The 57,671-nt window shown below is 61.0% G+C and carries 43 protein-coding genes (2 of these 43 running past the window's edge); 24 read left to right on the top strand and 19 right to left on the bottom strand.

Annotated features, from left to right (window positions below; all coding sequences use genetic code 11):
• Nucleotides 1-388, top strand: partial view of a bifunctional 4-hydroxy-2-oxoglutarate aldolase/2-dehydro-3-deoxy-phosphogluconate aldolase gene (gene eda, locus HMPREF9695_RS05140; RefSeq protein WP_006019750.1) — the 3' portion only. It extends 272 nt beyond the left edge of the window; 388 of the gene's 660 nt are visible here — the last part of the coding sequence; its start codon lies beyond the left edge, outside the window; it ends in the stop codon at nucleotides 386-388.
• Nucleotides 389-598: 210 nt separating this feature from the next.
• On the opposite strand, the gene HMPREF9695_RS05145 is transcribed toward eda, so the two are convergent.
• The 3 genes from HMPREF9695_RS05145 to HMPREF9695_RS05155 form a co-directional block, all read right to left on the bottom strand.
• Complete coding sequence (locus HMPREF9695_RS05145) at nucleotides 599-2,188, bottom strand: gamma-glutamyltransferase family protein (RefSeq protein WP_006019751.1); 1,590 nt, start codon at nucleotides 2,186-2,188, stop codon at nucleotides 599-601.
• A gap of 134 nt (nucleotides 2,189-2,322) precedes the next feature.
• Nucleotides 2,323-3,609 carry an oxalate/formate MFS antiporter gene (oxlT, locus tag HMPREF9695_RS05150; RefSeq protein ID WP_006019752.1) on the bottom strand — a complete coding sequence of 429 codons (1,287 nt, stop codon included), beginning with the start codon at nucleotides 3,607-3,609 and terminating at the stop codon, nucleotides 2,323-2,325.
• Between the two features lie 127 nt (nucleotides 3,610-3,736).
• The gene (locus HMPREF9695_RS05155) at nucleotides 3,737-4,735 is read right to left on the bottom strand and encodes an NADP-dependent oxidoreductase (protein ID WP_006019753.1); all 999 of its coding nucleotides are present in this window, start codon (nucleotides 4,733-4,735) and stop codon (nucleotides 3,737-3,739) included.
• A gap of 239 nt (nucleotides 4,736-4,974) precedes the next feature.
• On the opposite strand from HMPREF9695_RS05155, the gene HMPREF9695_RS05160 reads away from it, so the two are divergent.
• From HMPREF9695_RS05160 to HMPREF9695_RS05195, 8 genes are all read left to right on the top strand, one after another.
• The gene (locus tag HMPREF9695_RS05160; RefSeq protein ID WP_041711326.1) at nucleotides 4,975-6,561 is read left to right on the top strand and encodes a B12-binding domain-containing radical SAM protein; all 1,587 of its coding nucleotides are present in this window, start codon (nucleotides 4,975-4,977) and stop codon (nucleotides 6,559-6,561) included.
• Between the two features lie 45 nt (nucleotides 6,562-6,606).
• The gene (locus tag HMPREF9695_RS05165) at nucleotides 6,607-7,794 is read left to right on the top strand and encodes a BaiN/RdsA family NAD(P)/FAD-dependent oxidoreductase (protein WP_006019755.1); all 1,188 of its coding nucleotides are present in this window, start codon (nucleotides 6,607-6,609) and stop codon (nucleotides 7,792-7,794) included.
• A gap of 193 nt (nucleotides 7,795-7,987) precedes the next feature.
• Nucleotides 7,988-9,142 (top strand): glycosyltransferase, encoded by a 1,155-nt coding sequence (locus tag HMPREF9695_RS05170; protein ID WP_167540043.1) that lies wholly within the window; start codon nucleotides 7,988-7,990, stop codon nucleotides 9,140-9,142.
• Nucleotides 9,139-10,020: a squalene synthase HpnC gene (gene hpnC / locus HMPREF9695_RS05175; RefSeq protein ID WP_006019757.1), complete on the top strand. Its 882-nt coding sequence runs from the start codon at nucleotides 9,139-9,141 to the stop codon at nucleotides 10,018-10,020. Before HMPREF9695_RS05170 ends, hpnC begins: the two co-directional genes overlap by 4 nt.
• A gap of 1 nt (nucleotide 10,021) precedes the next feature.
• Nucleotides 10,022-10,876 (top strand): presqualene diphosphate synthase HpnD, encoded by an 855-nt coding sequence (gene hpnD, locus HMPREF9695_RS05180; protein ID WP_006019758.1) that lies wholly within the window; start codon nucleotides 10,022-10,024, stop codon nucleotides 10,874-10,876.
• On the top strand, nucleotides 10,876-12,135 hold the full coding sequence (gene hpnE, locus HMPREF9695_RS05185) for a hydroxysqualene dehydroxylase HpnE (RefSeq protein WP_006019760.1): 1,260 nt from the start codon (nucleotides 10,876-10,878) through the stop codon (nucleotides 12,133-12,135). Before hpnD ends, hpnE begins: the two co-directional genes overlap by 1 nt.
• A gap of 18 nt (nucleotides 12,136-12,153) precedes the next feature.
• Complete coding sequence (gene shc / locus HMPREF9695_RS05190; RefSeq protein WP_041711906.1) at nucleotides 12,154-14,127, top strand: squalene--hopene cyclase; 1,974 nt, start codon at nucleotides 12,154-12,156, stop codon at nucleotides 14,125-14,127.
• Nucleotides 14,124-14,816 carry a phosphorylase gene (locus HMPREF9695_RS05195; protein WP_006019762.1) on the top strand — a complete coding sequence of 231 codons (693 nt, stop codon included), beginning with the start codon at nucleotides 14,124-14,126 and terminating at the stop codon, nucleotides 14,814-14,816. The genes shc and HMPREF9695_RS05195 overlap by 4 nt, the downstream gene beginning before the upstream one ends.
• Nucleotides 14,817-14,901: 85 nt before the next feature.
• Here HMPREF9695_RS05195 and hpnH read toward each other — a convergent pair whose 3' ends face one another.
• Genes hpnH through dxs form a run of 3 tightly spaced genes read right to left on the bottom strand, consistent with a single transcriptional unit; the run spans nucleotide 14,902 to nucleotide 18,997 of the window.
• Nucleotides 14,902-16,092 carry an adenosyl-hopene transferase HpnH gene (gene hpnH / locus HMPREF9695_RS05200; protein WP_006019763.1) on the bottom strand — a complete coding sequence of 397 codons (1,191 nt, stop codon included), beginning with the start codon at nucleotides 16,090-16,092 and terminating at the stop codon, nucleotides 14,902-14,904.
• Nucleotides 16,093-16,098: 6 nt separating this feature from the next.
• The gene (gene ispH / locus HMPREF9695_RS05205; protein ID WP_152544161.1) at nucleotides 16,099-17,058 is read right to left on the bottom strand and encodes a 4-hydroxy-3-methylbut-2-enyl diphosphate reductase; all 960 of its coding nucleotides are present in this window, start codon (nucleotides 17,056-17,058) and stop codon (nucleotides 16,099-16,101) included.
• Nucleotides 17,059-17,080: 22 nt separating this feature from the next.
• On the bottom strand, nucleotides 17,081-18,997 hold the full coding sequence (gene dxs, locus HMPREF9695_RS05210) for a 1-deoxy-D-xylulose-5-phosphate synthase (protein ID WP_006019765.1): 1,917 nt from the start codon (nucleotides 18,995-18,997) through the stop codon (nucleotides 17,081-17,083).
• A 213-nt stretch (nucleotides 18,998-19,210) separates the two neighbouring features.
• Here dxs and hpnN point away from each other — a divergent pair, with 213 nt between their 5' ends.
• Nucleotides 19,211-21,805 (top strand): hopanoid transporter HpnN, encoded by a 2,595-nt coding sequence (hpnN, locus tag HMPREF9695_RS05215; protein ID WP_041711330.1) that lies wholly within the window; start codon nucleotides 19,211-19,213, stop codon nucleotides 21,803-21,805.
• Nucleotides 21,806-21,817: 12 nt separating this feature from the next.
• Here the strand turns inward: hpnN and HMPREF9695_RS05220 are convergent, their stop codons facing one another.
• Nucleotides 21,818-22,522, bottom strand: a complete 705-nt coding sequence (locus HMPREF9695_RS05220; protein WP_430648550.1) for a DUF2147 domain-containing protein — start codon at nucleotides 22,520-22,522, stop codon at nucleotides 21,818-21,820.
• A 48-nt stretch (nucleotides 22,523-22,570) separates the two neighbouring features.
• On the opposite strand from HMPREF9695_RS05220, the gene HMPREF9695_RS05225 reads away from it, so the two are divergent.
• On the top strand, nucleotides 22,571-23,962 hold the full coding sequence (locus tag HMPREF9695_RS05225) for an aspartate aminotransferase family protein (protein ID WP_085947384.1): 1,392 nt from the start codon (nucleotides 22,571-22,573) through the stop codon (nucleotides 23,960-23,962).
• Between the two features lie 72 nt (nucleotides 23,963-24,034).
• Here HMPREF9695_RS05225 and HMPREF9695_RS05230 read toward each other — a convergent pair whose 3' ends face one another.
• From HMPREF9695_RS05230 to HMPREF9695_RS05245, 4 genes are all read right to left on the bottom strand, one after another.
• Nucleotides 24,035-24,277, bottom strand: a complete 243-nt coding sequence (locus HMPREF9695_RS05230) for a hypothetical protein (RefSeq protein ID WP_006019769.1) — start codon at nucleotides 24,275-24,277, stop codon at nucleotides 24,035-24,037.
• A gap of 190 nt (nucleotides 24,278-24,467) precedes the next feature.
• The gene (locus HMPREF9695_RS05235) at nucleotides 24,468-26,576 is read right to left on the bottom strand and encodes a TRAP transporter permease (RefSeq protein ID WP_006019770.1); all 2,109 of its coding nucleotides are present in this window, start codon (nucleotides 26,574-26,576) and stop codon (nucleotides 24,468-24,470) included.
• A 50-nt stretch (nucleotides 26,577-26,626) separates the two neighbouring features.
• Nucleotides 26,627-27,784: a TAXI family TRAP transporter solute-binding subunit gene (locus HMPREF9695_RS05240; protein ID WP_006019771.1), complete on the bottom strand. Its 1,158-nt coding sequence runs from the start codon at nucleotides 27,782-27,784 to the stop codon at nucleotides 26,627-26,629.
• Nucleotides 27,785-27,930: 146 nt separating this feature from the next.
• Nucleotides 27,931-28,152, bottom strand: a complete 222-nt coding sequence (locus HMPREF9695_RS05245) for an acyl-CoA carboxylase biotin carboxyl carrier protein subunit (RefSeq protein WP_006019772.1) — start codon at nucleotides 28,150-28,152, stop codon at nucleotides 27,931-27,933.
• A 159-nt stretch (nucleotides 28,153-28,311) separates the two neighbouring features.
• On the opposite strand from HMPREF9695_RS05245, the gene HMPREF9695_RS05250 reads away from it, so the two are divergent.
• The gene (locus HMPREF9695_RS05250; protein ID WP_006019773.1) at nucleotides 28,312-29,868 is read left to right on the top strand and encodes an acyl-CoA carboxylase subunit beta; all 1,557 of its coding nucleotides are present in this window, start codon (nucleotides 28,312-28,314) and stop codon (nucleotides 29,866-29,868) included.
• On the opposite strand, the gene HMPREF9695_RS05255 is transcribed toward HMPREF9695_RS05250, so the two are convergent.
• Nucleotides 29,869-31,488 (bottom strand): GMC family oxidoreductase, encoded by a 1,620-nt coding sequence (locus tag HMPREF9695_RS05255; protein ID WP_006019775.1) that lies wholly within the window; start codon nucleotides 31,486-31,488, stop codon nucleotides 29,869-29,871.
• Between the two features lie 168 nt (nucleotides 31,489-31,656).
• Here HMPREF9695_RS05255 and HMPREF9695_RS05260 point away from each other — a divergent pair, with 168 nt between their 5' ends.
• Complete coding sequence (locus HMPREF9695_RS05260) at nucleotides 31,657-32,832, top strand: M20 aminoacylase family protein (RefSeq protein WP_006019776.1); 1,176 nt, start codon at nucleotides 31,657-31,659, stop codon at nucleotides 32,830-32,832.
• A gap of 99 nt (nucleotides 32,833-32,931) precedes the next feature.
• The gene (locus tag HMPREF9695_RS05265; protein WP_006019777.1) at nucleotides 32,932-33,525 is read left to right on the top strand and encodes a YciE/YciF ferroxidase family protein; all 594 of its coding nucleotides are present in this window, start codon (nucleotides 32,932-32,934) and stop codon (nucleotides 33,523-33,525) included.
• A 37-nt stretch (nucleotides 33,526-33,562) separates the two neighbouring features.
• On the opposite strand, the gene HMPREF9695_RS05270 is transcribed toward HMPREF9695_RS05265, so the two are convergent.
• Entirely contained in the window at nucleotides 33,563-35,014 is a 1,452-nt protein-coding gene (locus tag HMPREF9695_RS05270; protein ID WP_006019778.1) for a UdgX family uracil-DNA binding protein, read from the bottom strand.
• Nucleotide 35,015: 1 nt separating this feature from the next.
• Entirely contained in the window at nucleotides 35,016-36,248 is a 1,233-nt protein-coding gene (locus HMPREF9695_RS05275; protein ID WP_006019779.1) for a putative DNA modification/repair radical SAM protein, read from the bottom strand.
• 161 nt (nucleotides 36,249-36,409) lie between these two features.
• On the opposite strand from HMPREF9695_RS05275, the gene HMPREF9695_RS05280 reads away from it, so the two are divergent.
• From HMPREF9695_RS05280 to HMPREF9695_RS05305, 6 genes are all read left to right on the top strand, one after another.
• On the top strand, nucleotides 36,410-37,195 hold the full coding sequence (locus HMPREF9695_RS05280; protein ID WP_006019780.1) for an ImuA family protein: 786 nt from the start codon (nucleotides 36,410-36,412) through the stop codon (nucleotides 37,193-37,195).
• On the top strand, nucleotides 37,086-38,681 hold the full coding sequence (locus HMPREF9695_RS05285; RefSeq protein ID WP_041711339.1) for a Y-family DNA polymerase: 1,596 nt from the start codon (nucleotides 37,086-37,088) through the stop codon (nucleotides 38,679-38,681). Before HMPREF9695_RS05280 ends, HMPREF9695_RS05285 begins: the two co-directional genes overlap by 110 nt.
• Nucleotides 38,678-42,055 (top strand): error-prone DNA polymerase, encoded by a 3,378-nt coding sequence (locus HMPREF9695_RS05290; protein WP_006019782.1) that lies wholly within the window; start codon nucleotides 38,678-38,680, stop codon nucleotides 42,053-42,055. The genes HMPREF9695_RS05285 and HMPREF9695_RS05290 overlap by 4 nt, the downstream gene beginning before the upstream one ends.
• A gap of 67 nt (nucleotides 42,056-42,122) precedes the next feature.
• Nucleotides 42,123-43,520 (top strand): CoA transferase, encoded by a 1,398-nt coding sequence (locus HMPREF9695_RS05295; protein ID WP_006019783.1) that lies wholly within the window; start codon nucleotides 42,123-42,125, stop codon nucleotides 43,518-43,520.
• A gap of 110 nt (nucleotides 43,521-43,630) precedes the next feature.
• Nucleotides 43,631-44,893: an efflux RND transporter periplasmic adaptor subunit gene (locus tag HMPREF9695_RS05300; protein ID WP_006019784.1), complete on the top strand. Its 1,263-nt coding sequence runs from the start codon at nucleotides 43,631-43,633 to the stop codon at nucleotides 44,891-44,893.
• A gap of 54 nt (nucleotides 44,894-44,947) precedes the next feature.
• Nucleotides 44,948-48,067, top strand: a complete 3,120-nt coding sequence (locus HMPREF9695_RS05305) for an efflux RND transporter permease subunit (protein ID WP_006019785.1) — start codon at nucleotides 44,948-44,950, stop codon at nucleotides 48,065-48,067.
• A gap of 3 nt (nucleotides 48,068-48,070) precedes the next feature.
• Here the strand turns inward: HMPREF9695_RS05305 and HMPREF9695_RS05310 are convergent, their stop codons facing one another.
• On the bottom strand, nucleotides 48,071-49,486 hold the full coding sequence (locus tag HMPREF9695_RS05310; RefSeq protein WP_006019786.1) for a TolC family outer membrane protein: 1,416 nt from the start codon (nucleotides 49,484-49,486) through the stop codon (nucleotides 48,071-48,073).
• Nucleotides 49,487-49,763: 277 nt separating this feature from the next.
• Between HMPREF9695_RS05310 and HMPREF9695_RS05315 the strand changes: the two genes are divergently transcribed.
• On the top strand, nucleotides 49,764-51,620 hold the full coding sequence (locus HMPREF9695_RS05315) for an acetyl-CoA hydrolase/transferase C-terminal domain-containing protein (RefSeq protein ID WP_041711343.1): 1,857 nt from the start codon (nucleotides 49,764-49,766) through the stop codon (nucleotides 51,618-51,620).
• Here HMPREF9695_RS05315 and HMPREF9695_RS05320 read toward each other — a convergent pair.
• Nucleotides 51,617-52,396, bottom strand: a complete 780-nt coding sequence (locus HMPREF9695_RS05320; RefSeq protein ID WP_006019788.1) for an enoyl-CoA hydratase — start codon at nucleotides 52,394-52,396, stop codon at nucleotides 51,617-51,619. The two genes, HMPREF9695_RS05315 and HMPREF9695_RS05320, sit on opposite strands and share 4 nt — an antisense overlap.
• Before the next feature lie 181 nt (nucleotides 52,397-52,577).
• A complete protein-coding gene (locus HMPREF9695_RS05325; RefSeq protein ID WP_006019789.1) occupies nucleotides 52,578-53,291 on the bottom strand; it encodes a hypothetical protein in 714 nt (237 codons plus the stop codon).
• Nucleotides 53,292-53,524: 233 nt separating this feature from the next.
• Here HMPREF9695_RS05325 and HMPREF9695_RS05330 point away from each other — a divergent pair, with 233 nt between their 5' ends.
• A complete protein-coding gene (locus HMPREF9695_RS05330; RefSeq protein WP_006019790.1) occupies nucleotides 53,525-54,070 on the top strand; it encodes a sigma-70 family RNA polymerase sigma factor in 546 nt (181 codons plus the stop codon).
• Between the two features lie 2 nt (nucleotides 54,071-54,072).
• A complete protein-coding gene (locus HMPREF9695_RS05335) occupies nucleotides 54,073-54,714 on the top strand; it encodes an NrsF family protein (RefSeq protein ID WP_006019791.1) in 642 nt (213 codons plus the stop codon).
• Between the two features lie 40 nt (nucleotides 54,715-54,754).
• Here HMPREF9695_RS05335 and HMPREF9695_RS05340 read toward each other — a convergent pair whose 3' ends face one another.
• Both HMPREF9695_RS05340 and HMPREF9695_RS05345 read right to left on the bottom strand, forming a co-directional pair.
• Complete coding sequence (locus tag HMPREF9695_RS05340; RefSeq protein WP_006019792.1) at nucleotides 54,755-55,870, bottom strand: DUF2336 domain-containing protein; 1,116 nt, start codon at nucleotides 55,868-55,870, stop codon at nucleotides 54,755-54,757.
• A gap of 67 nt (nucleotides 55,871-55,937) precedes the next feature.
• Complete coding sequence (locus tag HMPREF9695_RS05345) at nucleotides 55,938-57,098, bottom strand: GGDEF domain-containing protein (RefSeq protein WP_041711908.1); 1,161 nt, start codon at nucleotides 57,096-57,098, stop codon at nucleotides 55,938-55,940.
• Nucleotides 57,099-57,409: 311 nt separating this feature from the next.
• On the opposite strand from HMPREF9695_RS05345, the gene HMPREF9695_RS05350 reads away from it, so the two are divergent.
• Nucleotides 57,410-57,671, top strand: the 5' end (the start) of a protein-coding gene (locus tag HMPREF9695_RS05350) for a sigma-70 family RNA polymerase sigma factor (RefSeq protein ID WP_041711347.1). It continues 308 nt past the right edge of the window; only the first 262 of its 570 coding nucleotides appear in the window; the start codon lies at nucleotides 57,410-57,412; its stop codon lies beyond the right edge, outside the window.

A 57,671-nucleotide genomic window follows, 5' to 3' on the forward strand; every position in this document is an offset into this window, starting at 1 on the left:
CGGCGCGCGGTTCGCGGTCAGTCCCGGCGCGACGCCGGAGTTGCTCGACGCCGCAGCGGCGAGCGACCTTCCGCTACTGCCGGGTGTCGCTACAGCATCTGAGCTGATGCAGGCGCGGGCGCGGGGATTTGATCTGCTGAAATTCTTTCCCGCCGAGCAATCCGGCGGCATTCCGATGCTGCGCACTCTGGCCGGACCGTTCCCCCATACGCGCTTTTGCCCGACCGGTGGCGTCAGCGCCGCCAACGCCGCAACATGGCTGGCTGAGCCGAATGTCATCGCGGTCGGCGGGTCGTGGCTATGCCCGGCATCGGACGTCAAAGCGGGGAACTGGGAAGTCATCACCGGCCGCTGCGTCGACGCGATGAAATCGCTGCGGCGAAGGTAGCTTCAGTTTTGTCACCTCTCCCCGTTTACGCGCTACGCTACTCTCGATGTCGTCCCCGCTTTCGCGAGGAGGACATCATATGTGTGGGCCTCAATTCGAAAAACCTGAGTCCGGTGAACGGGTTGCGACTCATATCGCAACCTCGCGCGAAACGGACGTTCAAGTTCATCCTGAAGACGAATCCCGCCTCTTAAAGACTCGTTCCGACTCTCAAAATCCCATCGCTGCGCCGTCGCTGCGTGGATCGGTCGCTCCCTCGAACATTCCGTCGGCATGACGTACGACAGCGCCGGCGTGGCCCATGGTCGAGGTGAAAGCCGGCAGGATCTCGATGTCGTGACCGGCATCTCGCATGGCCTGAACCACCGCCGGATCGAAACGGTCTTCCAGCTTGAGCGTCACCGTGGCGTCGCCCCATGTCTTGCCGAGCAGCCAGCGCGGCGCGGTGATCGCCGCCTGCAAGCCCTGACCGTACATGGCGTAGCGGCTGAACACGGCGGACTGGCTCTGCGGCTGCCCTTCGCCGCCCATGTTGCCATAGACCATGCGGCGGCCATCGTCGAACAACGCCATCGCCGGGTTGAGGGTGTGGAACGGCTTGCGGCCGGGGCGCAGCGCGCGCGGTCCATCGCCATCGAGCAGGAAGCTCGAGCCGCGGTTCTGCCAGACGATGCCGGAATTCTCCAGCACGCAGCCGGAGCCGAATTCGAAGTAGATGCTCTGGATGAAGCTGACAGCGATGCCGTCCTTGTCCACGGCGCCGAGCCACACGGTGTCGCCCGGATTGACCGGCACCGGCCATGGCAGCGCGCGCTTGCGGTTGACGTTGGCCGCGAGCCCGTCGAGCGTGGCGGAAGTCAGGTAGTGTTCGGCCTTTTCCTCCATCAATGCAGGGTCGCCCACGATGCGGTCCCGCACGAGAAACGCCTGCTTGGTCGCTTCGACAATGCAATGGAGATACTCGAACGTTTCGGCTTCCTTGACGCCGAGCCGCTCGAAGATCGCGAGGATCATCAGCGAGGCGAGGCCCTGCGTCGGCGGCGGGAAGTTGTACAGCGTCGCGCCCTTGACCGCGACCGACAGCGCCTGACGGCGCTGCGCTTTCTGTGCAGCAAGATCGGCCAGCGTGACCGGGGAGCCGCAGCGCGCCAGATCCGCAGCGATCTCCTTTGCCAGTGCGCCGGTGTAGAAATCCATTGGGCCGTGCTGGCCGAGCCGCTTCAGCGTTGCGCCGAGCGCGGGCAGCTTCATCAACTGGCCTTCCTTCGGCAGCTTGCCGCCAAGCAGGAATGTATCGACAAAGCCCGGCGAGTCTTTCAGTTCGGCGAATTTCGTCTCGGTCAATTCCTGCTGTGTCGCGGTGACGGCAAAGCCGTTCTCCGCGGACCACGCCGCATCTTCCACAAGCCGGGACAGCGGAAGTTTTCCGCCCATCTCCTTGTTGATCGCGATCACCTCGGCCCAGCCGGACAGCGTGCCAGCGACTGTATTGGCGGCGAGTGGACCGCGTGATGGAATTGCGGACAGACCCTTGCCCTTGTAGAATTCAACAGTCGCAGCCTGAGCCGCCGCGCCGCAGCCGTCCACCGCAATCGGTGGCTTGCCGCCGGCGGAAATCAGCCAGAAGCCATCACCGCCGATCGAGTTCATGTGCGGATAGACAACCGGCAGGCTCGCTGCCATGGCCAGCGTTGCCTCGATGGCGTTGCCGCCTTCGCGCAGCACGCGCAGCCCGGCTTCGCTGGCGAGATGGTGCGGCGAGGTTACCATGCCGCGGCGGGAGCGAGGCGTATTCAGCATTGATCGTATCCATGGTCTAGCGTTGACGCGCCGACAATGGACGCTATGCCATATGTAAGTGAATACTTCACTTTTGGCAAACCGCAAAATAACCGGCTTTCGCCGGGTATTTTGGCGTGGATTCGCTAAGAAACCTATTCGGCGGGGGCAGCCAGAGGTGTGCCGGGTGCGGCGTGCCCGAACCATGCCATCCGCCATGGTTTCAAGACGAACAGGGCGAGCAGGCCGGTCAGCACATCCATGACGATAATCAGGCCGAAGACCGGCATCCAGCTCCCGGTGGATTCACGGATCATTGCTGCAACCGGGCCGCCGAGCACAGAACCGATGCCCTGGGCCATGTAGAGAAACCCGTAATTCGTGGTCGCGTTCTTGGTGCCGAAGGTGTCGGTCAGGGTGGAGGGGAACAGCGAGAAAATCTCGCCCCAGCCGAAGAACACGACGCCCGACAGCAGCACGAACGCAAGCGCGTTGTCGCGGAAGGCGACCATCAATGCGATGGCGATGCCTTCGAAGATAAACGCGAGGCCCATCGTATTCTCACGTCCGATGCGATCCGATACCCAGCCGAAGAATGGCCGGGTCAGTCCATTGGTGATGCGATCGATGGTGAGCGCGAGCGGCAGGGCCGCCAGACCCCAGACCATCACATTTGCGACGCCAAAATCCTTGGTGAAATTTGCGAACTGCGAAATCACCATCAGCCCGCCGGTGGACATCATCGTCATCATGACGAACATCAGCCAGAAGATCGGTGTCTTCAGCATCTGCTTCGGTTCGTAATCCACGGCCGAGGTTGCGACCTTGATCGAGGTCGCCGCTGCCGCGGTCTCTCCGGCTTTGGGATTGCGCAAACCGAGCGCGGCCAGAAGGCCAACGGCGCCGAGAATGATGCCGAAGGTGATCAGCGTCGACTGATATGTCGAACTCTTCAGCATGGCGTCGATCGGGAACGTGGTCAGGATCGCGCCGAACCCATATCCGGCGGCAACCATCCCCGTGGCGAAACCGCGCCGGTCCGGGAACCAGCGCACCATCAGGCCGACAATGCCGACATAAACGATGCCGGTGCCGATGCCGCAAAACAAGCCATAGGTTGCATAAAGCGCGGTCAGCGATGTTGCATAGGCCGAGAGTACCCATCCCAGTCCGCTCAGAACGGTGCCTGCGGCGATCAGGAGCTTTGGTCCGAAACGGTCGATCAGCCAGCCCTGTGCCGGCGACAGCCATGTTTGCAGGACGATCAGCAACGAGAAGGTGATCTGGATCGCGGGAAGCGTTGCGCCCGTTGTGGTCTGGAAGGATTTGACGAACAGCGTCCAGACGTATTGCGGGCTGGAGATCGCCATCATCGCGATGACGCCCAGCAACAGTTGAATCCAGCGTGCGTTGCTTGCCTTGAGATCGGTGGTGAGACTCATGCCGGTTTTCTCCATGGTTGGAGAAAACACAGCAATGTACGTGCCACTCACCTTATCGGCGTTATGCGTTTGTGGGGTGGTGGTACATGCATTTTTGAACGGAATGAATCCGTGGTCGAAGTGTTCCTCACACCTTGACCATTCGCTTGCCGCGATTCTCGCCGGCGAGAAGTCCGATCAGCGCGTTCGGCGTGTTTTCCAAGCCGTTGATGATGTCTTCCTGCACCTTGATCTTGCCGGCCTTCACCCACGACTGAAGGTCAGCCATCGCGGCGTCACGCTGATCATTGAAGTCGGTGAAGATGAAGCCCTGCACGATCAGGCGCTTGACGACGATCAGTCCCGGGACGCCCCGGGGGCCGTGGGCTGGCGGCGTGCCGTCATAGGCCGACACGGCTCCACAGCAGGAGATACGGCCGTGCTGGTTCATCTGCGGCAGGCAGGCTTCGAAAATATCGCCGCCGACATTGTCGAAGTAAACGTCGATGCCGTTCGGCGCGGCCGCCTTCAGCGCTTTGAACACGGGCTCGGACTTGTAATCCACTGCCGCATCGAAACCGAGCTCCGAAACCAGCCAGTTGCACTTCTCCTTGCCGCCCGCGATGCCGACCACGCGGCAGCCCTTGATCTTGGCGATCTGCCCGACGAAGGAGCCGACCGATCCTGCGGCGGCGGATACCACGACGGTTTCGCCTGCCTTCGGCTTGCCGACGTTGAGCAGGCCGAAATAGGCGGTGAGACCTGCTACGCCGTACACGCTGAGCAGGTTGGTGATCGGATCGATGCGCGGCACCTTGACCAGATGTTTTGCGCGGACCACGGCGTAGTCCTGCCAGCCGGTATCGCCGAACACCAGATCGCCGGGGGTGAAGCCCGGCGCATTGGATTTCACCACTTCGGCAATGGCGCCGCCCGCCATCACGGTATTGGCCTCGACGGCTGCACGGTAGGTCGCACCCTGCATCCAGGCGCGGTTGGCCGCATCGAGCGAGATGTAAAGCACCCGCAGCAGAACCTCGCCGTCCTTGGGTTCGGGAATGGCTGCTTCCGCCATCTTGAAATTCTGGGGCAGCAGCTTTCCGGTCGGCTTCTCGACCAGCAGAATCTGACGATTGGTCTGTGTCATAGGCATTCCTCCGCAGGGCTTGTGTCTTTTTATCCCGCGACGATAGCAGCCTTTGATCCGGGATTGGAACGGGGTGGAACCGAGCCATGTTGAGGGCGTTCTTCTCGGAGTGGACCGCAGCTTGCTTGTCTGAGTATGGCCGCGCTGAGAGCGGGTCTGCGTCCTCGGAAGTGCCCTAATCTCACCGGAATTGTGGCCCGTTCTTAGCGCAACTGCACATTTCGAGAGCAGGGGGCCTGATGAGAGACGTGGTAAGTCCTTCCCTACGCCGCATCCTTTGTGTTTTTCCCCGATATTCCCCCTCATTTGGCACTTTCGAATACGCATACCCTCTGACCGATGGCGTTCAGGCTTTCATGCCCCCGCAGGGCCTCCTGCTGATCGCGGCCTCGCTTCCGGCCGGGTGGAAGGTCCGCTTTATCGACGAGAACATCAGGGCGGCAACCGACGAGGACTTCATCTGGGCGGACGCTGTGTTCGTCAGCGGCATGCATATCCAGCGGCCGCAGATCAACGATATCTGCCGGCGGGCGCATCAGCATGACTTAGCCGTGGCGCTGGGCGGCCCTTCCGTGAGCGCTTGCCCGGAATATTACCCGGACTTCGATTACCTGCATGTCGGCGAACTTGGCGACGCGACCTATGAACTCTTCCGGCGTCTGGGCAGGGATTCCGCGCGGCCCGATCGTCAGGTGATTCTGACGACCAAAGAGCGTCGGGATATGGCGGCGTTTCCGCTTCCAGCCTATGAGCTGCTTCCACTCAACAAGTATTTCATCGGCAGCATCCAGTTTTCGTCGGGCTGTCCGTATCAGTGCGAGTTCTGCGACATTCCGGCGCTGTATGGCCGCAACCCGCGCCTCAAGTCTCCAGAGCAGGTGATCGCCGAACTCGACAAGATGCTGGAATGCGGCCTCGCGGGCGCGGTCTATTTCGTCGACGACAATTTCATCGGCAACCGGAAGGCGACGCTGGACCTGCTTCCGCATCTGGTCGAATGGCAGAAACGCAATGGATACGCTATCCAGTTTGCCTGCGAAGCGACGCTGAACATCGCCAAGCGACCGGAAATCCTGTCGCTGATGCGCGAGGCATACTTCACGACGCTGTTCGCGGGAATCGAGACGCCGGATCCCGACGCGCTGAAGGCGATGTCGAAGCAGCACAATATGATGGTCCCGATCCTGGAGGGCGTGCGAACGTTGAACAGTTACGGGCTGGAGGTGGTGTCCGGCATCATTCTCGGTCTCGACACCGACAAGCTCGATGCCGGCGAGGGCATTCTCGAATTCATCGACCAGTCCCAGATTCCACTGCTGACCATCAATCTGTTGCAGGCGTTGCCGCGCACGCCTCTGTACGATCGCCTGAAGCGCGAGGGCCGTCTGATCGAGGACAGCGATCGCGATTCCAACGTTGATTTCTTCCTCCCCTACGAACACGTCGTCTCGACATGGCGGGAATGTATGGGCCGGGCTTACACGCCGGAGAAACTGTTCGCGCGGTTCGAGCATCAGGTGCGCGAAACCTATCCGAACCGGTTTCAGCCGCCAAACAGCAAGCAGCGGCTGTCATGGAGCAACATCAAACGCGGCATGACGATGCTCTCGAACATCATCTGGCACGTCGGTGTGAAGGGCGACTATCGCCGCGAGTTCTGGAAGTTCGCATGGCCGCGCCTTAAAACAGGCGATATCGAGCGGGTCATCAGCGTTGGTCTGGTCGCGCACCATCTGATAGTGTTTGCCCGGGACGCTTCAAGCGGGCAGCAGAATGCTTCATATTATTCGACAAGATTGCGGGACATGCCTGTCGCTGCTGAGTGATGCGCGCATGACGGCATCGCCAGCCCCCTTGTCGTCCGGGCATTCATGAAACAGCCGCTGGTTTACGACGTCGTTGTCCTCGGCGGAGGCGCGGCGGGCTTGATGTGCGCCAGCGTTGCGGGAAGCCGCGGCCGGCGCGTGGTGGTGATCGAACAGGCGAAGCGGCCTGCCGAGAAGATCCGCATTTCTGGCGGCGGGCGCTGCAATTTCACCAATCTGCACGCGACGCCTGCGAATTTCCTGTCGCGCAATCCGCACTTCTGCAAGTCGGCGCTGAGCGGCTATACGCAGCACGATTTTATTGCCCTGGTCGAGAAGCACCGCATCGCCTATCACGAGAAGACGCGCGGACAACTGTTCTGCAACGACTCCTCGCAGCAGATCATCGACATGCTGCTCGATGAATGCGAAGCCGCGGACGTGACCCTGCATCTTGGCGCCAAAATCTCGTCGGTTGGGAAGGGTGAGAGTGGCTTCACGGTCGCCACCGATTGCGGCGAGATCCGCGGGCAATCGCTGGTGATCGCGACCGGCGGTCCTTCGATTCCGAAAATGGGATCGAGCGGTTTCGGCTACAAAATCGCCGAGCAGTTCGGTCTTAAGATCGTCCCCCCGCGCGCGGGGCTGGTGCCGCTGACATTCGATGAGGCTTTGCTGGCGCGGTCCAAAGACCTCGCGGGCGTTGCTGTCGATGCGATTGTGAGTTGCGATGGGGTGCAATTCGACGAGGCGATGCTGTTCACCCATCGCGGATTGAGCGGCCCGGCGATCCTGCAAATTTCATCCTATTGGCGCGACGGCGACGATATTCAGATCGATATGGCGCCGGGTGTTGATGTTTTCGCCGCGCTGAAAGAGTTGCGGCGGGATCATCCTCGCCAGGAGCTGGCGACCGGGCTTGCGCGGCTATTGCCGTCGCGGCTTGCGCAGAGGATCGCGGAGGCGGGTGGTGGAATGTCGCGAATGGCGGACATGTCCGATCGCCAATTGCAGGCGGTAGCTGTGCTCGTGAACAAGTGGCAGGTGACGCCGCGCGGGACCGAAGGCTACCGTACAGCGGAAGTCACGCTGGGCGGGGTGGATACGGCGGAATTGTCGTCGAAGACCTTTGAATCCAGGTCGGTCCCCGGTTTGTTTTTCATTGGCGAGGTGATCGACGTCACCGGCCATCTTGGCGGTTTCAACTTCCAGTGGGCCTGGTCGTCGGGGTTTGCCGCCGGCCAAATCGTCTGACCGGTTCCCTGGAAGCTATCGAGATGGGTTTTCAGCCCAAACCTCCCTATAAACCACTGAAATTGCAAGAATATTTCGTCAGAATGGAGGATTGTCTTCAGGGGCGCGAACCTGCTAATCGACTGCGGCGGAGGCCCACGGTTGCCGCCGTCCCAAACCTGCTCGCGAGCCTGAATTGTCAGCTGAAATACCATTGGTCATCGCTGCCGTAGCCTTGGCGATCTGGGTCTATCTGATTGTGGCCCGGGGCGACTTCTGGCGAACGCAGAAGTTCGATGACCTTGCGCCTGCGCCCGGCTTCATGAACTGGCCGCCGGTCGCCGTCGTCGTGCCGGCACGCGATGAGGCTGCGGGCGTCGGTGCCTGCGTGACCTCGATCCTCAGCCAGCCTTATCCCGGCGCGCTGTCGATGATCCTGGTCGATGATCAAAGCCAGGACGGCACCTCGCAGATCGCAAGCGAAGCCGCGGCAAAGATCGGCGCATCGGATCGTCTGACGGTTTTACAGGGCCGCCCATTGCCGTCGGGCTGGACGGGCAAGCTCTGGGCGGTGAAGCAGGGGCTCACGCTGGTCGAAAGCAGCGCAACGCAGCCTGAATATGTTCTTCTGACGGATGCCGACATCGTTTACTCCGGCGATGTGCTGATGCGGCTGGTGGCTCGCGCACAAAACGAAAAGCTCGCGATGACGTCGATCATGGCGAAACTTCGCTGCGAGAGCTTGGCCGAGAAATATCTGATCCCGGCCTTCATCTTCTTCTTCGGGATGCTTTATCCGTTCGGTTGGGTGCGCAGCCGCAGGCGCGCGACCGGTGCGGCCGCCGGCGGATGCATTCTGGCGCGATGGGACGCGCTGAAGAATGCCGGCGGTATCGACGCCATTCGCGGGTCGCTGATCGATGACTGCGCACTTGGTGTACGGCTGAAGACGCAGGGACCGGTATGGCTTGGTTTCTCGCAGAACGTCGTCAGCGTTCGTGCATCGGATACCGTTGGTGACGTGGGACAGATGATCTCACGTTCAGCCTATGCGCAGTTGCACTATTCGCTGGCGCTTCTGATTGGAACCATCTTTGCGATGACAATCGTGTTCCTCGCACCGGTCCTTATTGTGCTGTTCGGTCACGGCCTTGCGGCGGTATTTGCGGCCGCGGCGTGGCTGCTGATGGCCCTCGCGTTCCAGCCCACGCTGCGATACTATGGGCAGTCGGCTCTTTGGGGACCGGCGCTTCCCGCAATCGCAGTCGCTTACATGGTGTTCACGGTCAACTCCGCGATCCAGCATTTTCAGGGGCGTGGCGGAATGTGGAAAGGCCGCGCCCAGGCACAGGTATCCAGCTCGCAATGACAACAGCAGGCGAATTGCGTTCAGGCAAAAGCCACAAGGACGAAAACTTCCCGGTCGCGTCATGGATCATCCATCCGCGCCACCGGGCGCTGATCCTTGCGTTCTATAATTTTGTGCGCACCGGCGACGACGTCGCCGATCATGCGACGCTGCCCGCGCAGGAGAAGCTCGACAAGCTCGATCTGCTGGAAGCCGAACTGCTGGGTAATGGCGACACGCAGCCGGAAGCGGTGGCGCTGCGCAAGGCGTTTGCCGAACGCGGAATGTCCCCGAAGCATGCGCAGGATTTGCTTAACGCGTTTCGTCTCGATGTCACCAAGCTGCGCTACGAGAACTGGGACGAACTGATCCACTACTGCTCGCTCTCGGCGATGCCGGTCGGCCGCTTCATGCTCGACGTTCATGGCGAGGACCGCTCGACGTGGGCGGCGTCCGACGCGATCTGCGCCGCATTGCAGATCAACAACCATCTGCAGGATTGCGGCAAGGACTATCGCAATCTCAATCGGGTCTACATCCCGCGCGACGCACTGGCGGCATCGGGTGCTACTGTCGAGATGCTCGGAGAGGCGCGTTCCGCGCCCGCGTTGCTGAAATGTCTGCAGGCGCTGGCGCGGCGCACCGAGACGCTCTTGCACGAGGGCCGTTCGCTTCCAGGCGAGATCAAGGACACCCGGTTCGCGCTGGAGGTTTGCGTGATCGATGCTTTCGCCGACAAGATCGTGAACTTGTTGAAAGTGCGCGATCCGCTCAGCGAGAATGTCCATCTGTCGAAGGGGCAGATGGCGGGCGTTGCGCTCTCCGCGATGGCGGGTGGCTTGTTCCGGCGCGTGACGGGGCAAATGCCACGTCCGGCCAGCACCGGACGTGTGATCTGACATGACCTCAACGAGCACAGCGCCGCACGCCGCCGCGCCGGAAGCGAATGTTCAGGGCGTTGCCTCGGGCAGCTCGTTCTACGCGGCGATGCGCATCCTGCCGCGCGAGCAGCGCGAGGCGATGTTCTATATTTACAGTTTCTGCCGTCAGGTCGATGACATCGCCGACTCCGATGGTCCGCGCCCTGAACGCCTCAAGGCGCTGGATCAATGGCGGCGCGACATCGATGCGCTTTATGCCGGGAAACCACCTCAACATCTGCGCGACTATGTGCCGTCGGTGAAACGGTTCGGTCTTCGGCGCGAAGACTTCATCGCCATCATTGATGGCATGGAAATGGACGTCCCCGCCGACATTCGCGCGCCTGATGCGCGGACGCTCGATCTTTACTGCGATCGCGTGGCGAGCGCGGTGGGGCGGCTGTCGGTGCGGGTGTTCGGCCTCGGCGAGGAGGACGGCATCCTGCTGGCGCATCATCTTGGCCGCGCGCTTCAACTCACCAACATCCTGCGCGACATCGATGAGGACGCCGGTATCGGCCGGCTTTATCTGCCGCGCGAAAGCCTCAACGCCGCCGGCATCATGTCCAACGATCCGTTGGTGGTTGCCTCCGACCCGCGGCTGCCGCGTGCCTGCGAAGGCATTCTGAAGCAGGCGCGAGATCATTTCGCCAAGTCGAATGACATCATGGCGCGCAATTCGCGGCGCGTAGTCCGTGCGCCGAAGATCATGTCGGAATACTACCACGCGATCCTCGAGAAGCTCGTGGAGCGCGGCTTCGCTCTGCCGCGCAAGCCGGTCAAGCTCAGCAAGGCCGCCAAGATTTTCATTCTCATTCGGTACGCATTCATCTGATGGCAAAAGCTCATATCATCGGCGCCGGGGTCTCCGGCCTGTCCGCGGGTGTACGGCTCGCGAATGAAGGATTCGAGGTTCACGTCCACGAAGCGACCCAGCAGGCCGGTGGCCGCTGCCGTTCTTATTATGATGGCGCGACGGACATGGTCATCGACAACGGCAACCATTTGCTGCTGTCGGGAAATCTTCATGCACGCTCCTATGCGTTGTCGATCGGGAGCGAGCACGGTCTCGTCGGCCCGGAGCGCGCGCAGTTCGATTTCGTCGATCTGAAAGCGGGCAAGCGCTGGATGCTCGATCTCGGCAATGGCCGTTTGCCGACATGGGTATTCGATAAGTCACGCCGCGTGCCGGACACGGGCGTGGGCGATTATTTTGCGTTGGCTCCGCTCGCCTGGGCCGGCAACGATGCACTGATTGGCAACACGATCAAATGCGAGGGCAAGCTTTATGAGAGGCTTGTACAGCCCTTGATGCTCGCGGCGCTGAACGTCGATCCGCCGGATGGCTCCGCAGGCCTCGCTGGTGCCATCGTGCGTGAGACGTTGCTTGCAGGCGGCAAGTCCTGCCGTCCGCTGATTGCGCGCGAAGGATTGAGCACGGTGCTGGTCGACCCGGCGCTGAAGCTGATCCGGGAGAAGGGCGGTACAGTCAATCTTGGCCACGAACTGCGTCAGGTGCTGATGGCTGGCGAGTCCATTTCGATGCTGGAATTCGGTGACGACACGATTGTCGTTGCGCCAGGCGATGTTGTCGTGCTGGCGGTTCCGCCGCGCTCCGCATCGTCGATCCTGCCGGGTCTCAAGACGCCCACCAAGTTCCGCGCCATCGTCAACGCACATTTCCGCTACGATCCGCCGGACAACATGCCGCCAATGATGGGCGTGATCGGCGGCCTCATCGAATGGCTGTTCGCATTTCCGCAGCGGCTGTCCATCACAATCAGCGATGCCGACCGGCTGGTGAATGTGCCGCGCGAGCAGCTTGCCCGCGACATCTGGCGCGACATCTGCAAGGCTGCGGGCATCAGTGATGAGGTGGCGGAGGGGGCGCTGCCGCCGTGGCAGATCGTGCGAGAGCGCCGTGCCACATTTGAGGCAACTCCGGAACAGAATGCCATGCGCCCAGGGCCGGTCACTGAGTGGAAAAACCTATTCCTCGCCGGGGACTGGACTGATACGGGACTGCCAGCGACCATCGAAGGCTCGATCCGCTCTGGCGATCGCGCCGCCGATCTGGCGCTGCAAATGCGATAGCGGACAGACATGCAGGGCATGACTCTCGAAGATCACAAGGCCGGAGCTGCCGCACCGTCAGCGGCGGCTGTTGATGCCAGCATCGCGGCCGCGAGCAGCGCCGTGCTGGACTATCGCAAGCCCGACGGCCATTGGGTGTTCGAGCTTGAAGCCGACGCCACGATTCCGGCCGAGTATGTCCTGCTGCGCCATTATCTGGCCGAGCCGATCGACACTGTACTGGAAGGCAAAATCGCGAATTATCTGCGCCGGATCCAGAACGAAAACGGCGGCTGGTCGCTGTTCTACGGCCATGAGTTCGATATGAGCGCCAGCGTGAAGGCTTACTTCGCGCTCAAGATGATCGGCGACTCGCCAGACGCGCCGCATATGAAGAAGGCGCGCGAGGAGATGCTTCGCCGCGGTGGCGCGATCAAGAGCAACGTGTTCACCCGCATCATGCTGGCGCTGTTCGGCGTCGTGACATGGCGTGCCGCGCCGATGATGCCTGTCGAGATCATGCTGCTGCCGCGCTGGTTTCCGATTCACCTGACCAAGATTTCGTACTGGGCGCGCACGGTGATCGTGCCGCTGCTGGTGCTGATGAACAAGAAGCCGCGCGCGCGCAATCCGCTCGGCGTCGGCATCGATGAGCTCTTTCTGGAAGACCCGAAATCCATCGGCATGACGGCGAAAGCACCGCATCAGAGCCAGCTCTGGTTCACGGGCTTCAATCTCCTCGACAAGGTTTTACGCGTTGTCGATCCGCTGTTTCCGAAAGCCCCGCGTCAGCGCGCCATCGACAAGGCCGTGGCGTTCGTCACCGAGCGCCTCAACGGCGTCGATGGTCTTGGCGCGATCTTCCCGGCAATGGCCAACACCGTGATGATGTATGATCTGCTCGGTTATCCGAAGGATCATCCGCATTACGTTCTGGCGCGGCAGTCGATCGAGAACCTGCTCGTCATCAAGGACGACGAAGCTTACTGCCAGCCGTGCGTCTCGCCGATCTGGGATACCGCGCTGACCGCACACGCGATGATCGAGGTCGGCGGCGAGAAGGAAGTTGCGTCGGCAAAGGCGGCGCTGGACTGGCTCAAGCCGAAACAGGTGCTCGACGTCGAGGGCGACTGGATCGAGAAGCGGCCGGGCGTGCGCCCTGGCGGCTGGGCTTTCCAGTACAACAATGCGCACTATCCCGATCTCGACGACACCGCCGTTGTCGTCATGGCGATGGACCGTGCGCGCGGAACGCTCAACGCCGGCACCAAGTACGACGAGTCGATCGCGCGCGGCCGCGAGTGGATCGACGGTCTGCAAAGCAAGGACGGCGGCTGGGCAGCGTTCGACGCGGATAACCTCGAATACTATCTGAACAACATTCCGTTCTCGGACCACGGCGCGCTGCTCGACCCGCCGACCGAGGATGTCACCGCGCGCTGCGTTTCGATGCTGGCGCAACTCGGCGAGACCGTGAAGACCAGTGAGGCTCTGGCGCGGGGCGTCGAGTACTTGCGCCGGACGCAGTTGCCCGATGGGTCATGGTTCGGGCGCTGGGGCGTGAACTACATCTACGGCACATGGTCGGTGCTCTGCGCGCTGAACGCCGCCGGCGTCGATCACGTGGACCCCGTGATGGCGAAAGCCGCGGACTGGCTGATCGCGATCCAGAACAGCGACGGCGGCTGGGGCGAGGACGGCAACAGCTACCGGCTCGACTACCGGGGCTATGAGAAGGCTGATTCGACCGCCTCGCAGACGGCCTGGGCGACGCTGGCGCTGATGGCGGCAGGGAAGGTCGATCATCCCGCGACTCAGCGCGGAATCGCCTATTTGATTCAGTTCCAGGGTAAAGACGGGCTTTGGAGCGAGCCGCAGTACACCGGGGGCGGGTTCCCACGTGTGTTCTATTTGCGATACCACGGATATTCTAAGTTCTTCCCCTTGTGGGCGCTGGCGCGGTACCGGAATTTGCGTAATACTAACAGCCGCTTCGTGGGGATCGGAATGTGATTATAGGCGCGGGCGGGGACGCCGCACACGACGGGCTGCCAGTCCTGATTGTTACTGGCTTGAAACAGGAGGCCCGCATCGCTGCCGGCCCCGGTCTCACCGTCATCTGCAGTTCAAGCAATCCAGTTCAGTTGCGCGAAATGATGACGTCGTTCGATCCGGCGAGCATTCGCGGCATCGTAAGCTTCGGCGTCGCCGGCGGCCTCAATCCTTCGCTCAAGTCAGGTGACGTCGTTGTCGCCTCTCATATCGTCACCGCGAAACGGCGCTGGTCGACCGAGGCGTCGCTGACGGAAAATCTCGTCGCATTGCCGACGAGGCGCCGCCGCTCGATCGTTTCGGGCGTCCTTGCCGGTGTCGAAGAGGTTGTCACCGGTCAGGTGGCCAAGGCTGCGCTGCGCGCCACCACCGGCGCCGATGCGGTCGATATGGAGAGCCATATCGCCGCGAGATACGCCGAATACAACGGCCTGCCGTTTGCGGCGGTGCGCGTGATCAGCGATCCGGCGCACCGTGCGCTGCCGGAATTGACGATGAGCGCCATCAAGCCGAACGGCAACGTCGATATGTGGAAGGTGATGCGCGGGATCGCGCGTAACCCGAAGTCGATTCCGCATCTGATTTCGACGGGACGCGACTTCAGCCGCGCGCTCCGTTCGCTGAAAGGTTGCCGTGAGGCTCTGGGCTGATCCGAGCCTTTCTTAAGCGAGAGCATAAGGAAACAAAAAAGGCGCGAGCGATGCTCGCGCCTTTTGAATGAGTGCGGTCTGAAAATCAGGCCGCGGTGGATGCGTTGGTTGCCGGAGCCGCAGTCTGCGCGGCGAGCTTCGCTGCCTTGGCTTCCGCTGCTTTCGCTTCGTCGGCACGGATTTCCGACAGGCGCTTCTGCACTTCCGACGAGAACACGTACTGTGCCGGACGCTGCTTCGACAGATCGATCTCAGGCGCCATAGGCCCGCTGGTTTTGATGCCGAACAGCGAGACCTTCAATGCCTTGAACGGGTTGCTGACAGCAGCGTTTGCAGCGGTCGGCTCGTAGCCGCAATGGGCCATGCAGTCGGCGCACTTCTCGTACTTGCCGGTGCCGTAGGTGTCCCAATCGGTGGTTTCCATCAGCTCCTTGAAGGTCTTGGTATAGCCTTCACCGAGCAGGTAGCAGGGCTTCTGCCAGCCGAAGATGTTGCGGGCAGGCATGCCCCACGGCTCGCACTCGAAGTTCTGGTTGCCGGCGAGGAAGTCGAGGAACAGGCCGGAGTGCATGAAATTCCACTTCTTGCCCTTGCCGAGCGCGAACACGTCGCGGAACAGCTTCTTGGTCTTGGTGCGGTTCAGGAAGTGCTCCTGATCCGGCGCGCGCTCATAGGCGTAGCCTGGCGACATCGAGACTCCGACCCCAAGCTCGGTCGTGAAGTCGAGGAACTTGGCGATCTCCTCGGCCGGATGGCCGTCGAAGATGGTCGCGTTGACGTTGACGGTGAAGCCGCGTGCCTTGGCAGCCTTGATCGCGGACACGGCGCGGTCGAACACGCCCTTCTGCGACACCGCCTTGTCGTGGTGATCCTTCAGTCCATCGAGATGGACGGAGAAGAACAGATAAGGCGAGGGCTCGAACAGATCGAGCTTCTTCTCGAGCAGCAGCGCGTTGGTGCAGAGCGAGACGAACTTCTTGCGCTCGACCAGGCCGCGCACGATCTCGCCGATCTCCTTGTGGATCAGCGGCTCGCCGCCCGGGATTGCGACCATCGGCGCGCCGCACTCGTCGGCGGCATCCCAGCACTCCTGCGCCGACATGCGGCGGTTCAGGATCGCATCGGGGTAATCGATCTTGCCGCAACCGACGCAGGCGAGGTTGCAACGGAAAAGCGGCTCCAGCATCAGCACCAGAGGATAACGCTTACGTCCAAGCAGCTTCTGCTTAACGAGGTACGAGCCGATCTTGATCTCTTTGAAAAACGGTATCGCCATGAACGTTTATCTTTCTTGCATCGCAGGAGAGAGGCGCGGTTGACGTTGGGTCAGCTCCGCGGGCAGTCTGAACTCGATATTTTCCTCCCGGCCCGGCAGCACGGACACTGTCACCGGTCCGATTCTCCGCAGGGCGTCAATCACATCGTCCACTAGCACCTCAGGCGCCGAGGCGCCCGCGGTGATGCCGACGGTCTTCGCGTCTTTCAACCATTCAGGATTGAGCTGGCTGCCGTCGGCGATGAGGTAGCTCGGGACGCCGACTTCGGTCCCGATCTCGCGGAGGCGGTTGGAGTTGGAGCTGTTCGTCGCGCCGACAACCAGGATGACATCGACGAGCTTGCTGAGATCTCGCACCGAAGACTGGCGGTTTTGTGTCGCGTAGCAGATGTCGCGGGTATCGGGGCCTTCGAGGTCGCTGAAGCGGTCTTCAAGAGCCGCGATGATATCGCGGGTGTCGTCGACGCTCAGCGTGGTCTGCGTGATGTAGGCCATCGGCTCGTCGCTCGGCAGATCGAGCGCCGCCACGTCCTCGACGCTCTGCACGAGGATCACGGGGCCGGGGACCTGACCCATGGTGCCGACGACTTCAGGGTGACCTTCATGGCCGATCAGAACGAGCTTGCGTCCCTTGGAAACGTAGCGCTTGCCCTGGTTATGGACCTTGGTCACGAGCGGGCAGGTGGCGTTGAGAACGGGGAGACCGCGCGCGGCAGCTTCTTCCTCGACGCTCTTGGCGACGCCATGGGCGCTGAACACGGTGATGGCATTCGCCGGCACTTCGTGCAGATCCTCAACGAATACCGCGCCCTTGGCTTTCAGGCTTTCGACCACGTACTTGTTGTGCACGATTTCGTGGCGGACGTAGACCGGCGGCCCATACTTCTCGAGCGCACGTTCGACGATCTCGATCGCGCGCACGACCCCGGCGCAAAATCCGCGCGGCTGAGCCAGCAGGATTTTCATTTCGGATTTCATGGGCACGTGATCAAGCAAGCTGCACCGCGCTGATCTCGCCTTCGCGGCCCAGCGCCTCGAAGACGCGCGTCACGATGCCCTTGGCGTCGAGGCCAGCCTTTGCGTACATCGCAGCCGGACTGTCCTGATCGATGAATGTATCCGGAAGAACCATGGAGCGAACCTTCAGTCCTTTATCGAGCGCGCCGTTCTCTGCAAGGGTATGCAAGACCTGCGCCCCGAAGCCGCCGATCGAGCCTTCCTCGATGGTGACGAGCACGTCATGATCGCGCGCCAGACGCAGGATCAGATCCGTGTCGATCGGCTTGGCAAATCTGGCATCAGCGACGGTCGTCGTTAAGCCATGGGTTTTTAGAATGTCTGCAGCTTTCAGGCATTCCTGAAGGCGGGTGCCGAGAGACACCAGCGCTACGGAGCTACCTTCGCGGACGATGCGGCCTTTGCCGATCTCCAGCGGAACGCCGACCGACGGCAGGTCGACGCCGACACCGTCGCCGCGCGGGAAGCGGATGGCGGACGGACGATCGTTAATTGCAGCGGCAGTCGCGACCATGTGAACCAGTTCGGCCTCATCGGCCGCGGCCATCAGAACCATCCCCGGCAAACAGCCGAGATAGGCGAGATCGAACGAGCCCGCGTGGGTCGGTCCGTCCGCACCGACGAGACCGGCGCGGTCGATGATGAACCGGACCGGCAGACCCTGAATGGCGACGTCATGCACGACTTGGTCGTAGGCGCGCTGCAGGAACGTGGAATAGATGGCAACGAATGGCTTCAGTCCTTCGGAAGCAAGGCCGGCGGCGAAAGTCACGCCATGCTGCTCGGCGATACCCACGTCGAAGGTCCGCTCGGGGAAGGCCTTGCCGAAAATATCGACGCCGGTGCCGGATGGCATGGCGGCGGTGATCGCGACGATCTTGTCGTCTTTCTCGGCTTCCTGGACCAGGCTCTGGCCGAACACCTTGGTATACGCGGGGGCGTTGGCCTGAGCCTTCGCCTGCTTGCCTGTCGCAACATCGAATTTGACCACGCCGTGATACTTGTCGGCGGATGTCTCGGCCGGGGTGTAGCCCTTGCCCTTTTCGGTGACGACGTGGATCAGGGTCGGGCCGACTTTCGAATCCCGCACGTTCTTGAGGACAGGAAGCAGATGGTCCAGGTTGTGACCGTCGATCGGTCCGACATAGAAGAAGCCGAGCTCCTCGAACAGGGTTCCGCCGGACAGGAAGCCGCGGGCATATTCCTCGGCGCGCTGCGCGCCCTTCTCGATGAACTTCGGAAGGCGCTTGGCGACCTGCTTGCCGATCTCGCGCAGCGACCGGTAGGTGTTGCTGGACGTCAGGCGTGACAGATAAGCCGACATGGCGCCGACTGGGGGCGCAATCGACATCTCGTTGTCATTGAGAATGACGATCAGGCGCGAATCCATCGCGCCGGCATTGTTCATTGCCTCATAGGCCATGCCGGCAGACATCGCGCCATCGCCGATTACTGCGACGATATTTCGCTCCTCGCCGGCGAGATCCCGCGCGACGGCCATGCCGAGGCCTGCTGAAATGGACGTCGACGAGTGCGCAGCGCCGAAACAATCGTATTCGCTCTCTGCGCGCTTGGTGAAACCCGAAAGACCTCCGCCCTGACGCAGGGTGCGAATCCGGTCACGCCGTTCCGTCAGGATCTTATGGGGATAGGCCTGATGCCCGACATCCCAGATGACGCGATCTGAGGGCGTATTAAAAACATGATGTATTGCAACCGTCAGTTCAACGACACCAAGACCGGAGCCGAGATGACCACCAGTGACCGCAACCGCGCTGATCGTTTCGGCGCGAAGTTCTGCCGCAACTTGAGGCAGGTCGCTTTCCTTCATCTTCCGAAGGTCAGCGGGCGACTTGATTGCGTCGAGCAATGGGGTTGAAGAGGTCATACCAAGGCTTCCAATGCGACTGTGGAACAAGACGAGAACATTTTGCAGTGTAGCATTATTGCAGCTATGCAGCAGTAGTTCTGAGGAACTGCTGGTTAAATGCCACTATTGTGTGACTTAAGGGCATCGTTTGAGGCATCAGTAAGTTAACGGCTTGCCTCCCCGGCAGTTGCCTTTACCCCAAGCTGGCCGCCAGAAATAGAAAGAAAACCTGTGCTGACAAGGACTATTGTATCGCTTGTTCGTTTTTGCACGCGCCATGCATGGCTGGTCCTCGTGGCTGGCTTGGCTTTGGCTGCCGTGGCGGGCGTCTATTCCCACCGGAACTTTGCCATCAATACCGATGTTGCGACGCTGATCTCCCCTAATCTGGACTGGCGAAAGCGCGAAATCGACTTCGAAAAGGCCTTTCCGGGCCGAAATGACTCGATTTTGGCCGTTGTAGAGGCGCCGACCCCGGAACTCGCCCGGCAGGCTGGCGACGCCCTTGAGAAGAAGTTGCGGCCAAAGACCGAAAGGTTCATCTCGATCCGGCGGCCCGGGGGTGGGCCCTTCTTTGACAATAACGGTCTTTTGTTCTTGCCGACCCCGGAAGTGGCCAAGCAGACCGGGCAACTGGCCTCGGCGGCCCCGCTTTTCGACATTCTGGTGGACGATCCCAGCCTGCGGGGCCTGACAGGCGTCCTGGAATTCGGTCTGGCGGGTTCCCAGCGGGGGCAGTATTCGCGCGATTCCATGGCCCGCCCGCTGAACCTGGTGGCCGATACTGTCGAGAAAGTCGTCGCGAACAAGCCAGCGACCTTCTCCTGGAAGGAACTGTCCAGCAACGAGCCGCTGACGCCTGCCGACACCCGCACGCTTCTCCTGATACGGCCTGTGCTCGACTTCAAGGCGCTGGAGCCGGGCGGCGCCGCGGTCGATGCCATTCGCGAGGCGGCCGAAGACGCCAAACTCGCGGTGGATTACAGCGCCAAGGTCCGTCTCACGGGGCCGGTTCCGATCGCAAACGATGAGTTCGCGACGGTGCAGGAGGGGGCGCTCGTCACCCACACGGGGACGGTCCTGATCGTGCTCTTCATCCTGTGGTGCGCGCTGAAGTCATCCAAGATCATCGGTTCGGTGTTCATCACGCTTGTCATCGGTCTGTCGATCACCACCGCCGTCGGACTGATGCTGGTCGGCGCGTTCAATCTGATTTCGATTGCGTTCTTCGTCCTGTTTGTCGGTCTCGGTGTGGATTTCGGCATTCAGTACAGTGTGCGCTATCGCGCCGAGCGCCATGAAATTGATCAGCTTGATCCGGCGCTCGAGAAGGCCGCCGAGTATTCCGCCGTTCCGCTCACGCTTGCGGCGGTGGCCACGGCGGCCGGATTCCTGTCGTTTCTGCCAACCGATTACAAAGGCGTGTCGGAACTCGGAAAGATCGCCGGCGCGGGCATGATCATCGCATTCATCGCCGCCATCACAGTGCTGCCCGCGCTGCTCAAGATTTTCAATCCTCCGGGCGAAGCTGAACCGCTCGGTTTCAAATTCCTGGCGCCGGTCGACAGTTTCCTTGAGCGGCATCGAGTCGGTGTTGTTGCCGCGACGCTCGGGGTGGCCGTTTTGGGTCTGCCGTTGCTGTATTTCCTGCAGTTTGACTTCAATCCCATGAACCTGCGCAGCGCGAAGGTCGAGTCGGTGGCGACGTATCTGGATCTCCGCCGAGATCCCAACACCGGCACCAACGCCGTCGAAGTCATGGCTCCTTCCGCGGCTGCGGCTAAGGAAATTCAGGAACGGCTCGCCAAGCTTCCTGAAGTATCGCGCACGATCTCGCTGGATACCTTCATTCCTGATGACCAGCCGGCCAAGCTTGCGATCATCCGCAAGGCGGCGGCATCGCTCAATCCGATTCTGAATGAGACATCGCGCGGCTCCGCGCCGTCCGACGAGGAAAATGTCGCTGCGCTGAAGGGCTCGGCGGAAAGCCTGCGCAAGACCGCGGGCGACGACAAGGGACCGGGGGCGGTGGCCGCACGGCGGCTTGCGGCAGCACTGGACAAGCTTGCTCAGGCTGAAAAAGCCACGCGCGAGAAGGCGACGGCAACCTTCATTTCGCCTCTGAATGTTGCGCTGGATCAGGTTCGGGGTCTGCTCAAGGCCCAGTCGGTGAGTGTAAAAACCCTTCCGCCGGACATCCTGCACGATTGGACGTCTGCAGACGGCAGAACGCGCGTCGAAGCTCAGCCGAAGGGCGATCCCAATGACAACGATACATTGCGCGCCTTCGCGGGTGCTGTTCTGAAAGTTCAGCCTGACGCGATTGGCGGGCCGATCTCGATTCTGAAATCCGGCGATACCATCGTCAAAGCGTTCATCCATGCCGGTTTCTGGGCCCTGCTGTCGATTGCGATCCTGCTCTGGATCGTGCTCAAGCGGGTCGGCGATGTGCTGTTGACGCTGGTCCCATTGGTTTTGGCAGGTGTCGTTACGCTCGAGATCTGCGTCCTGATCGGACTGCCGATGAACTTCGCCAACATCATCGCGCTGCCGCTGCTGCTTGGCATCGGTGTCGCGTTCAAGATCTACTATGTGACCGCATGGCGGGCCGGGCAGACCGACCTGCTGCAATCGAGCCTGACGCGTGCGATCTTCTTCAGCGCGATGACGACCGCGACAGCGTTCGGCAGCCTTTGGCTGTCGAGCCACCCCGGCACGTCAAGCATGGGCAAATTGCTGGCGCTGTCGCTGGTGACGACGCTGGCAGCGGCAGTGCTGTTTCAGCCGGCGCTCATGGGCAAGCCGCGCGACACAGAGCAGAAGTAAAGGCCTGCCGGATTATTTGGCAGGCGCTGATGCAATCTCGGGGAGGAGGCAAATTTCGGAAGTGGCCTGATCGCCAGCCTTCGCGCCTTTCGGAGCCGCAGTCTTCGGCGCGCCGACGGGGGTCGGGAATGGTGGTGCGGCCGTTGTCTTCGGAGCCGGTGGGCTTCCTGTTGTTTTGGGAGCCCCCGGAGCTGCCGCGCCGGCCTTGGCCCCAACGGGAGCGGCGGAGCCTTCAGCCACGCGCGTCCAGGTCTGGCCGCCGCACAAGATCATGGCGACGCAGCCTTCGACGCGCAGCGAATTGGGCGACTTGAGCTGGATATTGGCGTCATAGGTCTTGCCGCTGGTGGCGTCGTAGATCTGGCCTTCCCACTTGTCTTTCTCGTCATCCGCTTTCTTCATGTTCAGAAGGATGGGGATGCCCAGGGTGGGACGCGTCCGCTTGGTCTTGTCAGGGTTCTTGCTGTCGAGGTTGCCCGGAATTTGTTCAGAGGCGATGACCCCCCAAAGCCTGGAGTTGCACTCAACGATTCGGATCGTCGCCTTGTCATCCTCGACCTTCCATTCGCCCAGCGGTTCGGCAGCAGAGGCAGCTCCGGCGGCAGCGAGCAAGAACATTCCACTAAAGGCTAGTTTCCGCATGAATCCTCGCGTGCATTGCAACCAATTTAAACACAAAGGCCGTGCATTGTTCCAGAGATTGACAAAACGACGCATACACTAATTTCAGTTGACTAGAAGCCTGACAAACGAAGTATGTATGACATCATGCAGCCAAATCTAGACATTTCAGAGATGTTCGCGGATCGCCAGTTTCAGCGCAACGCTCTGCACACGCGATATCTCAATGAGCAACTCGTCCGGGTGCTCAAAACCATCGGCTACGACGTCGGCTTTCAACGCGGGCAGGGGCAGTATCTGTTCGACCGCAACGATGATCGTTACCTCGATCTGTTGAGCGGGTTCGGCGTCTTTGCTCTTGGCCGCAATCATCCGACCGTCAAGGACGCCCTCAAGAGCGTCCTGGACAGCGATCTTCCGAACCTCGTTCAACTCGATCTGTCCACGCTGGCCGGCATTCTGGCCGAGCGCCTGATCGCGCATGTGCCGTATCTGGACAAGGTGTTTTTTGCGAATTCAGGGACGGAGTGTGTCGAAGCTGCGATCAAGTTCGCGCGCGGTGCGACCGGCCGTACCGGCATCGTTTATTGCGACCATGCGTATCACGGCCTGTCCTACGGTTCGCTGTCGCTGACCGGCGACAAGAATTTCCGTGACGGCTTCGGACCGTTGCTGCCGGACACCTTCTCGATCCCGTTCAATGATCTCGCCGCGCTCGAGAAAGCGCTGGCCTCTCGCCAGATTGCGGCCTTCATCGTCGAGCCGATCCAGGGCAAGGGCGTCAACATGCCCGACGACGGATACCTCGCGGGCGCAGCGGCGCTGTGCAGGCGCTATGGCACCCTGTTCGTTGCCGATGAAATCCAGACCGGAATGGGCCGTACAGGGCGGTTTCTTGCAGTCGAGCACTGGAACGTCGAGCCCGATATGGTGCTGCTGTCGAAGTCGCTGTCTGGCGGTCACGTCCCGGTTGGAGCCGTCCTGACGCGCAAGGCGATCTTCGACAAGATCTTCGACCGGATGGATCGCGCGGTGGTCCACGGCTCGACGTTCTCCAAGAACGATCTCGCCATGGCTGCCGGCATTGCGACGCTGGAGGCCCTCAAGCAGGAGAAGGTGATCGAGAACGCGGCGGCGCGCGGCGCCGAACTGCTTGCGACCCTGTCAGCGATGATCCCGCGCTATGAACTCTTGAAGAACGTGCGCGGCAAGGGATTGATGATCGGGGTCGAATTCGGTCCGCCGAAGTCGCTCAAGCTCAAGGCCTCATGGGCGATGCTGGAGGCGGCGAGCAAGGGTCTGTTCTGCCAGTTGATTACGATCCCGCTGTTCAAGGATCACAAGATCCTCAGCCAGGTCTCCGGCCACGCCAGCCACACAATCAAGCTGCTGCCAGCGCTCACGATCACGCAGGAAGATTGTAACTGGATCACAAGCTCGTTCGATACGGTGATCGAAAACAGCCACCGTGTTCCCGGCGCGATCTGGTCGCTCGGCAAGACGTTGGTCGACAACGCTGCAAGAAAAACAGCCTGACCGAGCAAATCAGCCTGACGAGCGGTCAGGCTGATTTTATTATCCGGAATTAATCAGGAAGAACGCTGCGGCTCACTGGCCGTGGCTCTTGAGAACAGCATCGCACTTCTTGCTGATCTTGGCGCGGTTGGCCTGCAGGCAACCAAGAATCACGAAATCGCCATCGTTCATTACCTGACGGCAATGACGTGAAACATCGGGAGCACAGGCTTTCTGTTCTTCCGGGGTGCCGCCGCGCTGCGGGGCCGGGGCCTGTGCGAAGGCGCCAACGGTCGCCGAGACGAGCAGAGTGGTTGCAAGAAGTGCTTTGAGCATCATTATCCCTAGCGTTCGATTGACCAGGCTATAGGTCGAACATATCGGGATGCCAGATACAAGTCTCCACGCTATGGCACAGGCATCGTATTTCGCCGGGTGTGGCGTTGATGCACGGCTTTTTCGCGCCACAGCATTGCGGGAAGATGGAACGCCAACTCTTGCCACAATTTGGCGCGGGTTCGCTTGTCTAGCGCGCCGACAATTGCGATGGCGCAACCGGGTTCCGTTGCACCAGAACAAAGGCGACGATCAGCGTTGGAACGAGAATGGCAAGCGCGATCGCCATGATCTGCCATTGAGAGACAGGCATGATGCCGCCCCCTGGCGTTGCAAGAACAAATCCTCCGATGACCAGCAACGCGCGGAGCGGCCATTCCAGCGCGCCCGCCCGCCGCAAGTCGCCGATGAAGGCCTGGTAGCCCTGAATGCCTCCGCAGATGAACAACGTGCCGATTCCGGCCAGCGTCATCAGACCAAGCGCTGCGAGATAAGGCGCATCGCCTTGCAGCACGAGGGCCGGGTTGAGCACAAAAAAGAAGGGGATGAAGTAGATGATGCTGCCGACCCACATGGACTCCCAGCCGGTCTTCATCGCCGGCGAACCGGCGATGCCCGCTGCCGCGAAGGAAGCGATCGCCACAGGAGGCGTGATGGATGAGAGCATGCCCCAATAGAAGATGAACATGTGCACAGCCATCTTGTTGAGGCCGACCTTCTCGAGCGCCGGCGCTACGAGAATGGCGAGGAAGATGTAACAGGCCGTCGTGGTCAGGCCGAGTCCCAGCACCAGACTGGTAAAGGCACACATCACCAGAAGCAGAAAAGCGTTGTCACCGGCGATTGTCAGCAGATCATTGGCGAGACTCGAGATCACGCCGGTCATCGAGAATGCGCCGATCAACAGGCCGCAGCCTGCCAAGATGCCGACCAGTTCGACGAAGGTGCGTCCGTTCACTTCCAGGAACTTGCTGATCGTCGCAACAGTCCAGCGGGTGTCCTTGGAAAATAACTGATTGAGGATGAGCAGGAGAACGGTCGCGTAGAAAGGCGCGTGACTTTCGCGCTTGAAGTACAGCAGCATCACGACCAGCAGCGCGATGACGAAAATGTAGTACCAGCCTTCCTTGACGGTGTCCCAGACCCGCGGCAATTCGGAGCGTGGAATGCCGGCAAGGTTGTGCCGCGCGGCGTAGGAGTCCACCTGCATGAAAAGGCCGAGATAATAAAGCGCGGCTGGAATAATCGCCGCCACCGCGACGTCGGCGTAGCTGACGTTCAGGAATTGCGCGATGACGAATGCGGTCGCGCCCATCACCGGCGGCGCGAGGACTGCACCGGTCGAAGCACAGGCTTCAATGGCTGCGGCGTACGACGCGCGAAAGCCACTCTTTTTCATGACGGGAATCGTCATCGTGCCTGCGGTCAGCACGTTGGAAATGATCGAGCCCGACATCATGCCGAGAAGGCCGCTGGCGAAGATGCAGACCTTGGCAGCGCCGCCGCGGAACGTTCCGCAAAGTGCGAACGCGATGTTGATGAAGAACTTCCCGGCGCCGGTCATCATCAGCGCCGTGCCGAACACGAGAAAGCCGATCACCGTATCGGCGAAGGCCTGGATCGGAATGCCCAGCAGGCTTTCGCCGGAGAGGACATGGTAGGCCGTGGCCTGATCAAGGGTGGATTGGGTACCGCGGAAGGGACCCAGCCAGCTTGATTCCGCAAACAGCGGATAAACGGTGAAGGGAAGCACACAAAGCAACAAGCTCCAGCCGCCGGTGCGGCGCAGGGCTTCCATCAGCACGGCCCACATGACCAGGCCACCTGCTATGACCGGTGTCGGCGCGCCTGCGAATTCCCATCCGAGGGCCGCGGCCTTGCGAATGTTCATCATCAGCCAGATTGCCGAAGCGAATGTCGCAACGAACAGGACGATATCGTACCAGGGAATCCGATCCAGCGGAGCCTTCTCGCTTCCCGGAAAAATCAGGAAGGTGAAGGGCAGCATCAGCGCGATGAGCAGATAGAAATACTCGGTGTTGAGCTGGGTGTAGCCGATGAAGAAGCGCAACGTGAATTGCTGATTGATACAGAGCAGGATCGTCGCCGCGGTCGCTGCAACGAGAGCCCAGCGCCAACCACCGCGAAGGGTCCGCACCCGGGTGACTTCGGCTTCCTGCAAGCCGCCGACACCCGCATGCGGATCATCGAACACGACCTTCTTTTGCGCTGAGTTAATGGTGGCAGCCGCAACCGTAGCGACTGCTGTATTTTGGGTGTTGTCGGACGAAGCTGACATTGGCAGTACCGAAAATAGAATGTTGACGACGTCCGCTGGCCTTAAAACCTTTAGTCCTCGAAGCCGTTCGGCATGTTGGCCTTGGCGAGTGCGGCCTTCCGCGCAGCCATCCACCCCGAGAGGAATGCGGCCGGCTCACCCGGTGCGCTTGCCGTGTTGTAGGCTTTCCACGCATCCGCCAGAACGCCCTGCCGCTTGATCAGGTCGTTGTTGTATTTTTCATCCGCGTCGGTCCATTGCCCGGCTTCCTTCAGGGCTTTCACGGCGCCGGGATGATAGGGGATGACCCACTGCTTGGTCTGCTTCTTGACATCGAGGCCGGATGAACCGGGCGCAGCATCCTTGTACATGTCGTAGTTGACGATCATTGCCTTCGTGAGGCCGTAGATCTGGTCAACGGGCTGCGTCGCATAGGCGGTTGCAATCGGATAGGGATAGGTCGCCAGCTTCAGGGGTTTCGAAGCTTCGATGGCTGCACCGCAGGTGACGTCGTGCGGATTGAAGAATGCGCCGACTTTTTTTACACGATCCCAGGCGGCCTTGTCGCCCGCAGGCAACTCCGGCCAGACGATTCCGCGCGGCGAGCTTTCCAGTTCCTTGGCGGGGCCGGTCACCGTCGAGCCGAACGCGCCGTCGGCATCATTGTTGATGACGCCCTTCCACATCGCGCCGTAGCTGGCGAATTCGACGATCTTGACGTCTTTCTGGGTGAGTCCGGCGTAGGCGATGATCGCCAGCGCGTTCTGGTTCAGTGCGGGTGAGCCCACCACAAAGCCCAAACGCTTGCCGCGGAAATCCTTCCATTCCTTCACGCCGCTGTCTTTCGCGACGCCGACCGACAGTCCGTTGCAGTCGACCGTCGAGAGCGTCATCTGCAACGCCTGCGGGCCCCATTCCTTGACGCCGAACTCGAAAACGCCTTCCTGGGCGAAATAGCTTCCCGTTCCCATCCAGGCCAGCACCGCTCGGTTGGTGCGCAACGGAGCGAGGCGCGCCACGTCGTTGCCGGCCGGAAGCACGCGAACGTCGGAGCCGTACTTGTCCTTCATCATCTTGCCGACACCGACTGCGATGTTGAAACCGGAGGTGCCGGTGTCATAGGCGGTAAACGCCATCGAGGTCGGTAGCTTGACCTCTTGCGCCAGCACGGGCGAAATCGTCGTGCCTGCAAGAACGATTGCCGCAACCGCAGTGATATGCCGCGTCATGAAAAACCCTCCCCAATTGCTTTCGCTGTGCGAAACGCGTTTTTGATTTTGCCGGATCATGTCATCGTGCAGGGACCAGCGCAACGGCTGCAAGCCTACTAAGGTGTACTGGACAGTTTGTCGCGGAACGCAGCGCTTCGCGCAGTTCACGTTTCAAGAAGAGCGATCGTTTGTCTCTCTGCCACGACGTCATCGACGCTAACGAGGATTGAGACGACTTTTCCTGCGGCAGGCGAGGGGACGGGAATTTCCATCTTCATCGCTTCGACCAGCACGACGTCATCGCCGCTTCCGATACTGCCGCCGGTGCTGGCGACAACCGCGCAGACACGTCCGGCAACCTCGGTGACGATCTTGATCTGTGGCATTGACTTTCTCCCATCCGCTTTGAGCAGAGCATGCGGGCTCTGCAAACGCGGCTTCTTTATTGTGACGGAAGATTGCCCGGGGTAGCGTGTTCCGCAAGAGGAAACTTTATTCCGCAGAACAGAATGACGCGTTCGCAACGCGGACTGCAAGGAGCGACGATGAACTGGAAGCCTGAACTTGACGAACTTGCGCGGCGCGAAGCCTTTGCGAAAGAAATGGGCGGCGCCGACAAGGTGAAGCGGCAGCATGATCAGGGCCGTCTTACGGTTCGCGAGCGCATCGACAAGCTGCTCGATCCGAAGACCTTCCACGAGATCGGCGCGATTTCAGGCGTCGGAGAATATGCGGAAAGCGGCGAACTCATTTCCGCCACGCCCGCCAATTGCGTATTCGGCCGCGGCAAGGTCGGGGACCGCCCCGTTGTCATCGTCGGTGACGATTTCACGGTGCGCGGCGGCTCGGCCGATGCGTCGATCTGGGCGAAGCCGATGATGGCCGAGCAGATGGCGCATGACTTCCGCCTGCCGATCATTCGGGTCATCGAAGGCTCAGGCGGCGGCGGCTCGGTGAAGACCATCGAAACCAAGGGAGCGGCCAACCTGCCCGGTGGCATCGGCGGGACGGAATGGTACTGGTACACGACCGCGAACATGGCGCGCGTCCCTGTTGTCGGTCTAGGTCTTGGATCGGTAGCGGGACTTGGTGCGGCGCGGCTCGCCGCCAGTCATTATTCCGTCATCACAAAATCGTCTGCGATGTTTGTGGCGGGGCCACCTGTGGTCGCGCGGCTCGGCCAATCGCTCGAGAAGCAGGAACTGGGCGGCTGGCAGATCCAGACCAAGGCCGGTGGTGTCGACCACGCAGTTGAAACCGAAGAAGAAGCCTTCGAATGTGCACGGAAGTTTCTGTCTTATCTGCCGTCGTCCGTGTTCGACCTGCCGCCGACCATTCCTTGCAATGATGATCCCGAGCGCGCTGACGAGATGCTGCTGAGCGCCGTGCCGCGCAACCGGAAGCAGGTCTACAAGATGCGGCCGATCATCGAGTCGGTGGTGGACCGTGGTTCGTTTTTTGAGATGGGCCAGAACTTCGGCCGGTCGATCATCACAGGATTTGCGCGCTTGCAGGGGCGAGCGGTTCTGGTGCTGGCCGGCGACCCCTTTATCTATGGGGGATCGTGGGCGGCGGACACGTGCCAAAAAGTAGTGCGCGCTGTTGATCTCGCTGAAACCTTCCATCTGCCGGTGGTCTATCTGATGGATTGCCCGGGTTTCGCGATCGGACTCGAAGCGGAAAAGGCCGCAACGATCCGGCATGGCGTTCGCGCGATGGCTGCCGTCAATCAGAGCACCGTGCCGTGGTGCACGATCATCATCCGTAACTCCTTCGGCGTTGCGGGTGTTGTGCATCAGCCTGCTGGCCGTTTCTCCCTGCGTTATGCATGGCCGTCGGCCTATTGGGGCTCGCTGCCGCTCGAGGGCGGCATTGAGGCCGCTTACCGTGCTGATATCGACGCCGCCGAAGATCCCAAGGCGAAGCTGGCTGAAATCCAGGACCGCTTGAACAAGCTGCGGTCGCCGTTTCGTACAGCGGAAAAATTCTGGGTCGAGGAGATCATCGATCCGCGCAAGACGCGATCGCTGCTTTGCGAGTTCGCAAGGCTGGCAGAGCCGCTGCGCACGCCAGGCGTCGCGAAGATGGCGATCAGGCCGTGATTATTTGGCGTCGGCGATGATCATCGCCGCACCTTTTTCCGCGATCATTGCGGTCGGCGTGTTGGTGTTGCCGGACGTGATGGTCGGCATCACCGATGCATCGATGACGCGCAACCCCTTGAGGCCGTAAAGGCGCAGGCGCTCATCGACCACGGCGAGAGGATCGCTGCTGGTGCCCATCTTCGCGGTGCCGACCGGATGGAAGATCGTGGTGCCGATGTCGCCGGCTGCCTTCGCCAAGGATGCATCGTCATCGCCGACGGATGGGCCGGGGAGATATTCCTGCGGATGATAGGCCGCGAGCGCGTGCTGTTTCATTAGCCTGCGCGTGACGCGAATGGCGTCAGCAGCAACCTGGCGGTCTTCCGGCGTCGACAGATAATTCGGGGCGATCGCGGGAGCCTGGTCCGGCGCATCGGATTTGATGCGGATCGTTCCGCGTGATGTTGGCCGCAGGTTGCAGGCGGCGATGGTGATCGCCGGGAAGCGATGCAACGGCTCGCCGAATTTATCCAGAGACAGCGGCTGGACGTGAAACTGGATGTTGGCGCGCTCCTGCCGCGCATCGGATCGCGTGAAGATACCGAGTTGCGACGGCGCCATGGTCAATGGCCCGCGCCGCCGCAACAGGTAATCGACACCCATCCAGCCGCGCCGGAACAGATTGTAATAGGTCTCATTCAGCGTGCGCACGCCTTCGACCTTGTAGATCGCGCGCTGCTGCAGATGGTCTTGCAGGTTGCGGCCCACGCCCGGACGGTCGAGCACGGTGTCGATGCCGAGCGGCGACAGCCATTCCTTCGGACCGATGCCGGAACGATGCAACACCTGCGTCGATCCCACAGACCCGGAGCACAGGATCACTTCGCCCCGCGTTCGTGCCTCGATGGTCTCGCCGCCCTGGCGGAAGCGCACGCCGACCGCGCGGCCGTTCTCGACGATCACCCTGTCGACCAGCACGTTGGTCTCCAGGCGCAGGTTTGGCCGCGACAGTGCAGGCTTCAGAAACCCGCGTGCCGATGACCAGCGCCGTCCGCGCTTCTGATTGACGTGGAAGTATCCGATGCCTTCGTTATCGCCGGTGTTGAAATCCGGTGTCTTGCGGATTCCCATTTCATGGGCAGCGTCCGCGACGGCATCCAGCACTTTCCAGGACAGCCGCGGGGCTTCGATCCGCCAACCACCGCCGACGCCGTGATGTTCGCTCTCGCCGAGGAAATGATCTTCGAGTTTCTTGAAAGCCGGGAGCACATCGTCCCAGCCCCAGCCGGTCAAGCCGAGCTGTCGCCAGTGGTCGTAGTCCGCTGCCTGTCCGCGCATCGAGATCATGGCATTGATTGCTGACGATCCGCCGATCACCTTGCCGCGCGGATAGGCCAGTGCACGGCCATTGAGACCGGCTTCCGGCTCGGTCTTGAACATCCAGTCGGAGCGGGGATTGCCGATGGCGAACAGATAGCCGACCGGGATGTGAAACCAGATCCAGTTGTCTCTGCCGCCGGCTTCCAGGACTAGAACGCGCTTGCGGGGATCAGCCGAGAGGCGGTTGGCGACGATGCATCCGGCGGTGCCGGCGCCGACGACGATATAGTCGAAATCCCCCTCCAGACGTTTCGCCATTCCCGATCCTGCGTTTCTCTAGTCAAATTGTTGAAGACTTTTCTTCTTATGGCCCCGGCCGGGGTTCGCTGTACAGTATGGTTCCGCGCAAGTCCCGTTTGCGCGGATATTGGGTCCCCTGCGGGCCCATGCTAGCCTTTGCCGTCTTGATCCTGTGAGGTTACCGCCGTGCCCATCCTCAACCGCGTCGCCGATCTGCAACCCGAAATTATGGGCTGGCGTCGCAATCTCCATGCCCATCCAGAGCTGATGTACGATGTGCACCGCACTGCGGCCTTCGTTGCCGACCGTTTGCGCGAATTCGGTTGCGATGAGGTCGCGACCGGCCTTGGACGCACCGGCGTGGTCGGCGTCATCAAGGGGCGAAAGCCGGTCAATGGCGGTGATCTGAAAGCGATCGGGCTGCGGGCCGACATGGACGCGCTGCCGATCGAGGAAGAAACCGGCGTCGCCTATCGCTCGACTGTGCCGGGCAAGATGCACGCCTGCGGGCACGATGGTCATACCGCGATGCTGCTCGGCGCGGCGCGCTATCTCGCCGAGACGCGGAATTTCGCCGGCGATGCCGTGATGATCTTCCAGCCGGCGGAAGAGGGCGGTGCGGGCGCCGAGGCGATGATCAAGGACGGCCTGATGGACCGTTTCAAGATCGAGCAGGTCTACGGCATGCATAACTCGCCGGGCATGCCGATCGGCACGTTTGCCACGCGCGTTGGACCTGCGATGGCCGCGACCGATCACATCAACATTCACATTGAAGGTCTGGGCGGACATGCCGCGCGACCGCACAAGAGCATCGACTCGGTGCTGGTCGGCGCCCAGCTCATTACGGCCCTGCAGTCGATCGTCTCCCGTAGCGTCGATCCGCTGGATGCCGCAGTGATTTCGATCTGCGAGTTCCACGCCGGGAACGCCCGCAATGTCATCCCGCAGACCGCGGAACTATTCGGCACCGCGCGGACGCTAACTCCCGAGGTGCGCGATTTGATCGAACAGCGGGTACAGGAAGTTGTGAACGGGGTGGCGCAGCTCTCGGGCGCGAAGATCACGCTGGATTACGAGCGCAGTTATCCGGTGCTGGTCAATCATCCCGCCGAAACGGCTATTGCCGCCCGCGTTGCGGCCGACGTCGCGGGTGAGGGCAATGTCAGTTCCGAGATTCCGCCGGTGATGGGCGCGGAAGACTTCGCCTATATGCTGGAAGCGCGGCCGGGCGCCTTCATCTTTATCGGGAATGGCGACAGCGCGGGGCTGCATCATCCTGCCTACAATTTTAACGACGACGCCATCGTCTATGGCTCGTCCTACTGGATCAAGCTGGTCGAAAGCCAGCTCGCAGGCTGACGACGAGTCGCTACCGGACGGTGCATCCTGTTCGGAACCATGATCATCACATCGCGTTGAGAGGCGGGAACGATCCCGTCAAACATGCGGAGTGGGACAATGGCAGCGAGGAAATCGGCGAAGAAGTCAGCCAAAAAGTCGGTCAGGAAATCAGCGAAGAAATCCGCACCGAAGCGGAGGGCCGCAAAGCGAGCTGTGCCGAACGATAAGGATCTCAACGATCTCTTTCATGACACGCTCAAGGACATCTACTTCGCGGAGAAGCAGATTTTAAAGGCATTGCCGAAGATGGCCAAGGCAGCTCAGTCGGCAGACCTGAGCGCCGCATTCAAGAAACATCATGGCGAAACCGAAGGCCAGGTCGATCGCCTTGAGCAGGTGTTCAAGTTGATCGACAAGCCCGCGAAGGCCAAAACCTGTGATGCGATCATGGGAATCCTCGACGAGGGCAAGGAGATCATGGACGAATACAAAGGCACCGAAGCGCTCGATGCCGGATTGCTGGCTGCCGCGCAGGCAGTGGAACACTATGAAATGTCGCGTTACGGCACGCTCAAGGCCTGGGCCATCCAGCTTGGCATGAACGAAGCTGTAAAATTGCTCGATGAAACGCTCCAGCAGGAACGCAAGACTGACAAAGACCTCACGGCGCTCGCTGAAGGTGCTGTGAATTCCGAAGCGCTTGCTGCGTGATCTATTTGCCCCTATCTCCGCTTGCGGGGAGAGGGGCTTACGCCGCATTCAGCTTGTGCAGGAACGAGGCTGCAAGCTTCAGGTCTTTCACGAAGTTGGCATACTCCCGCGCTTTGGCGTCTTCGTCCGGCAGCCGCAGCAGATAGGACGGGTGAACTGTGACCAGCGCCTTGGTCTCGGGTCCGGCTTCATCGAGATCGATCAGGTGGCCGCGGTTCTTGCCGATCGGCGTGATCTTGCCGAATACGGTTTGCGCCGCCGTTGCGCCCATCGCTACCACCAAGGCAGGTTTGATCGATGCGAGTTCGCGCTTGTACCATGGCCGGCAGGCTTTGATTTCAGGTGTATTCGGTTTCTGATGCAGGCGGATTTTTCCGCGCGGCACGAATTTGAAATGTTTCACCGCGTTGGTGACATACACCTTGTCCCTGTCGAGTCCGGCTTCCTCCAGTGCGCGGTTGAGCACCTGCCCGGCGGGGCCGACGAACGGCTTGCCGGCGAGGTCTTCTTTGTCGCCGGGTTGTTCGCCGACCAGCATGATTGGCGCGTGGTTTGGGCCTTCGCCAAACACAGTTTGGGTCGCATCCTTCCAAAGATGACAGGAGCGGCAATCGGCGGCCTCGGCGCGGATTGTAGCGAGGCTGCCGGGCTTTGTATGGACCGATGGTGATTTCATCGGTTCATCCCTCCGTTGCTGCGATGCGCGCGGCACTGAAGCCTCGCTGTCGATCATGGCCTGCGTCATGAGTCCGGCTTTTGCAATTAGCGTATCAATCAGCGGGGCCTCGGGAAGGTTCCGCCAGTATTTCTTGGGCATTTCCGCTTGCATGGCTTTGATCTTGAGCCGTGCGGGATTGAAGATGTTTGCGTAGTAGGTGCGCCAGATGTCTTCGAGCGGATCACTGGAGGGCGCGTCTGATTTCAACGCGCCAGGTGTGAAGATCGTCTTGCACCCGTCCCAGTGCGCGCAGCGATCCGGCGTGAGAATCGACCACGCCATATCGGCGAAACGGCGCTCGAAGAATGGTGCAGCCAGTTCCACGATATGATGGTCGGGCTCGAACCATGCGACGAAGCGAAAATCGTTGCCACGGCCGAATTCGCGAAACCGGACGAAGGCATGCATCTTGTGCTCGTCGCGGCGAACTTCTTTCGCGAGGGTCTGCACCCGGGCAACATCGGCATCGGTTGCCGCACCCATCAGGCGCGGGTGTGTCCGCAATCGCCAAAGCAGGCCATACAGCAATGCAAAGCGTTCCGGATTACGATTGAGGATCGCGGTTTTTGCGAGTTGCACGAAAGCAGCGGGCACGTTGAATGACTGTTCCGTATCGAAGGCGGGAATAGCGGAAGGCGTGAACAGGCCCGCGTCTCCCCCTGCCACGGTCCATGTCACATCGTTCGGCGCGATGCCGTTCGATGCGAGGGCCCGCGCAGCATTGCGCCACCCGTTGAAGTCCGTTTCGTTGTCGAGGCTGATGACGTGCAATTTAAAATCCGAATCCCATTTGTGTTGCCGGCGGACGGAACAATTGCAGCAGACGGTTGCTGTCGAGGAGTTGCGCTGGCGGCTTGTGGTCAGGAAGAACGATAAAGGGCAGCACCTTGTTCCGAGGAACGCGTAGGCGTGCGAGATCGGCGCTGCACAGGTTGGTGACGCGGCGCGCGGAAATAATGCGATCAACGGTTTTCACCCCGAAGCCGGGAACGCGCAGCAAATCCTCGCGGCTGGCGCGATTGACATCGAGCGGAAAGCGTTCGCGATGGCGTAAAGCCCACGCCAGTTTCGGATCGATGTCGAGAGGCAGCATGCCGCCTTCGAGCGGATCGGTGATCTCGCCGAGATCGAACCCGTAAACCCGCAGCAGCCAGTCGGCCTGATACAGCCGATGCTCGCGTATCAGCGGCGGCGCCTGCAAGGGAAGGCTGCGGCTGGCATCGGGAATTGGACTGAATGCCGAATAATAGACGCGCTTGAGTTTATAGGAGCCGTAGAGATTGGCGCTGGTTTCCAGAATGGTTTGATCGTTCGAGGTATCAGCGCCCACGATCATCTGTGTGCTTTGACCAGCGGGTGCGAAGCGCGGCGCTCGTTTGTCTTTCTTTGTTTCTTGCGCTTCATCGAGCTTGAGCCTGAGCCGGCCCATGGTTCGCCGGATGGCGCGGACGTCTTTTTCCGGCGCGAGTTTCGAGAGACTGCTCTCCGTCGGCACTTCGATGTTGATGCTGAGGCGGTCGGCATATTTCCCGGCCTCGGCGATCAGGGCTTCATCGGCTTCAGGGATTGTCTTCAGGTGGATGTAGCCGCGGAAATGATGATCTTCGCGCAGGCTGCGCGCGACGCGGACCACCTGCTCCATGGTGTAGTTCGGACTGCGAATGATGCCGGAGGAGAGAAACAGTCCTTCGATATAATTGCGCCGGTAGAAATCGAGTGTCAGCTTGACGGCTTCCTCCACGGTGAAGCGCGCGCGCTGAACATTTGAGGACGCGCGGTTGATGCAATAGAGGCAATCGTAGTTGCAGGCGTTGGTCAGCAGGATTTTCAGCAGCGAAATGCAGCGGCCATCCGGCGCATAGGAATGGCAGATGCCCATACCGGCATCGGTCGAGCCCATGCCCTTGCCGTTGCGGCTATCGCGCGTTTCCGTCCCGCTGGAAGCGCAGGAAGCATCGTATTTGGCAGCATCCGCCAGGATTTCGAGTTTGCGCTGAACGTCCATGGATCGAATCTCATTGTTTTCGTTAAAGAAAGAGGCCGTCCCAAAGTCCGGTTGACTCTCCGTTCGCTCTTAGCTTTATATTAGAACATATCATGAACAAATAAGTCCGTCATTCGTTCAATCGACCACAGATAACGGACCAGAATTTCCAGGAGCGGCCCATGACCGGCGCGCGCATGACCACGCTTGCGTCCCTGCGAGGGACCATCGGCCGCCTTGAGGGCGAAGCCGGTGGCCTTGCGCGCGTGGCGCTGGGCCATGTGGGTGCGGACACCGTGTTGCAGGGCGGGCTGGTGCGCGGCGCGCTTCATGAGGTCTTCGCCGAGGGTGGCCGTCATGGCGCGGCGGCGACGGGCTTTATTGCGGGGCTGGCACATCGCCTCGCGGGGCAGCGGCCGCTGGTTTGGGTGCGGCAGGATTTTGCGGATAGGGAATCCGGCGTGCTGTCGATGAGCGGCCTCAATGAACTCGGGCTTGATCCGCGTCTCCTGGTGACGGTCCGGGCAACGGATGCCGAGACGGCGCTGCGTGCCGCAGCCGACGCGATCGCCTGCGATGCGCTGGGTGCCGTGGTGCTGGATGTCTGGGGCGAAGTGCGGGCACTCGATCTGGTCGCAAGCCGCAGGCTGACGCTGGCCGCGCGCGCGTCGAATGTCACGTGCCTGATGTTGCGTACGGCCGCCACGCCGTCCGCCAGCACGGCGGAGACGCGGTGGGTGGTGCGTCCCGCGCCTTCACTTTCCGAAACCGAGGCGTGGGGCGCGCCGATGCTTGACGCACGCCTCATTCGCAACCGTCACGGCCAGACCGGACAATGGATCATGGAGTGGAAATGTGATGAGGGCCTCTTCCGTGAAGGCACGGCGCATTCTCAGCCTGTGGCTGCCGCGCCTGCCGACAGATCGCTTGAAGCGTCAGTTGTCGGGACAAGACGCCGCGCCGGATGATGCGCGTCCGTGTGTGGTCGTCGGAAAACTGAACAATGCGCTGCAAATTTCCGCGCTGAACGACGCCGCTGCCGATATCGGCCTTGAGATCGGGCTGCCGCTTGCCAACGCACGCGCGGTTTGTCCCGATGTGGAGGTGTTCGACGCGGACGAAGCGGCGGATGCAAAGTTGCTGGAAGATATCGCCGACTGGTGCAACCGCTTCACGCCGCTGGTGGCGCTCGATGCGCCTGATGGATTGCTGCTCGATATCAGCGGCTGTGCGCATCTGTTCGGCGGCGAGGCAGCGATGCTGCGCAACGTCTGCGGATCGCTGGCGCGGCAAGGTTTTGTCGTCAACGCGGCGATTGCCAGCACGCCGGTCTGTGCGCGCACCGTGGCGCGCGCGGCGCGAAGCTGCATCGTTCCCGATGGAGAGGAAGCGCGTGCCGTCGCACCTCTGCCGGTGTACGCGCTTGGTGCTGATGATGCGATCACACGAGGCCTGCGCCGCGCTGGTCTGAAAACGGTCGGCGATGTGGCGGCGCGCGCGCCGCATGAACTTGCCGCACGCTTCGGCGCGGCGTTCGTGAGTTTGTTGCAACAGGCGTTGGGGCAGGCCGACGCGCCGATCTCGCCTCGCAAGCCGCTGCCGGATTTCATGGTGGAAAAGCGTTTCGCCGAACCGGTCGCCACCCACACTGTGATCGCAGCCATTCTTTCCGGTCTGGCGCAGATGCTGGTCGCGGCGATGGACAAGCAAGGCAAGGGCGCGCGGCAGTTGGAGGCCAGCTTTTTCCGCACCGACGGCGCGGTACGCACTATCACGGTGGAGACTGGACAGCCGGTCACCAGGGTCAATGTCGTCGATCGTCTGTTCCGCGAGCGGCTCGATGCGCTGGCCGATCCGCTCGATCCCGGCTTCGGGTTCGATCTGATCCGCCTGTCGGCCAGCCGCGTCGAGATTGTGGTGCAAGAGCAGCGCGATTTTGATACCCGTACCCGGGACAATGATGAAGTGGCGGCGCTGGCCGACCGTCTCGCCGCGCGTCTTGGCGGCAGGCGCGTTGTCGTTCATCTGCCGCAGGATACGCATATTCCGGAACGCGCTGCGCTGGCTGTTCCGGCGCAACAACATCTCGCCGCGGCTTCTAGCGCCGAGTGGCCTGCGCGCGCCGAAGCCGAACCGCCGCTGCGCCCGCTGCGGCTGTTCGAGCGGCCGGAAGAAATCAAGGTCACTGCTGCCGCGGTCCCTGACGGACCTCCGCCCCGGTTTACGTGGCGGCGTGCGACCCATGCGGTGGTGCGTGTCGAGGGGCCGGAGCGCATCGCCATGGAATGGTGGAGACAGAAGCCAGAAACGCTGACGCGTGATTATTTCCGCGTCGAGGATGCGGAAGGGATGCGCTTCTGGATTTATCGCGATGGTCTTTACGGCAGCGAACTTGTCACCGACGAGGGCGAACCGGTTCAGCCGAAATGGTTCGTGCATGGGCTGTTCGCATGAAAGTCACCGACTATGCGGAAATCGGGATCACGACGAACTTCTCGTTCCTGCGCGGCGGATCGCAGCCGCAGGAATATGTGCATCAGGCCGGCGAATTTCGCATTCCGGCTATCGGCATCGCCGACCGCAACACACTGGCCGGTGTCGTGCGCGCCTACAAGGAACTCGGGAACCCAGATGTCAAATTCAAACCCAGATTGCTGATTGGAGCCCGCCTCGTATTTATCGATGGAACGCCGGATATCCTGATCTATCCGCGCGACCGCGCCGCCTATGGCCGGCTGTGCCAGTTGCTGACGCGCGGCAAACTCAAGGCGGAGAAGGGTGAGTGTCATCTCACGCTCGACGATCTGCTCGATTTTGCCGAAGGGCAGTTGCTCGTTCTTGTGCTGCCGCACCGTTTTGAGGCTGCAACGGCCTTGAAGGTTCTCGATCGATTGAAGCGCAGCCGCGCCGACGGTGCAAAAGACATATGGCTCGCTGCGAGCCTGTTGTATCGCGGTGATGATAGGCGGCGTCTTGGCAGGCTTCAGCGTCTTGCCGTTTCGGTTCGCGTACCGCTGCTGGCGACCAACGAGGTGCTTTACCATCACCCGGCGCGCCGGCTCTTGCAGGATGTGCTGACCTGTATCCGGGAAAAGACGACGATCATGCGTGCCGGCAGGCGGCTCGAAGCCAATGCCGAGCGGCATCTGAAACCCGGCTTCGAAATGGCGCGGCTCTTTCGCGATCTGCCCGAAGCGGTTGCGGAAACGATGCGCTTCGCCGATCGCATCACGTTCACGCTCGACGAACTCAAGTATCAGTATCCGGATGAACCTGTCCCAGCGGGGAAAAGCGCGCAGCAGCATCTCGAAGATCTGACATGGGCAGGCGTCGAAAACTATTTTCCAAAGGGGATCGACGACAAGCTGCGCGGCACGCTGATCAAGGAACTCAGGCTGATCGAAAAGCTCAAATACGCGCATTACTTTCTGACGGTGCATGACATCGTCCACTATGCCCGCAGCCAGAATATCCTGTGTCAGGGGCGGGGTTCAGCCGCGAATTCAGCCGTCTGCTACATGCTCGGCATCACCTCGGTAAATCCCGCCGAAACGGATGTGCTGTTCGAACGCTTCATCTCCGAGGAACGGCTCGAGCCTCCCGATATCGATGTCGATTTCGAGCATTCCCGACGTGAAGAGGTGATGCAATACGTCTATCGCCGCTATGGCCGCCACCGGGCTGCGATTGTCGCCACCGTCATTCATTATCGTCCGCGCAGCGCCATCCGCGATGTGGGCAAGGCGCTCGGCCTGACCGAAGATGTGACAGCCGCGCTCGCCGATACGGTGTGGGGTAGTTGGGGCACAGGGGTCAGCGATATGCAGATCAGGCAGGCGGGCTTCGATCCGCAGAATGGCATGATCCGCCGTGCCGTTGAACTCGCCACCGAGCTGATCGAGTTTCCGCGCCACCTGTCGCAGCATGTCGGCGGCTATGTGCTGACACAGGACAATCTCGACACTTATGCCCCCATCGGCAATGCCGCGATGGATGATCGCACCTTCATCGAGTGGGACAAGGACGACATCGACACGTTGAAGATGATGAAGGTCGACGTGCTGGCGCTCGGCATGCTGACCTGCATCCGCAAGTGCTTCGACCTGATTGAACATCACAAGGGCAGGCGATACGAACTGGCGGACATCAAGGCGGAGAATGAAGATAGCGGCCCGGTCTTCGACATGCTGTGCCGGGGTGAATCGCTCGGTGTCTTCCAGGTCGAAAGCCGCGCGCAGATGAATATGCTGCCGCGCCTGAAGCCACGTACCTTCTACGATCTTGTCATCGAGGTCGCCATCGTCCGGCCAGGTCCAATTCAGGGCAACATGGTGCATCCATATCTGAAGCGGCGGCAGATGAAAGAGGAGGAGATCGAATATCCCTATCCGAAGGGCGGCAACAAGAATGAACTGAAGGACGTGTTGCGAAAGACGCTCGGCGTGCCGCTGTTTCAGGAACAGGCCATGCGCATCGCCATGGCGGCGGCGGAATTCACGTCCGAAGAAGCCAATGGTCTGCGACGCGCGATGGCAACGTTCCGCAATGTCGGCACCATGCCGAAGTTCGAGGAGCGCATGGTCGGTCGCATGATCAAGCGCGGATACGATCCGAAGTTCGCGCAAAGCTGCTTCGATCAGATCAAGGGCTTCGGCAGCTATGGATTTCCCGAAAGTCACGCGTCGGCGTTCGCGCAGCTTGTCTATGTGTCGTCGTGGCTCAAGCATTACCATCCCGATGCATTTTGCTGCGGTCTCTTGAATTCGCAGCCGATGGGATTTTATGCACCCGCGCAGATCGTTGGTGACGCGCGCAAGAACGGCGTCACGGTGCGCGAGATCGATGTATCTCACAGTTTTGGGCAGAATACCCTGGAAGAGCGGACCGGAAAGTATTGCGCCGTGCGGCTGGGCTTCCGGCAGATCGACGGTTTTGATGTCTACGATCTGGACGAGGAGAAACTGGACGAGAGCAAGCCGCCGGAGTTGCGGGCAAGAAAAAGGTCCCGCAAGGATTACTGGGATCAGCGCATCGCCGCCGCGCGATTACGAAAACCATTCACCTCTCTGGAGGACTTCGCCCGTGAAACGCGGTTGCCGAAGCGCGCCCTGATCCTGCTGGCGGATGCAGATGCGTTCCGCTCGCTCGGGCTCGATCGCCGCGAGGCGCTGTGGACGGTGCGGCGGTTGCCGGACGATGTTCCATTGCCGTTGTTTTCCGCCGCGGCGGCGCGCGAACAACCCGATGAAGCCGCTCAGCCGTTACCCGAAATGCCGCTGCCGGAGCAGGTGGTTGCCGACTATCAGACCATCAGGCTGTCATTGAAGGGACATCCGATGGAATTCCTGCGGCTGAAGTTTGCGGAAGAGGGAGTGGTGGCGTGCGAAGCTGTCGCTCATGCCCATGACAGACAGCGGGTGCGCTGTGCCGGCGTGGTGCTGGTCCGGCAGCGGCCCGGCAGCGCCAAGGGTGTCGTTTTCATGACGCTGGAGGATGAGACCGGCATCGCCAATATCGTGGTGTGGCCGAAAGTGATGGAGAAATTTCGCAAGGAAGTAATGGGCGCGCGGCTGATCGAGGTGCAGGGGACCATTCAGAGCAGCCCGGACAGGGTGGTCCATCTGGTGGCGGAGCGTTTGTTTGATCGCTCCCATGACCTGATGAATCTCGCCAACGATGCGCTTGGTCGGAAACATCCGATCCCTCCCGGTGCGGATATTGTCGAGCCACTGGAGGATGAACAGAAGGCGCATTCGGACAGCCCCGTTCACAAAATACGCCATCCGCGCAATGTGCGTATCCTTCCACGCTCGCGGGATTTTCACTGATACGATTTGTGAATTGCTTCGGCCTTCGTCATCCGCTCAATGGGGCGGCTGATGCCGGAGCCGCGCCATGAAGTCCGTACACGATATTCTCGCTGATCTCTGGACCCTCGGCGGCGGCGAACCTTCTGCGCTCGATGCCGTCACGCTGACGGGACGCGAGCCAATCCTCCCGTCGTCCTTCCGCGTCGGCGCCGCTTCGCAGGTCACGATTGCAGCCGCCGGTCTTGCCGCAGCGGAAATATGGAAAGCCCGCAGCGGCGAGGCACAAGGTATTTCGGTCGACATGATGCACGCGGCCGTCGAGTGCCGCAGTGAGCGATATCTGCGGGTCGATGACAAACCGCCGCCGCCGGCGTGGGACGCCATTGCAGGTGTCTATAAAACGGGCGACGGACGCTTCGTGCGTCTCCACACCAATTTTCCGCATCACCGCGACAATGTCTGCAAGGTGCTGGCCTGCAAACCGGAGCGCGACGATGTCCAGCGCGCTTTGATGCAATGGAAAGCCGAAGCATTCGAGACCGACGCTTATGCAGGCGGATGCGTCGTTTCGATGATGCGGTCGCATGACGAGTGGCTCGCAACGTCCCAGGCGCAGGCCCTTGAACCATTGCCGCTAATACAGATCGAGAAAATCGGCGAAGCTGCGCCGCGTCCATGGCCTGCCGGTGATCGCCCGCTGGCGGGATTGCGTGTGCTCGATCTCTCGCGGGTCATCGCCGGTCCGGTCGCAGGTCGTACGTGGGCGGCGCATGGCGCGGATGTCATGCTGGTTTCCTCGCCGAATTTGCCTTCGATCCCGTGGCTCGTCATCGATACCGGCCGCGGCAAGCTGACGAGTTTCGCCGATCTCAAGACGGAGCAGGGAAGGAACGTGCTGCGCGACCTGCTGGCGTCAGCCGATATTTTTTCTCAAGGCTACCGGCCGCAATCGATCGCCGCGCTCGGCTTTTCGGCGGAAGACGCGGCCCGGATCAGCCCGGGCATCGTTTACGTATCCATGTGCGCCTATGGTCACGCCGGCCCCTGGGCAGGCCGACGCGGCTTCGACTCCCTGGTCCAGACCTCAACCGGGTTCAACCACGCCGAGGGCAAGGCCGCCGGAATAGACGGACCGAAGGAGTTGCCAATGCAGATCCTCGACCACGCCACGGGGTATCTGATGGCGTTCGGTGCCATGATGGCGCGTTTGCGGCAGGCGCGGGAGGGCGGAAGCTGGCATGTGAAGGTTTCGCTGGCGCAGACCGGGCGCTGGCTCTGGAACCTGGGCCGGCTGGACGATGGCTTGGCGGCGGCAGACCTCACGGCGGACCAAATTCTGCCGTTTATCGAGCAAAGTGCATCGGGTTTTGGTGCACTGCGGGGTGTTCGTCACGCGGCGGTGATGTCGGCAACTCCTGCATTCTGGCGCCGCCCGGCAATGCCCCTCGGGTCCCACGAGACGATGTGGCCTTCATTCTGCTGACGTTAACCGAAAATAATGTCCATGCCGTCGGTTTTTGATTGTCCTAAATAGGAAGAGGAACTATTAGCCTGACAGGCTGCGTCGGCTCGTCGCAGGATAACGGATTTCGAATGACCGACAAGACAACCATACTGAGTGCTCTGATTGCCCGGATTCAGGCTATGCCCCGGCAGCGGTTGGCTATGGGCGCTGGCGTGGCTGTGATTGCCGGGCTAGCGGCGTTTGGCCTGACGTTTGTGGGGGCTTCGCCCAAAAACCATTCCGACGTCTCCAGCCAATCTCGAAAGGGTTTGCTGCGCTATACGCCGACGGCGGCGGAATGGGCCAGCTTGACTGTTCAGCCGGTGGTTGAACGCGCGTTCCGCGCCGAGCATGTCACAGAAGGTAAGATCGCGGTCGATGAAGATCGCTCGACGCCGGTCTTCTCGCCTTATGCCGGCCGCGTCACCAAGCTGCTGTCGCGGCCCGGCGACAGGGTCACGCAGGGGCAGTCGCTGTTCGTGATCGAGGCTGCCGACAATGTTCAGGCGCAGAACGATTTCATCACGGCGGCGACAGCGCTGAACAAGGCGAAGTCACAGCTCGAACTGGCCCAGATCCAGGACAAGCGCGCCCGCGATCTTTATGAAGGCAAGGCCGCGCCGCTGAAGGACTATCAGCAATCGCAGGCAGCGCTGATATCCGCACAGAACGACATGCGCGCGAGCGAGACGGCGTTGGAAGCCGCGCGCAGTCGGCTGCGCATGCTCGGCCTGACCGACGAGGCCATCACGGCCTTTCAGGACAAGGGCCGCATCAATCGCGAAACGACGATCTTCTCGCCGATCGCCGGCACGGTCGTACAGCGCAAGGTTGGCCCCGGACAATACGTCAATGCCGGTGCGAGCGACCCGGTGTTCGTTGTCGGCGATCTGTCGACGGTCTGGCTTACGGCGTTCGTACGCGAAACCGAAGCGCCCGCCATCGAGGTTGGCCAGGAAATTATGTTCAGCGTTCTCGCGTTTCCGGGTCGCACCTTCAACGCGCGCATCAATTATGTTTCGGCGGCCATCGATCCGACGTCGCGCCGTCTGATGGTCCGTGCCACCATCGACAATCCCGGCGAAGCCTTGAAGCCGGAGATGTTCGCCAACGTGACCATCTATTCCGCGGGCGACCGTCCGGCCGTCGGCGTGCCCCGGCAGGCGCTCATCTACGAGGGCGATCAGGTAAGGGTCTGGGTTGTGCGCGACGACAAGTCCATCGAACTGCGCCAGATCAAGATTGGTATGACCAATGGCGATCTGGTCGAAGTGAAGAGCAATCTGTCTCCGAACGAGAATATCGTGACTCGAGGCAGCCTGTTCATTGATCGCGCTGCGTCAGGCAGCTAGTCCGCTCCGTGTCTTTCCCCGACGTCATACGCTCCCGCTGAAAGACCGGTCTCGATGGATCGCCTTGTCGCTCTTGCTGTAAACCGCCGCTACCTCATGGTGGCGCTGTTCGTCATCACGATGGTCGGCGGTGTCATCGCCTTCCAGCAGTTGAACATCGAGGCCTACCCCGATCCCACGCCGCCGATGGTCGACATCGTGACGCAAAGTCCCGGCCTGTCGGCCGAGGAAATTGAACGTTACATCACCATTCCGATCGAAACGCAGGTCGCGGGTCTGAAGAACCTGCGGACGCTTCGTACCATCTCGCTTTACGGTCTGTCGGACGTCAAACTTCAGTTTTCATTCGATTATACCTACGACGAAGCCTTGCAGCAGGTGCTCAACCGCCTGTCGCAGCTCAGCCCCTTGCCGGGCAATGTGCAGCCGCAGATTTCTCCGTTGAGCCCGATCGGCGAAATCTTCCGCTATCGGCTGGTAGGACCGCCGAACTACAGTGTTCTGGATCTGAAGACGTTGCAGGACTGGGTGTTGCAACGCCGCTTCCGCAGCGTGCCCGGCGTGATCGATGTCACGAGCTGGGGCGGCAAGACCAAAACCTACGAGCTTCAGGTAGATTTCAACAAGCTGACGGCATTCGGCCTGACGCTGCCGCAGGTGCTGCAGGCCGTCGGCAACGCCAATATCAATGTCGGCGGCAACACCGTCAACATCGGCACGCAGTCCGCGGTTGTTCGCGGCGTCGGCCTGATCCGTTCCATCGACGATCTGGCCACCACCATGATCTCGCAAAGCGGCGGCAATCCCGTGCTGGTGCGTGACATTGCAACCGTGACGGTGGGCGAGAAGCCGCGTCTCGGCGTCGCCGGCATGAACGCGGACGACGATATCGTTCAGGGCATCGTATTGATGCGCCGTGGCGAGCAGAGCTCGCCGACCATCGCGCGCGTGGAAAAGCTTGTCTCAACGATCAACAACTCGAATATCTTGCCGCCGGGCGTGCGGATAGAACGCATCTATGATCGCAAGGATCTGATCGACACCACGACGCACACCGTACTCCACAATATGGTGGTGGGCATCCTTCTAATCGTCCTGCTGCAGTGGCTGTTCCTGGGTAATCTGCGCAGCGCGGTGATCGTGGGCGCCACGATTCCGTTCGCGCTGTTTTTTGCCGTCATCATCATGGTGCTGCGCGGTGAATCCGCCAACCTTCTGTCGGTGGGCGCCATCGACTTCGGTCTCATCGTGGATGGCACGGTCATTATGGTCGAGGCGATTTTCCGCAGACTATCGCAGACCACCGTACTGTCCGCGTCTGAAGAGCGGGTCATCTCGCCGGAAACCATTATGGGCATGAAAGCCCATGCCATTCTCAGCGCGGCAGCCGACGTCTCCCGGTCGATCTTCTTTGCTGCGGCGATCATTATCGCGGCGTTCCTGCCGCTGTTCACGCTGAGCGGCGTCGAAGGTCACATTTTCGGACCGATGGCAAAGACCTACGCTTATGCCCTGGCAGGCGGATTGCTCGCGACCTTCACGATCACTCCGGCGCTGAGCGCGATCATTCTTCCTGCGCATATCCAGGAAACTGAAACCCGCATCATGCAATGGCTGCATCGCGTTTATATGCCGCTGCTGCATTGGGCGATCAGCAGCCGGCGGATCGTAATGGCTTCTGCGGGATTACTCGTCATCCTCACATTCGTTGCTGTGCGGATGCTGGGTCTCGAATTTCTGCCGAAACTCGAAGAAGGCAATCTCTGGATCCGCGCGACACTTCCACCGACCATTTCGCTCGAGGAAGGCAACTCCTACGTCAACGAAATGCGAAAGCTCATCCGCTCGCGGCCGGAGGTGGAATCGGTCGTATCGCAACACGGTCGGCCCGACGACGGCACCGATGCGGCAGGTCTGTTCAATGCGGAATTCTTTGCGCCGCTGAAGCCGATCAACGAATGGCCGGGTTCGCGCGACAAGGACGACCTGACGAGCGATCTTCTGGGGCAACTCCAGAAGAGATTTCCCGGCGTCGAGTTCAATTTCTCGCAGTATCTGCAGGATAACGTCGCCGAAGCTGTGTCCGGCGTGAAGGGCGAGAACTCGATCAAGCTGTACGGCAGCGATCTTGAGGAATTGACCAAGACCGCCAACAAGATCAAGTCGGTGCTCTCGACGGTGAAGGGCATCACTGACTTGTCGGTTTTTACATCGCTGGGGCAGCCTACGATCCAGATCGACATCGATCGCGCACGGGCCGCACGGTATGGCCTCTCGCCGGGTGACATCAACGCGACCATCCGTGTCGCGATTGGCGGTGACAGCGCGGGCGATCTGTACGAGCCCGGCAGCGACCGTCATTTTCCGATTGTGGTTCGCCTTGCGCCTGAATACCGCAAGAGCGCCGAAGCGATTCAAAATCTGCGCATCGGCGCGCAGGGACCGAACGGGATCCAGCAGGTTCCCCTGTCGGAAGTAGCTTCAATCAAACTCGTATCCGGCGCGGCCTATATCTATCGCGAACAGCAGGAGCGCTATCTGCCGATCAAGTTCTCGGTGCGCGAGCGCGACCTTGGCAGCGCCATTCAGGAGGCGCAGGACAAGGTGGCGGAGCAGGTCCAGCTTCCTGCCGGCTCGCATATGGAATGGGTCGGAGAGTTCGGAAATCTTCAGGATGCGATCCGGCGGTTGTCTATCGTGGTGCCGATCAGCCTTGCGCTAATCGCCATTCTGCTGTGGTTCAACTTCGGATCGATGCCCGACACTCTCTTGGCGATGAGTGTGATTCCGATGGCGATCTTCGGCGGTGTGCTTGGATTGCTGTTCAGCGGCATTCCGTTCAGCGTGTCAGCGGCAATCGGATTCATCGCGCTGATGGGCATTGCGGTGATGGATGGCATCATCATTCTGTCGCAATACAACCAGCTTATCGACGAGGGATACAATCGCGTCAGGGCGGTCATAAAGACCGGCGAGCTTCAGTTGCGCCCGGTGCTGATGACCTGCGTCGTCGCAGGCATTGGTCTTCTGCCGGCAGCCATGTCGGAGGGAATCGGGTCTCAGGTGCAAAAGCCGCTCGCGGTGGTGGTCGTGACCGGCATGGCGGTGGCGCCGCTGGTCATCCTGATCACGCTGCCGGTCCTGATTTTGATGTTCTCGCGCCGGGTGCGCTAAGAGCTATCGTCCCGACGGCGTGCGTACGCCGTGCCAGGCGTCGCGGACCTGATGATAGTGGACCTCGGGCAGGTAGTCCGGCGTACTGAGGCCAAGTGTTCTGACGTCGAGACGGCCGATTGCGCTCAGCAGGGTATATGAGGCGATCACGCGGTCGCGCTGTGCCAGAATCTGGCGGGACCGCGCGGCCGTGAGATCCTGCTGTGAATTGAGCACATCGATGGTGGTGCGCTGTCCGGCCTGCGCCTCGCGCCGGACGCCCTGCAAGGCGATGTTCGCCGACTTCACCTCGGCCTCGGCGGCGGCCAGCGCGACCTTGGTGCCCTCGCTGCTGATCCAGGCGCTGATGGCCGCAGTGCGGGCCTGATTTCTGACCTGTTCCAGCACGAGCCGGCTCTGGACCGCGGTTTCCTTGGCCTGGCGCGTCTGCGAGGCCGCCGTTCCGCCGTCATAGATCGGCACGGTGAGGGCACCGACCACGGAGGCCTGATCGGCGCGCTTAGTGCCGAGATTGGGGTCGCCGTCTGTGCTGCGGTTGACGTTGCCCTGCACATTTAACTGGGGCAGCAGGCTGCTTTCGGCGACGCTTATGGTGGTGGTGGCAACATCGACGTCGTAGGTCGCTGCGATGACCGCGGGATTTTCGCGAATCGAGCTGTCGATGGCGTCCTGCCGGCTTTTCGGAACAAAGCGGTCGACCGTCTGAGCCGGTGCAAGGCTGCCGGGCATGTTGCCGATCACCTGCGCATAGATGGCGCGGCTGGTTTCCAGCGCGACTTCCGCAGCGTTGAGGTCTGCGAGGCCCCGGCTCAGCCGCGCCTCGGCCTGAGCGGTGTCGGTCGGGGTAACGTCGCCGGCGTCGAGGCGCTTCTTGGTAATGCCGAGGGTCTCACGCAGGAATGCGACGTTGCCGCGCTGGGTCTCGACCAGAGCCTGATTCGAGATCACGTTCATGTACGCGGTGACGGCATCGAGCAGGACGCCCTGACCGGTGTTGCGCAAGGCCTCCCGGCCGGACAGCACCTGAAATTCCGCAACACGGACGCTGTTGGAGGTTTTGAAGCCGTTAAACAGGTTTTGCGTGACCGTCACGCCGATGGTCCACGGCTTCAGGGTCGCGGTCTGGATGGTGTTATCCAGAAGCAGATTGCGAACCGGTTGCAATCCGGCGCTGAGACTCGCGACGATCTGCGGACGATAGCCGGCCAGCGCCTGCGGCACGTTTTCGTCGGTGGCGCGCTGCTGGGCTCGGCCGGCATTGAGCTGCGGATTGGACTGATAGGCTTTGACCAGCGCCTCGTTCAGCGTCTCGGCCCGGGCCTGCGCCCCGAATCCGGCAGATAGCGCGAGACCGATAGCGACGCCCGACACACCAAGGCGCCAGCCTACGCCACCAAACCCTGAAGAACGCCGAGCCATCGTTTTCCGTAACAATCCGAGATTCACAGCAGCGGTGGGATTGCACCATCCGGCAGCTTCATTCGTACACTGTTTAGAGGCCGATGTTCGCTCGGGCAAACCTCTGAACACAGAAAATCGCCGACTGTGACTATGTACACCGCTTTGTTATCAACCAGGCCTGTATTGTCTTGACCGATCAATGTCCTACGGTGAAATTCCGGCACGGTGGCTAAGTGTCGCGCGCCCTTATGCGATGACCGCGGCCTGTCCGGCGGAGTGGACCAGCAGACATCCGATGCCAAGAATCTTCTCCGACCCTGAGGCGATCGCGGACGATATCATTCGCGAGGTCGGACCAAGGCTTGTGGTCGGTCTGCCTTTGGGCCTCGGCAAGGCGAATCACATCGTCAATGCGTTGTTTCGGCGGGCCCTGAATGACCGCTCGATCCATCTGACCATTTTCACGGCGTTGACACTTGAGAAGCCGACACCGTCGGCCGATCTCGAACGGCGATTTATCGGACCCGTGATAGACCGGCTGTTCGGCGGCTACCCGGATCTGGATTACGCCAAGGCACTGCATGCCCGGGCACTCCAGCCGAATATCGAGATCGTCGAATTCTTCTTCCTTGCAGGCAAGTGGCTCGGCAATGCCTATGCGCAACAGCACTATATCTCGGCGAACTACACCCACGCCTCGTCATACTTGCTGACCCGCGGCGTCAACGTGATCGCCCAACTGGTGGCCAAGCGCATCGTCGATGGCCAGACCAGATACAGCCTCAGCGGCAATACCGACACCACGCTCGATCTGATGCGGGCGCGCGCCGAGGGCCGGATCGCGTTCAAGATTGTGGGGCAGGTGAACTCCGAACTGCCGTTCATGCCGGGGCAGGGCGATCTGGCGGGGGATGAATTTCATGCGGTGCTGGACAGTCCGGAGACCGATTTCCCGCTGTTCGCGCCGCCATCAGAGCCGATCTCGGACACCAAGTACGCCATCGGGCTGCATTCTGCTGGATTGATCCGCGATGGCGGCACCTTGCAGATCGGTATTGGACAGGTCGGCGATGCGCTCGCACAAGGATTGATCGTTCGTCATCGTGATAGTGCAGCCTATCGCGAAATCATGTCACGGTTGGCTCCGGGGCAGGCGTTGCGCGAGGCAGGACCATTCACGGCCGGTCTTTACGGCGTCAGTGAAATGTTTTTCGAGGCGTTTCTCGCGCTGATCGATGCCGGCGTGCTCAAGCGCGAGGTCGATGGCGCGCTGCTGCACGCCGCGTTCTTCCTCGGCCCGAAATCCTTCTACCGTGCTCTGCGTGAAATGAACCCTGAGCAGATCGAACGCATCCAGATGGTGCCGGTCTCATTCACCAACCAGCTCTATGGCGGCGAGGATGCCAAGCGGCGAGCGCGTGTCGATGCACGGTTTGTCAACAACGCGATGATGGCGACGTTGATGGGAGCCGTGGTCTCCGACGGTCTCGATAACGGTCAGGTCGTGAGCGGCGTCGGCGGTCAGTATAATTTCGTGGCGCAGGCCTTTGCGCTCGAGGGCGCACGCTCGATGCTGACGCTGGAATCGACGCGCGGTTCCGGCAAGAAAGTCGCGTCCAATGTGCGATGGTCCTACGGGCATACCACGATCCCGCGTCACCTGCGCGATGTTATTGTCACCGAATACGGCGTTGCCGATCTTCGCGGCCAGTCGGATGCCGATGTGATCGCGGCGATGCTGAATGTGACGGATACGCGGTTTCAAGGCGAACTGATGCGGCAGGCGAAAGAGGCGGGCAAACTGCCGAAGGCATACGAGATTCCGGCCGTCCACCGCGAGAATTTCCCGGACCGCGTCGCCGCAGCCCTGAAGCCGTCACGTGATGCCGGATTGCTGCCGGCATTCCCCTTCGGCAGCGACTTCACGGACGTCGAACAGCGGCTGATCCCGGCCCTTCAGATTCTGAAGGAGGCGACCGCCAGTCCGCTGGCTTTGCTCGGACTGGCATGGGAAGGCCGCCGCGACAACCATTCCGCCGAACTGGCAGCAGCATGTCTTGCGCGTATGCAACTCGAACGGCCGACGTCCTTTGCCGACCGGTTCTATCGCGCCCTGCTGATCGCCGCGCTGGCGCGGAGCAGCCAGACCTAGCGGTGCTTGAAGTTCGGCTTCCGCTTCTCGATGAAAGCGGCCATGCCTTCTGAACGATCCTCAAGCGCAAACGTCGCGTGGAACAGATCGCCCTCGACATTCATGCCTTCGGCGAGCGGTGTTTCCAGCGCGCGGTTGACGGCGCTCTTTGCCATCGCGACCGCAGGCTGCGACATCGATGCGATCTTCTCCGCGATCGCGAGCACTTCTTCCATCAGCTTATCGGCGGGGAAAATACGGCTGACGAGGCCCGAGCGCTCGGCCTCCGCCGCATCCATCATGCGGCCGGTGAGGCACAGGTCCATCGCCTTGGATTTGCCGACCGCGCGCGTCAGCCGCTGTGTGCCGCCAAGGCCCGGAATGGTGCCGAGCGTAATTTCGGGCTGACCGAATTTAGCGGTGTCGGACGCGATGATGATGTCGCACATCATCGCAAGTTCGCAGCCGCCGCCGAGCGCATAGCCGCTGACAGCCGCGATGGTCGGCTTCTTGCAGGTCGCAACGCGATCGCCGCCGATATCCATGAAGTCTTCGCTGAACATGTCGATGAATTTCTTCGGCTGCATTTCCTTGATGTCGGCGCCGGCGGCGAATGCCTTTTCGTTACCGGTGACGACAATGCAGCCGACACCAGTATTGGCCTCGAGCTGATCGATCGCGATCGCAATTTCCTTGAAGACACCAAAGGAGAGAGCGTTGAGCATTTTGGGCCGGTTGATCTGCACGATGCCGACCGCGCCCCTGGTCTCAACGATGATGTGCTCGAATGCTGACATGTTTCGCCCCTTGAAGGATGTCTGAGGATCAGCGCCTGCGCGCCGTTGTGCGGCAATGTGCCTTCCGGGGCTGGTCTCCGCAAGACCGGGGATGTCAGGGCTGATCGTCACGTGCGCAACAAAAACGCCGGTTCGCAAGGCTGCGGACCGGCGTTTGCGTCTGATGCAGACGGTGTTTGCGTCAGCTGATCAGCAGACGGGCCGCCGATGCCAGTGTCAGCAGGCTTCCGAACGCGATGAAGATCTTGCCGATCAGCGATGTCTTGCTCCACGGGTCCCCGTCATCAGTCTTGAATACGGGCTTTTCCGATGCCGATGTCGCCCGGATGATCTTGCCGCTCTGGACCGGCGCCGGCTGAACTGCGACGGGGGCGGCCGGAGCGCCGGAATCCTGCGCGGTCTCGGCCGTCGCAGCGCGGTCGGCATCGGTCAGTTGGTCGGCGGCAGCAAGCTGCATGCCGTCCACGACCGGAGCATCGGTGCTGTCGAGAGCGGCGAAATTCCTCGCCTGGTCTTCCGCCAGGGCCTGGGCGCGGGCATTGGCGACCGAAGCCGGCAACTCGGTCTTGCTCTGACTGGCGGTCTTGGCCTCGCTACGCGCCGGCTTGTCCTCCCATGTCTCTGGAGCCTCGATAATCTTCGACGAGACCTTCGATCCTGCCTTCTTCGCGTATCGCGTTGACTTGATGGCGTATCGCGCTGATTTGGATTTCTTCGCAGCCACGCGCTGCTTTTTGAATTTGGAGAGAACAACGGGACGGTTGGTCGAGGTGACCTTCGCGGCTTTTTCAGTCTTGGTTGTCGATTTGGCGGCCATCGCCGGCTCGACTGAAAAGCTCATCCAGATTCCGGCGGCAGCGACCAGCGCCGCTAATCCTGCACTCCTAATCCGCATGGCAATTTCCCCTTTTGCCAGAGCCTCCAGCACAGGGAACAGACCGGTGCGGAATGGCCACAGGACGGCAGAAAGAGGGAATCTTGTGATCTTTTGCCCTAAAAAAGGCCCACAGCCGGAGCCCCGCGCAGCCTCGTTCGATCTCGGGAACCAAATCGTTCACGATTGCGTGATTGCAATTTCTCCCCGTAACACTTTAGGAACAGGAGCGAATTGCCTTGATAGGAGCGCGCGTGCGCGGACGTGAGGACGAGTGGACCGATCTGATGCGATCGGCCAATGCCGGAGACAACGCCGCATATCATCGCCTCCTCAAGGCCGTGACGCCGGTCCTGCGAGCAGGGGCGCGCCGCGGTCTGGCGAGAGCCGGTCAGCCGGTCGACCAGTCCGAGGACATCGTGCAGGACATTTTGTTAGCGGTGCATTTGAAGCGGCATACCTGGGACGCCAACGCCCCGTTCGCGCCGTGGCTGTTCGCGATTGCCCGCAACAAGCTGATCGATGCCCTGCGCCGCCGCGGCCGCCGGGTCTTCGTCAACATCGACGATTTTTCGGAGACTCTGGCGGGTGCGCCGGTCGAGGACAGTGTGGCGCCGACTGAGGTGACGAGCCATCTCAACGGCTTGCCGAAGCGGCAGCGGGACGTGTTGCAATCGATCGCCGTCGACAGTGCATCTATCAAGGAAACGGCGGCTAAACTTTCGATGACCGAGGGCGCTGTGCGCGTGGCGCTGCACCGGGGACTAACGGGTCTCGCAAGCAAACTGCGGAAAGAATGACCATGGACACCAACGATCTTATCCGCACCCTCGCCGCGGACAACGACACACACGAACGCTCGGTCGGTCATCTGCTGCTGGCCGCACTGGTGCTTGCGGTGCCGGTATCGACTGCGCTGTTCCTGGCTGGGCTTGGTGTGCGCTCCGACGTGATGACCGCCATGCGCAATCCGATGTTCGATCTGAAGTTCGCCGTCACCCTCGCGCTGGCCGCGGGCGCTATCGTGATCAGCCTGCGTCTTTCACGGCCGGAAGCCTCGCTTGGGCGCTGGGCGTGGCTGCTGGCGGTTCCGGCCGGATTGCTCGGAATCGGCATGATGGGCGAGATGATGATGATGCCAAATCGTGCCCCGATTGCGACGCGGATGGTGGGCTCCAACTCGAAACTTTGCCTGGTCGCCATCCCGCTGCTGTCCCTGCCGTTGCTGGCGGCGGCGTTGGTAGCCTTGCGGCGCGGTGCGCCGTCGCGGCCGGCTGTGACCGGAGCTTTCGCCGGATTGCTATCGGCCGGTTTGGCTGCAACGCTTTACGCGGCGCACTGCACCGACGACTCACCGATGTTCGTAGCGACGTGGTATTCGATGGCGGCTGCAATCGTTGCGGCGATTGGTGCGCTCGCGGGCTCGCGCGTCCTGAGATTCTAAATTCATGTGACGGGCGGTGCGAAGTCCGGCGCCATCGTCCTCACACAGCAGATTCCGTCTGCGCGGTGTCCTGCCGCATCTGGTAGAAGCGCAGCACCTGTTGCGCGGTCGAAGGGCGCAGCATGTCGTAGCTTGATTTGTGTTCGTCGATATTCTCGATCTCGGTTCCGGACGCGTTGCCGCACATTTCAAGTACCAGCTTGAGCGACATCCAAGATAGCCCTGCGACCTTGGCGAGGACCAGCAATCCCTCCGAGCGCGACTCGATCATCATGTTTTCGACGGTCGCGACCGGAACATTCGCACATACAGCTATCGCGGCACCTGTTTCTTCGAAGCGCCCGGACGCCGCGAATTCGGCGATCTGCCTTTCGTCGAGGCGTCCGTCGTCGAAGAGGGATTTAACGAGACGCATCGCCTGAGATGTTTCGCCGCGTGTGGAGGCTCCATGGCCGGCGTTGAATGCGGCTTCCTTGACGGCGGCCGAGATATCGTCCGCTGCGCGGGGGTTTGCGGCCTGGAGGCGCTCTCGTACTGAGTCCGACGCTCTTGCGATGAGCTTGAGATAGTGAGGCCTTGGAATTCCTCGCCGTGCGCCAAGACAAGTAGCGAGATTGTCATTGCCCTCGGCGCGGGAGACCAGCTCCGTGAACCCCTTGTCAGAGAATTCTGCGCCCGGATTGTTGACGGTGCTCTCGACGACGTCGTTGTTGCCGCATTCAACCAGAACGTCGGTGACGGCGTCGCTCAGAACCTTTCGTTTCGAAATCGCGAGCATATGGCCCTGGCTTTTGCTGCGCGCGTTTTTGATCAGCATATCGTCGTTCAGCCGCTCTGACAGCGACAACACTGGTGCGGCGATCTCGATCTCGTCGTCGAAGGCAAGCGTGTAAATCAGGCGCGGGGGCGCTTTCGGCACTGGCGCCATTCGTTTCGCCAGCAGGGCCTTGGCCGAGGTCTCGATTTCTTCGATCAGACAATGAAAGACGTCATCGAAAACATTGATCTGCTCGTCGGAGTAGTCCGTTACACCGTACAGAAAGAGATCGGTGACCCGGCGCAGCGTCTCCACGCGGCGTGCCACAGTGCCGTGAGCGAGAGCATTCTGTAGTTCATCGAGAAGATTGGCCGGCCGTGCTGTCGATCTCGAACTCATGGCTTTCTGTCCTGGAAACACCGAAGCGAGAAATGCCAGCCAGGTTCTTGGCCGGCGTAAATGGAAGCTAGGCTGAGACAACCCGGTTCCGCCCTAGGTCTTTGGCTTGATAAAGAAGCTGATCGGCGCGGGCGAGAATGCTGTCCGCGGTATCGTCCGTTCGCAACATGGCCACACCGGCCGACATTGTGACATTCATGTCCTGAGAAATCGCACTCCAGTCGAGCGCGCCCACGATGGCGCGCAATCGATCGACGGTGCGCATCGCTGCGCCATCGGATGTTTCCGGGAGAATGAGCAGGAATTCCTCGCCGCCATAGCGGCCGAATTTGTCGATGCTGCGGATATTGGCGAATACTGTGATCGCAAAAGCCCGCAATGCTTCGTCGCCGACAGGATGTCCGAACCGGTCATTGATGCGCTTGAACCAGTCGAGATCGATCAACGCGACAGCGCAAGGCGTCTTGCTGCGCCGGGAGCGGGCGATCTCTTCGTCGAGCGTTTGCATGATGCTGCGGCGGTTGAGCGATCCGGTCAGTTCGTCAAGTTCGGCGAGTTCTTCGATGCGCTTGTAAGCTTCCTTCAGCTCGATGCCGCGCCGATAGAGGGATTCGTGCAGCGAACTGCTGAACAGTCCGACGACCATGCCGCGGCCAAGCACCAGAATGAAAACCAGCATGGTCGCGAAACGCTCCAGCGGCGTGCCGGTGGGCATTCCGATGGGTCTATCCGAGAGAAGAAACAGGACGGTCAGGCCGACGGCTGCGGCCGTCCATCCGATGATCGTCTGGCGGGGCGTGGACCGCAATGCGGCAAAGGTAAAGACAAGGAAGATGGAGCAAAGGAAGAGGCAGCCGACTTCGGGCGCCAGGTAGATGAACAGCAGCATGATCCCGAGGCTAATGCTGGTTTGCTGCGAGATGAAGTAGTGATCTCTGAACCGGTCGTTGACCTTGGCTTCCGAAATCGCAATGTACGCAGCCACCGACAGTAGACCGCAGGCTCCATAGGCGGGTGCGACCATAAAACTGGTGGCGCCTGCGTAGGCGTAGATCAGCAGAATCGCGGCGTCGATCATGTAGCTGACGCCGACCATGTCGAGCATCTGCCGCCGCTGCCTTGCACGGCGTGCGAGGATCTCCGGCGCCAATTCGCTCTCGACGGCGGAATGGCTTCGGCCAAGAGCGCCTGTCAGGGATCCGGAGGCCGATGAAGCTGCGCCGCGCATGAACTCGCCGTTAAGGAAAAGCAATGCGGGACTGTAGGCGGGAAAGCCTTTAGGTTTGGTATCATTGGAGTGACTTACGGGATCGGTAAGCCGCAGAGCTTCAAGAACTATTCCGTCCAATCCGGAATAATCCTGATTAGGTAATTAAATACCATCTCTGGTATCCATAGGTCTCATCACTTGCCCTTGTTCATGATTCAGGGGCATTTTGCGCTTCGCCAATCCCGGCAATTTCGGGAAATCGCGAAGATTTTCACGGATTTGATCGAACCCATTTCCAGTCGCGTGCGACCAACCTTGCGAGACGGCAATTGAGTGCAACCCACGCGACTTCGGACGAAGTTCTGATCGGTCGCATCGCCCAAGGTGACCGGCTCGCCATGCAGGTGCTTTACGGAAGGCACCATGTACGGGTGTTTCGCTTCTCGCTGCGGCTCGTGAGGAACGAGTCCATCGCGGAGGACCTCATCAGCGAGGTTTTCCTCGATGTGTGGCGTCAGGCCGGCAAGTTTGAAGGCCGGTCTGCTGTCTCTACGTGGCTCCTGGCGATCACCCGGTTCAAGGCCCTGTCCG

The organism is Afipia broomeae ATCC 49717, from assembly GCF_000314675.2.
Classification (GTDB): domain Bacteria; phylum Pseudomonadota; class Alphaproteobacteria; order Rhizobiales; family Xanthobacteraceae; genus Afipia; species Afipia broomeae.

Coding starts and splice junctions, on each gene's coding strand:
- HMPREF9695_RS05300 (WP_006019784.1), top strand. CDS start 43,631: ATGACCGACAAGACAACCATACTGAGTGCTCTGATTGCCCGGATTCAG.
- HMPREF9695_RS05280 (WP_006019780.1), top strand. CDS start 36,410: ATGACCGGCGCGCGCATGACCACGCTTGCGTCCCTGCGAGGGACCATC.
- oxlT (WP_006019752.1), bottom strand. CDS start 3,609: ATGAGTCTCACCACCGATCTCAAGGCAAGCAACGCACGCTGGATTCAA.
- dxs (WP_006019765.1), bottom strand. CDS start 18,997: ATGACCTCTTCAACCCCATTGCTCGACGCAATCAAGTCGCCCGCTGAC.
- HMPREF9695_RS05345 (WP_041711908.1), bottom strand. CDS start 57,098: ATGCGCGGCGCAGCTTCATCGGCCTCCGGATCCCTGACAGGCGCTCTT.
- shc (WP_041711906.1), top strand. CDS start 12,154: ATGACTCTCGAAGATCACAAGGCCGGAGCTGCCGCACCGTCAGCGGCG.
- HMPREF9695_RS05335 (WP_006019791.1), top strand. CDS start 54,073: ATGGACACCAACGATCTTATCCGCACCCTCGCCGCGGACAACGACACA.
- HMPREF9695_RS05310 (WP_006019786.1), bottom strand. CDS start 49,486: ATGGCTCGGCGTTCTTCAGGGTTTGGTGGCGTAGGCTGGCGCCTTGGT.
- HMPREF9695_RS05315 (WP_041711343.1), top strand. CDS start 49,764: ATGCCAAGAATCTTCTCCGACCCTGAGGCGATCGCGGACGATATCATT.
- HMPREF9695_RS05220 (WP_430648550.1), bottom strand. CDS start 22,522: ATGCGTCGTTTTGTCAATCTCTGGAACAATGCACGGCCTTTGTGTTTA.
- HMPREF9695_RS05340 (WP_006019792.1), bottom strand. CDS start 55,870: ATGAGTTCGAGATCGACAGCACGGCCGGCCAATCTTCTCGATGAACTA.
- hpnH (WP_006019763.1), bottom strand. CDS start 16,092: ATGGCGATACCGTTTTTCAAAGAGATCAAGATCGGCTCGTACCTCGTT.
- HMPREF9695_RS05325 (WP_006019789.1), bottom strand. CDS start 53,291: ATGCGGATTAGGAGTGCAGGATTAGCGGCGCTGGTCGCTGCCGCCGGA.
- HMPREF9695_RS05320 (WP_006019788.1), bottom strand. CDS start 52,396: ATGTCAGCATTCGAGCACATCATCGTTGAGACCAGGGGCGCGGTCGGC.
- HMPREF9695_RS05305 (WP_006019785.1), top strand. CDS start 44,948: ATGGATCGCCTTGTCGCTCTTGCTGTAAACCGCCGCTACCTCATGGTG.
- HMPREF9695_RS05245 (WP_006019772.1), bottom strand. CDS start 28,152: ATGCCACAGATCAAGATCGTCACCGAGGTTGCCGGACGTGTCTGCGCG.
- HMPREF9695_RS05250 (WP_006019773.1), top strand. CDS start 28,312: ATGAACTGGAAGCCTGAACTTGACGAACTTGCGCGGCGCGAAGCCTTT.
- HMPREF9695_RS05275 (WP_006019779.1), bottom strand. CDS start 36,248: ATGGACGTTCAGCGCAAACTCGAAATCCTGGCGGATGCTGCCAAATAC.
- HMPREF9695_RS05155 (WP_006019753.1), bottom strand. CDS start 4,735: ATGACACAGACCAATCGTCAGATTCTGCTGGTCGAGAAGCCGACCGGA.
- HMPREF9695_RS05160 (WP_041711326.1), top strand. CDS start 4,975: ATGAGAGACGTGGTAAGTCCTTCCCTACGCCGCATCCTTTGTGTTTTT.
- HMPREF9695_RS05285 (WP_041711339.1), top strand. CDS start 37,086: ATGAGGGCCTCTTCCGTGAAGGCACGGCGCATTCTCAGCCTGTGGCTG.
- HMPREF9695_RS05145 (WP_006019751.1), bottom strand. CDS start 2,188: ATGCTGAATACGCCTCGCTCCCGCCGCGGCATGGTAACCTCGCCGCAC.
- HMPREF9695_RS05240 (WP_006019771.1), bottom strand. CDS start 27,784: ATGACGCGGCATATCACTGCGGTTGCGGCAATCGTTCTTGCAGGCACG.
- HMPREF9695_RS05230 (WP_006019769.1), bottom strand. CDS start 24,277: ATGCTCAAAGCACTTCTTGCAACCACTCTGCTCGTCTCGGCGACCGTT.
- hpnD (WP_006019758.1), top strand. CDS start 10,022: ATGACCTCAACGAGCACAGCGCCGCACGCCGCCGCGCCGGAAGCGAAT.
- HMPREF9695_RS05295 (WP_006019783.1), top strand. CDS start 42,123: ATGAAGTCCGTACACGATATTCTCGCTGATCTCTGGACCCTCGGCGGC.
- ispH (WP_152544161.1), bottom strand. CDS start 17,058: ATGAAAATCCTGCTGGCTCAGCCGCGCGGATTTTGCGCCGGGGTCGTG.
- hpnC (WP_006019757.1), top strand. CDS start 9,139: ATGACAACAGCAGGCGAATTGCGTTCAGGCAAAAGCCACAAGGACGAA.
- HMPREF9695_RS05255 (WP_006019775.1), bottom strand. CDS start 31,488: ATGGCGAAACGTCTGGAGGGGGATTTCGACTATATCGTCGTCGGCGCC.
- HMPREF9695_RS05265 (WP_006019777.1), top strand. CDS start 32,932: ATGGCAGCGAGGAAATCGGCGAAGAAGTCAGCCAAAAAGTCGGTCAGG.
- HMPREF9695_RS05165 (WP_006019755.1), top strand. CDS start 6,607: ATGAAACAGCCGCTGGTTTACGACGTCGTTGTCCTCGGCGGAGGCGCG.
- hpnE (WP_006019760.1), top strand. CDS start 10,876: ATGGCAAAAGCTCATATCATCGGCGCCGGGGTCTCCGGCCTGTCCGCG.
- HMPREF9695_RS05290 (WP_006019782.1), top strand. CDS start 38,678: ATGAAAGTCACCGACTATGCGGAAATCGGGATCACGACGAACTTCTCG.
- HMPREF9695_RS05235 (WP_006019770.1), bottom strand. CDS start 26,576: ATGTCAGCTTCGTCCGACAACACCCAAAATACAGCAGTCGCTACGGTT.